This window comes from Clostridium tunisiense TJ (genome assembly GCF_000300195.1).
In the GTDB taxonomy this organism is placed as follows: domain Bacteria; phylum Bacillota; class Clostridia; order Clostridiales; family Clostridiaceae; genus Clostridium_J; species Clostridium_J tunisiense.
The window spans coordinates 346,030-403,700 of record NZ_AMQH01000002.1; the positions used below are offsets into that span (position 1 = coordinate 346,030).

General features: G+C 32.6%; 50 protein-coding genes and 2 pseudogenes (2 of these 52 only partly in view). 17 read left to right on the plus strand and 35 right to left on the minus strand.

Annotation, left to right across the window (positions count from 1 at the left end):
• Nucleotides 1–1,078 carry the end of a bifunctional acetaldehyde-CoA/alcohol dehydrogenase gene (gene adhE / locus C661_RS0101670; RefSeq protein WP_017413554.1) on the plus strand. Its footprint begins 1,592 nt before the window's first position, so the window shows 1,078 of its 2,670 coding nt (coding positions 1,593–2,670); its start codon lies beyond the left edge, outside the window; its stop codon occupies nucleotides 1,076–1,078.
• Nucleotides 1,079–1,282: 204 nt separating this feature from the next.
• Here the strand turns inward: adhE and C661_RS0101675 are convergent, their stop codons facing one another.
• Nucleotides 1,283–2,248, minus strand: coding sequence for a polysaccharide deacetylase family protein (locus C661_RS0101675; RefSeq protein ID WP_017413555.1), 966 nt, complete (start codon nucleotides 2,246–2,248; stop codon nucleotides 1,283–1,285).
• A 502-nt stretch (nucleotides 2,249–2,750) separates the two neighbouring features.
• Nucleotides 2,751–3,755 (minus strand): CotS family spore coat protein, encoded by a 1,005-nt coding sequence (locus C661_RS0101680; RefSeq protein WP_017413556.1) that lies wholly within the window; start codon nucleotides 3,753–3,755, stop codon nucleotides 2,751–2,753.
• Nucleotides 3,756–3,887: 132 nt separating this feature from the next.
• On the opposite strand from C661_RS0101680, the gene C661_RS0101685 reads away from it, so the two are divergent.
• Complete coding sequence (locus C661_RS0101685) at nucleotides 3,888–5,018, plus strand: glycosyltransferase family 4 protein (RefSeq protein WP_017413557.1); 1,131 nt, start codon at nucleotides 3,888–3,890, stop codon at nucleotides 5,016–5,018.
• Between the two features lie 152 nt (nucleotides 5,019–5,170).
• Here C661_RS0101685 and C661_RS0101690 read toward each other — a convergent pair whose 3' ends face one another.
• The 4 genes from C661_RS0101690 to C661_RS0101705 are packed head-to-tail and all read right to left on the minus strand — an operon-like array spanning nucleotide 5,171 to nucleotide 8,249.
• A complete protein-coding gene (locus C661_RS0101690; protein ID WP_017413558.1) occupies nucleotides 5,171–6,202 on the minus strand; it encodes a CotS family spore coat protein in 1,032 nt (343 codons plus the stop codon).
• Nucleotides 6,196–6,978, minus strand: a complete 783-nt coding sequence (locus C661_RS0101695) for a protein kinase family protein (protein WP_017413559.1) — start codon at nucleotides 6,976–6,978, stop codon at nucleotides 6,196–6,198. Before C661_RS0101695 ends, C661_RS0101690 begins: the two co-directional genes overlap by 7 nt.
• Before the next feature lie 10 nt (nucleotides 6,979–6,988).
• On the minus strand, nucleotides 6,989–7,219 hold the full coding sequence (locus C661_RS0101700; RefSeq protein ID WP_017413560.1) for a hypothetical protein: 231 nt from the start codon (nucleotides 7,217–7,219) through the stop codon (nucleotides 6,989–6,991).
• A gap of 25 nt (nucleotides 7,220–7,244) precedes the next feature.
• Nucleotides 7,245–8,249 carry a CotS family spore coat protein gene (locus tag C661_RS0101705; protein WP_017413561.1) on the minus strand — a complete coding sequence of 335 codons (1,005 nt, stop codon included), beginning with the start codon at nucleotides 8,247–8,249 and terminating at the stop codon, nucleotides 7,245–7,247.
• A gap of 135 nt (nucleotides 8,250–8,384) precedes the next feature.
• Between C661_RS0101705 and C661_RS0101710 the strand changes: the two genes are divergently transcribed.
• Nucleotides 8,385–9,518, plus strand: coding sequence for a glycosyltransferase family 4 protein (locus tag C661_RS0101710; protein WP_017413562.1), 1,134 nt, complete (start codon nucleotides 8,385–8,387; stop codon nucleotides 9,516–9,518).
• A 333-nt stretch (nucleotides 9,519–9,851) separates the two neighbouring features.
• Here C661_RS0101710 and C661_RS0101715 read toward each other — a convergent pair whose 3' ends face one another.
• The 6 genes and pseudogenes from C661_RS0101715 to C661_RS21050 form a co-directional block, all read right to left on the minus strand.
• On the minus strand, nucleotides 9,852–10,574 hold the full coding sequence (locus C661_RS0101715; RefSeq protein WP_017413563.1) for an amino acid ABC transporter ATP-binding protein: 723 nt from the start codon (nucleotides 10,572–10,574) through the stop codon (nucleotides 9,852–9,854).
• On the minus strand, nucleotides 10,561–11,217 hold the full coding sequence (locus tag C661_RS0101720) for an amino acid ABC transporter permease (RefSeq protein ID WP_017413564.1): 657 nt from the start codon (nucleotides 11,215–11,217) through the stop codon (nucleotides 10,561–10,563). The genes C661_RS0101715 and C661_RS0101720 overlap by 14 nt, the downstream gene beginning before the upstream one ends.
• Before the next feature lie 110 nt (nucleotides 11,218–11,327).
• Nucleotides 11,328–12,179 carry an ABC transporter substrate-binding protein gene (locus C661_RS0101725; RefSeq protein WP_017413565.1) on the minus strand — a complete coding sequence of 284 codons (852 nt, stop codon included), beginning with the start codon at nucleotides 12,177–12,179 and terminating at the stop codon, nucleotides 11,328–11,330.
• A gap of 491 nt (nucleotides 12,180–12,670) precedes the next feature.
• Complete coding sequence (larC, locus tag C661_RS0101730; protein ID WP_017413566.1) at nucleotides 12,671–14,188, minus strand: nickel pincer cofactor biosynthesis protein LarC; 1,518 nt, start codon at nucleotides 14,186–14,188, stop codon at nucleotides 12,671–12,673.
• A 20-nt stretch (nucleotides 14,189–14,208) separates the two neighbouring features.
• Nucleotides 14,209–14,910: a 2-C-methyl-D-erythritol 4-phosphate cytidylyltransferase gene (ispD, locus tag C661_RS0101735; RefSeq protein WP_017413567.1), complete on the minus strand. Its 702-nt coding sequence runs from the start codon at nucleotides 14,908–14,910 to the stop codon at nucleotides 14,209–14,211.
• A 151-nt stretch (nucleotides 14,911–15,061) separates the two neighbouring features.
• Nucleotides 15,062–15,541, minus strand: a pseudogene (locus C661_RS21050) (mannose-1-phosphate guanylyltransferase); the annotation flags it as partial.
• An 86-nt stretch (nucleotides 15,542–15,627) separates the two neighbouring features.
• Here C661_RS21050 and C661_RS21055 point away from each other — a divergent pair.
• Entirely contained in the window at nucleotides 15,628–15,807 is a 180-nt protein-coding gene (locus C661_RS21055) for a hypothetical protein (RefSeq protein ID WP_017413569.1), read from the plus strand.
• Between the two features lie 13 nt (nucleotides 15,808–15,820).
• Nucleotides 15,821–17,434 (plus strand): recombinase family protein, encoded by a 1,614-nt coding sequence (locus tag C661_RS0101745; RefSeq protein ID WP_017413570.1) that lies wholly within the window; start codon nucleotides 15,821–15,823, stop codon nucleotides 17,432–17,434.
• 36 nt (nucleotides 17,435–17,470) lie between these two features.
• Here the strand turns inward: C661_RS0101745 and C661_RS0101750 are convergent, their stop codons facing one another.
• Both C661_RS0101750 and C661_RS21060 read right to left on the minus strand, forming a co-directional pair.
• On the minus strand, nucleotides 17,471–18,775 hold the full coding sequence (locus tag C661_RS0101750) for an O-antigen ligase family protein (protein WP_017413571.1): 1,305 nt from the start codon (nucleotides 18,773–18,775) through the stop codon (nucleotides 17,471–17,473).
• A gap of 244 nt (nucleotides 18,776–19,019) precedes the next feature.
• Nucleotides 19,020–19,646, minus strand: a pseudogene (locus C661_RS21060) (mannose-1-phosphate guanylyltransferase); the annotation flags it as partial.
• Between the two features lie 316 nt (nucleotides 19,647–19,962).
• Here C661_RS21060 and C661_RS0101760 point away from each other — a divergent pair.
• Genes C661_RS0101760 through C661_RS0101770 form a run of 3 tightly spaced genes read left to right on the plus strand, consistent with a single transcriptional unit; the run spans nucleotide 19,963 to nucleotide 23,114 of the window.
• Entirely contained in the window at nucleotides 19,963–21,360 is a 1,398-nt protein-coding gene (locus C661_RS0101760; protein ID WP_017413573.1) for a tyrosine-protein kinase domain-containing protein, read from the plus strand.
• Nucleotides 21,361–21,392: 32 nt separating this feature from the next.
• Complete coding sequence (locus tag C661_RS0101765) at nucleotides 21,393–22,166, plus strand: tyrosine-protein phosphatase (RefSeq protein ID WP_017413574.1); 774 nt, start codon at nucleotides 21,393–21,395, stop codon at nucleotides 22,164–22,166.
• Between the two features lie 30 nt (nucleotides 22,167–22,196).
• Entirely contained in the window at nucleotides 22,197–23,114 is a 918-nt protein-coding gene (locus C661_RS0101770; RefSeq protein WP_017413575.1) for an LCP family protein, read from the plus strand.
• A 92-nt stretch (nucleotides 23,115–23,206) separates the two neighbouring features.
• Here C661_RS0101770 and C661_RS0101775 read toward each other — a convergent pair whose 3' ends face one another.
• The 6 genes from C661_RS0101775 to C661_RS21070 all read right to left on the minus strand — a co-directional run bounded on the left by C661_RS0101775 (nucleotide 23,207) and on the right by C661_RS21070 (nucleotide 33,314).
• Nucleotides 23,207–23,473 (minus strand): hypothetical protein, encoded by a 267-nt coding sequence (locus C661_RS0101775; RefSeq protein ID WP_017413576.1) that lies wholly within the window; start codon nucleotides 23,471–23,473, stop codon nucleotides 23,207–23,209.
• 496 nt (nucleotides 23,474–23,969) lie between these two features.
• Nucleotides 23,970–25,697, minus strand: coding sequence for a phospho-sugar mutase (locus C661_RS0101780; protein ID WP_017413577.1), 1,728 nt, complete (start codon nucleotides 25,695–25,697; stop codon nucleotides 23,970–23,972).
• Nucleotides 25,698–25,808: 111 nt separating this feature from the next.
• Nucleotides 25,809–26,270, minus strand: a complete 462-nt coding sequence (locus C661_RS21065; RefSeq protein WP_083861601.1) for a VanZ family protein — start codon at nucleotides 26,268–26,270, stop codon at nucleotides 25,809–25,811.
• 8 nt (nucleotides 26,271–26,278) lie between these two features.
• A complete protein-coding gene (locus tag C661_RS0101790) occupies nucleotides 26,279–27,241 on the minus strand; it encodes an LCP family protein (protein WP_017413579.1) in 963 nt (320 codons plus the stop codon).
• A 146-nt stretch (nucleotides 27,242–27,387) separates the two neighbouring features.
• Nucleotides 27,388–28,521, minus strand: a complete 1,134-nt coding sequence (locus C661_RS0101795; RefSeq protein ID WP_017413580.1) for a YibE/F family protein — start codon at nucleotides 28,519–28,521, stop codon at nucleotides 27,388–27,390.
• Between the two features lie 257 nt (nucleotides 28,522–28,778).
• Entirely contained in the window at nucleotides 28,779–33,314 is a 4,536-nt protein-coding gene (locus C661_RS21070) for a CehA/McbA family metallohydrolase (RefSeq protein ID WP_017413581.1), read from the minus strand.
• A 322-nt stretch (nucleotides 33,315–33,636) separates the two neighbouring features.
• Here C661_RS21070 and C661_RS21075 point away from each other — a divergent pair, with 322 nt between their 5' ends.
• Nucleotides 33,637–34,566, plus strand: a complete 930-nt coding sequence (locus C661_RS21075; RefSeq protein ID WP_017413582.1) for a LicD family protein — start codon at nucleotides 33,637–33,639, stop codon at nucleotides 34,564–34,566.
• A 33-nt stretch (nucleotides 34,567–34,599) separates the two neighbouring features.
• Here the strand turns inward: C661_RS21075 and wecB (C661_RS0101810) are convergent, their stop codons facing one another.
• From wecB (C661_RS0101810) to C661_RS21080, 10 genes are all read right to left on the minus strand, one after another.
• Nucleotides 34,600–35,703, minus strand: a complete 1,104-nt coding sequence (gene wecB, locus C661_RS0101810; RefSeq protein ID WP_017413583.1) for a non-hydrolyzing UDP-N-acetylglucosamine 2-epimerase — start codon at nucleotides 35,701–35,703, stop codon at nucleotides 34,600–34,602.
• A gap of 96 nt (nucleotides 35,704–35,799) precedes the next feature.
• On the minus strand, nucleotides 35,800–36,795 hold the full coding sequence (galE, locus tag C661_RS0101815; protein ID WP_017413584.1) for a UDP-glucose 4-epimerase GalE: 996 nt from the start codon (nucleotides 36,793–36,795) through the stop codon (nucleotides 35,800–35,802).
• A 348-nt stretch (nucleotides 36,796–37,143) separates the two neighbouring features.
• Complete coding sequence (locus C661_RS23525; protein ID WP_017413585.1) at nucleotides 37,144–37,302, minus strand: hypothetical protein; 159 nt, start codon at nucleotides 37,300–37,302, stop codon at nucleotides 37,144–37,146.
• The gene (locus C661_RS0101825) at nucleotides 37,302–38,396 is read right to left on the minus strand and encodes a saccharopine dehydrogenase NADP-binding domain-containing protein (protein ID WP_017413586.1); all 1,095 of its coding nucleotides are present in this window, start codon (nucleotides 38,394–38,396) and stop codon (nucleotides 37,302–37,304) included. Before C661_RS0101825 ends, C661_RS23525 begins: the two co-directional genes overlap by 1 nt.
• The gene (locus tag C661_RS0101830; protein WP_017413587.1) at nucleotides 38,381–39,151 is read right to left on the minus strand and encodes a phosphocholine cytidylyltransferase family protein; all 771 of its coding nucleotides are present in this window, start codon (nucleotides 39,149–39,151) and stop codon (nucleotides 38,381–38,383) included. The genes C661_RS0101825 and C661_RS0101830 overlap by 16 nt, the downstream gene beginning before the upstream one ends.
• 19 nt (nucleotides 39,152–39,170) lie before the next feature.
• Complete coding sequence (locus C661_RS0101835; protein ID WP_017413588.1) at nucleotides 39,171–40,115, minus strand: NAD-dependent epimerase/dehydratase family protein; 945 nt, start codon at nucleotides 40,113–40,115, stop codon at nucleotides 39,171–39,173.
• 26 nt (nucleotides 40,116–40,141) lie between these two features.
• Complete coding sequence (locus C661_RS0101840; protein ID WP_041876865.1) at nucleotides 40,142–40,831, minus strand: metallophosphoesterase family protein; 690 nt, start codon at nucleotides 40,829–40,831, stop codon at nucleotides 40,142–40,144.
• Between the two features lie 36 nt (nucleotides 40,832–40,867).
• Complete coding sequence (aepY, locus tag C661_RS0101845) at nucleotides 40,868–42,004, minus strand: phosphonopyruvate decarboxylase (protein WP_017413590.1); 1,137 nt, start codon at nucleotides 42,002–42,004, stop codon at nucleotides 40,868–40,870.
• 1 nt (nucleotide 42,005) lies between these two features.
• Nucleotides 42,006–43,304 carry a phosphoenolpyruvate mutase gene (gene aepX, locus C661_RS0101850; RefSeq protein WP_017413591.1) on the minus strand — a complete coding sequence of 433 codons (1,299 nt, stop codon included), beginning with the start codon at nucleotides 43,302–43,304 and terminating at the stop codon, nucleotides 42,006–42,008.
• Nucleotides 43,305–43,448: 144 nt separating this feature from the next.
• Nucleotides 43,449–44,396, minus strand: a complete 948-nt coding sequence (locus C661_RS21080) for a winged helix-turn-helix transcriptional regulator (protein ID WP_017413592.1) — start codon at nucleotides 44,394–44,396, stop codon at nucleotides 43,449–43,451.
• Nucleotides 44,397–44,587: 191 nt separating this feature from the next.
• Here C661_RS21080 and C661_RS0101860 point away from each other — a divergent pair, with 191 nt between their 5' ends.
• From C661_RS0101860 to C661_RS0101895, 8 genes are read left to right on the plus strand one after another with little or no spacing between them, the layout of a single operon-like run.
• Nucleotides 44,588–45,511: a Rossmann-fold NAD(P)-binding domain-containing protein gene (locus tag C661_RS0101860; protein WP_017413593.1), complete on the plus strand. Its 924-nt coding sequence runs from the start codon at nucleotides 44,588–44,590 to the stop codon at nucleotides 45,509–45,511.
• On the plus strand, nucleotides 45,512–46,288 hold the full coding sequence (locus C661_RS0101865) for a sugar phosphate isomerase/epimerase family protein (RefSeq protein ID WP_017413594.1): 777 nt from the start codon (nucleotides 45,512–45,514) through the stop codon (nucleotides 46,286–46,288).
• The gene (locus C661_RS0101870; RefSeq protein WP_017413595.1) at nucleotides 46,285–47,079 is read left to right on the plus strand and encodes a glycosyltransferase family 2 protein; all 795 of its coding nucleotides are present in this window, start codon (nucleotides 46,285–46,287) and stop codon (nucleotides 47,077–47,079) included. The genes C661_RS0101865 and C661_RS0101870 overlap by 4 nt, the downstream gene beginning before the upstream one ends.
• Nucleotides 47,076–48,533 carry a hypothetical protein gene (locus C661_RS0101875; RefSeq protein WP_017413596.1) on the plus strand — a complete coding sequence of 486 codons (1,458 nt, stop codon included), beginning with the start codon at nucleotides 47,076–47,078 and terminating at the stop codon, nucleotides 48,531–48,533. Before C661_RS0101870 ends, C661_RS0101875 begins: the two co-directional genes overlap by 4 nt.
• Nucleotides 48,533–49,660, plus strand: coding sequence for an FAD-dependent oxidoreductase (locus C661_RS0101880; RefSeq protein ID WP_017413597.1), 1,128 nt, complete (start codon nucleotides 48,533–48,535; stop codon nucleotides 49,658–49,660). The genes C661_RS0101875 and C661_RS0101880 overlap by 1 nt, the downstream gene beginning before the upstream one ends.
• Nucleotides 49,650–50,591 carry a glycosyltransferase gene (locus C661_RS0101885; RefSeq protein WP_017413598.1) on the plus strand — a complete coding sequence of 314 codons (942 nt, stop codon included), beginning with the start codon at nucleotides 49,650–49,652 and terminating at the stop codon, nucleotides 50,589–50,591. Before C661_RS0101880 ends, C661_RS0101885 begins: the two co-directional genes overlap by 11 nt.
• A gap of 1 nt (nucleotide 50,592) precedes the next feature.
• The gene (locus C661_RS0101890; protein ID WP_242825960.1) at nucleotides 50,593–50,937 is read left to right on the plus strand and encodes an EamA family transporter; all 345 of its coding nucleotides are present in this window, start codon (nucleotides 50,593–50,595) and stop codon (nucleotides 50,935–50,937) included.
• Nucleotides 50,930–51,265 carry an EamA family transporter gene (locus C661_RS0101895; RefSeq protein WP_017413600.1) on the plus strand — a complete coding sequence of 112 codons (336 nt, stop codon included), beginning with the start codon at nucleotides 50,930–50,932 and terminating at the stop codon, nucleotides 51,263–51,265. Before C661_RS0101890 ends, C661_RS0101895 begins: the two co-directional genes overlap by 8 nt.
• A gap of 137 nt (nucleotides 51,266–51,402) precedes the next feature.
• Here C661_RS0101895 and C661_RS0101900 read toward each other — a convergent pair whose 3' ends face one another.
• The 5 genes from C661_RS0101900 to C661_RS0101920 form a co-directional block, all read right to left on the minus strand.
• Nucleotides 51,403–51,891 carry an NUDIX hydrolase gene (locus tag C661_RS0101900; RefSeq protein WP_017413601.1) on the minus strand — a complete coding sequence of 163 codons (489 nt, stop codon included), beginning with the start codon at nucleotides 51,889–51,891 and terminating at the stop codon, nucleotides 51,403–51,405.
• 11 nt (nucleotides 51,892–51,902) lie between these two features.
• Complete coding sequence (locus C661_RS0101905; RefSeq protein WP_017413602.1) at nucleotides 51,903–53,147, minus strand: hypothetical protein; 1,245 nt, start codon at nucleotides 53,145–53,147, stop codon at nucleotides 51,903–51,905.
• 110 nt (nucleotides 53,148–53,257) lie between these two features.
• Nucleotides 53,258–55,597, minus strand: a complete 2,340-nt coding sequence (locus C661_RS0101910; RefSeq protein ID WP_017413603.1) for a GLUG motif-containing protein — start codon at nucleotides 55,595–55,597, stop codon at nucleotides 53,258–53,260.
• 318 nt (nucleotides 55,598–55,915) lie between these two features.
• A complete protein-coding gene (gene wecB, locus C661_RS0101915; protein WP_017413604.1) occupies nucleotides 55,916–57,040 on the minus strand; it encodes a non-hydrolyzing UDP-N-acetylglucosamine 2-epimerase in 1,125 nt (374 codons plus the stop codon).
• A gap of 176 nt (nucleotides 57,041–57,216) precedes the next feature.
• Nucleotides 57,217–57,671, minus strand: partial view of a nucleoside-diphosphate sugar epimerase/dehydratase gene (locus C661_RS0101920; RefSeq protein WP_017413605.1) — the end only. Its footprint extends 601 nt past the window's final position; only the last 455 of its 1,056 coding nucleotides appear in the window; the start codon falls outside the window, past its right edge — the gene reads right to left on this strand; its stop codon occupies nucleotides 57,217–57,219.

Here is a 57,671-nt window from a genome sequence, read left to right on the forward strand (position 1 = left end):
GAACCACTTAAAGAAAGCTAATTTTGATGTAAATATATTTTTAGATGTGGAGCCAGATCCATCTACAGAAACTGTAATGAGAGGAACTGCTCAAATGAGAAGCTTTGAGCCAGATGTAATCATTGCCCTTGGTGGTGGTTCAGCTATGGATGCTGCTAAAGGAATGTGGCTTTTCTATGAAAATCCTGAAGTTGAATTTGATGGCTTAAAATTAAGGTTTATGGATATACGAAAAAGAGCTTTTAAGTTCCCAAAACTAGGTAAAAAAGCTAAAATGGTAGCAATTCCAACTACTTCTGGAACAGGTTCTGAGGTTACTGCTTTTGCAGTTATCACAGATAAAGCTAATAGTATAAAATATCCTTTAGCTGATTATGAGCTAACTCCTGATATTGCAATTATAGACCCAGAATTAGTTATGACAGTACCACCTTCTGTTACTGCAGATACTGGAATGGATGTATTAACTCATGCTATAGAAGCTTATGTTTCAGTAATGGCTTCTGACTATACTGATGCCCTTGCATTAAAAGCTATTGAGTTAGTATTTAAATATTTGCCAACAGCTTATAGAGAGGGGAATAACGCCCTTGCAAGAGAAAAAATGCACAATGCTTCTTGTATAGCTGGTATGGCTTTCACTAATGCCTTCCTTGGAGTTAACCACAGCATAGCTCATAAGCTAGGTTCTGAGTTCCATATTCCTCACGGAAGAGCAAATGCTATAATGCTACCTCACGTAATAAGATATAACGGAAGCAATCCAAGTAAATTGGTATCCTTCCCTAAATATGAGTACTATAAAGCACCTGAAAAGTTCCAAGAAATTGCTAAACACTTAGACTTAGGCCATAGCACTCCTGAAGAGGCTATTGATAACTTAGTGGAAGCTATTAAAGCTTTAATGAAGGAACTTAATGTACCAACTTCACTGAGCCAATGTGGAGTTTCTAAGGCTCATCTAGACTCTGTACTAATGGAACTAGCTGATGAAGCTTTTGAAGATCAGTGTACTACTGCAAACCCAAGGCTTCCACTAGTAAGTGAAATTGCAGAATTAATAACTAATGCTTACTAATATTCATTAAGTCATGCTAACCGCCGCTGATATAATTAGCGGTGGTTAATATAAACAACTCTAGTTAGTAGCAATAATTCCTACTAACAATTAGCACTAGCTCTTATTAATATCACTATTGCATTACTATAATTACCCCTTATAGTAATTACTAGGTAAAACTAAAATCCCAGGCTATGAACAGCACACTCATAGCCTGGGATTTTACTTACAATCACTTAAAATATGTTCAAGTTGTTCTACTGTAGTAGAAGCATTAATTCTAACTCTTTTTAGCTTATAGATCCCTTGAGAAATATTACTGTACCCTGGTTTTGTTGTAAACCCAACCTTATATCCTAAAGTTTCTGCAGCCTTCATTGTATCTTCATTAAACTTCCCTACTGGATAGCATATTGCTATAGTATCTTTATTTAAAAGCTTGTCTATTTTTAATTTAGACTCTTTTAATTCCTCTACCTGCTTCTCATAACTTAATCCATTTAACTCTAAGTGGCTCACTGTATGACTTTCTATATCTATATCGTTTCCAGCAAGCTCTTTAATTTCCTGAGAGTTTATATAGGAATTAGAGGTATCGATAGTGCCTGTAATAACAAAAATAGTTCCCTTAACTTTATACTTTTTCATCACTGGAAACCCATTAGTATAATTATCCTTATACCCATCATCAAAGGTCAATAAAATAGACTTTTCAGGCACAGCTTCTCCCCTAGTTATAGCATTATAAAACTCTTCCATGGATAGAGTGTAAAATCCATTATCATGAAGCCATTTAATATGTTCCTCAAACCTTTCCTTTGGTACCCTTAGTTCATTTCCTGCCTCATAGTTTATAGAGTGATACATTAGCACAGGAATAAAATTTTCTTCTTTGTTATTGAAATTTTTCACCTTTACATTATGGTTTTTTTCCCTAAACTTTCTACCTTTCTTCTTTGCTACAATCTCCATAGTATGTAAATCGTCTAACTCTGCACCATAATCCCTACGTTCTTTTATTTGTTCTGCTTCCTTAAGACTGCTGAGCAAAATCCTTTTGTTAGTTTCTTTAGTAACCACAGGAATTTCTCTAACCCTTTCATTATTACTAGTAAGAAAAAAAGTCCACCAGATACCCATAGTTGCAATAATCAGGCTGACTATCACTGGTAAAATTACCTTTTTCATTTTCCCCCTCCATACTTTCTTAAGCTTTTCCATGGTAAACATGATTCTCATGTCCCTAGGAGAGTTTCGCTTAAGTCATCCCCCAATTTTATCTATATTATAACAAAATATACCATAACTTTCATCATATATTGTATTTTTACAGGTAAAAACTTCTTAACAAACCTTATTAAATAATGACCAAATTTATTTTGTTTAACAACCTTGTAAGCAGATTTTGACTAAAAAAAAGCTATTTTGTTACACCAAAGCAATTTCCTTAGTCCCAGCACCTGCAAGGTTGATTTACAGCCCCTTATAGAAGATAGCAGACTTGAAGCTTCCAAAATGTTGTTAAAGTAAGTTTTATTATAATAAAGCTACGCAAAAAATTTTCGCGTAGCTTTATTATCCTAACCACCTCGTGGAAGGATAAGTCTTCAATAAGATTTTAATTATATAGAAGTTTTCCTTCCAAAGTAGTGGAAGAAAATCAACTTGCTTATTATAAAAAACAAAAAAATTATTCCACCTTATATGTGTTCTTGAAATCCTCAATAAACTTTTCAAATTTATCTTTTTCAGAAATTAACTCCTCCATCTTCTTGTTGAAGGTACCTTGTACCCAGTTAACCTCATTATAATAGTATCTATTGCAAAGTCTCCAATAACGTTGAGGAAAAACTAAAAATCCATAAATAACCTTATATTCATCTTCCCTTAAAGAGGAAACACTATTATAGCCATCAAGAATAATTTCAGCGAACTTAATATCCCAATTTTGACGCTTTAATACCTTAATCATAAAATTGGCTATGTCGTAGGCTCTCACTTCTCTTTTACAATAATCAAAATCTATTACATTTACATTATTTTCATTATCTATGATTATGTTATGGTAAGTAAAATCATGATGGCAAAAACTCTTCTCCTCTTCAGTAATTCTGCATATTTCAAAGTAATTTGAACTATTAAGGATTTGTAGTGCTCTTTTGCTTTGTTCTTTGTAATAATCTACTGATTTTAAATAGCTAATATCAAAATCTGCTTTATGATTTTTCTTCTTTCTTACCATTTCTTTCATCTTATCAAAGGATTTGATTCTCTTTTCCATAAGATGTGGCCATCTTCCTAAGTCAGATTTTAACTTACTATTCTCTGGAGGCTCATACCCCTTTGAAGCAATGTGAAGCTTTGCAAGACATTGTGCTGCGATTTTCAAATCTTCTTCATTATAAAAATCACATTCTCTTCCCTCAATCCATTGAGATAAGGTGTAAATATCCTCATTGACCACTGCATATGGATTTCCTTCTGTATTCAAATAATATCTATCTATATTTGGAAACCCATTTTTATAAAGATGCTCTTTTGCACCATAGACAAATAATAACTTTTGAGTTCCATAGCTTATTTTCTTTAAGCACTTAACGCCATCGTTTGTCTTTAAATGATATACGCCTTTATTAGGCTTGATGCTCTCAATTTTTATATCGAACTGGCGTTCAATCTCAAATTCTCTCATCATAGTAACACCCCCTCTATAATTTATATGTGTATTTAACTTTTTTTAGAATAAGAGTTAACATATTTTAATGTGTTGTAATAATATACATTAATATAATGGTTATTTTATTTATTAAGTTTAAGGAGTAGTGATATGAAAATTGGTATAGATTCACGAGCTGCTAAATGGTATAGAGGCACAGGTATAGGAACATATACTTATCAGCTTATTAGTTCACTAAATAAAATAGATAAGCAAAATGATTATTTACTTTTCACCCCTGAAGGCTATAGCAGTGATATTAAATTTAATAGAAACTTCAATATTAAGTCCATTGCAGATACCATGGCCTCAAATTTTTGGGATGATGTAAATATCCCTAATGAACTATATGATAAAAATATAAATTTATACCATGTACCTCAAAATGGTGTTGGTCTTCCAATAGAAAAAAATCACCCCTTTGTTATTACTCTCCATGATACAATTCCTATTCACATGCCTGAAACAGTGGGAGACAGGTACTTAAACATCTTCCAAAAGAATATGGCAGGTATAGTTAGTCGTTGTGATGGAATCATTACAGTATCAGAGTTTTCCAAGGAGGATATCTCACGGGATTTTAATTATCCAAAGGAAAAAATTTTCGTAACTCACCTAGCCAGTGAAGATATCTACAGACCCATAGATAGAGCTCTTTGCAAAGAAGTGCTGAAAAAACATTATGGGCTAGACTCCAACTACATACTATATGTGGGAGGTTTTAGTCCTCGAAAAAACATTGTAGGGCTTATTGAGGCTTTTAGCAGAATTATAAATGTAATTCCAAAAGATACAAACTTAGTTATTGCAGGAAATAAGGGCAAATCCTATTCCATATATAAAGCTTGTGCTGAAAGATTAAAAATAGAAGATAGAGTTATTTTCCCAGGTTTTATCTCCATGGAACATATGCCACACTTGTATAATAACGCTTCCCTATTTGTGTATCCTTCCTTCTATGAAGGCTTTGGACTTCCCCCTATAGAAGCTATGGCTTGCGGTATTCCTGTAATCACCTCTAATGTAACTTCTATACCTGAAATAGTTGGTGATGCTGCTTTGCTATTTAACCCAAAGGAGACAGAAGTTCTTAGCGAAAAAATTTGTGAAGCCCTAATGAATGAACACCTAAGAATTAGTTTAATTGTAAAGGGTTTTGAAAAAGCAAGAGCCTTAAGTTGGGACAAAACTGCTATTGAAACTCTTAAAGCCTATGAAGCTATAATTAAAGCAACTTCTTAAAATTTATAGGACGAAACAAACCCTTAGTAATTTTAAAATTACTAAGGGTTTTCCTTTTATTATAAATGATTTTACATCTTATTATTTTCTATTCTCATGTGAATTAGCTTTTATGAATATTTGGGAAATATACTGTTCCCCTTCTCTTTAGGTTATAAGTTGTAATGATCTTTAAAACTCTCTAACATATCCTCTTTTTCCTTGAGATTCTCAACCTTATTTCTTAGTTTATAGCTAAAGCTGTCTTCACCCCAAAGTTTTCTCTTTAAATAGTAATCTTTTATTAAATTACAAAAGCCCTCTGGAATCCATAGCATTCCATATAAAACCTTAAGTTCTCTAGAGTCAATAGGAGAAGTCCCCTTATAATTCTCTATAATTTCTATTACTTTCTCTAAATCATAGGCAAACCCCTTAGTTACCTTATTGATAATATTACAAAGATCATTAACTCTTAAATCAATCACTGCATAATCAAAGTCTATAAAATATGCCTCTTCATTATCGATTAATATATTATGATAAGCTAAATCTTGGTGACAAATAGCAATGTTATCCTCTTCCCTGCAAAGACTATCATATTCTGATTTTTTAAGAATACTTACCCCTCTTGCCATGTGGCTTATGAATTTATCTAAACTATTTAAAAAAAGCTCATCAAACTCACTTTTATTTTCATAGGAGGAAACTAGCTTTTTAAAATAATTAAGTTCTCCTAAATTCTTTTCATATTCTTCTATAGCTTTTTCAAGATTAGAGTACTTACTCCAATTGTCTCCTTTAAACCCTTTAGAGCTTAAATGCATTTTAGCCAAAGTCTTTACAGCTATAGCCACCTCTAAGGGATTATTGTATTCGCATTCTCTTCCATTAATTAAATCCATAACCACATAGGTACTATCTCTCCATTGAGTATATATGTCACCATTTTTATTCTTTTCAAAGTTAATGCCTTGGTTAAAGCCATTATCCTTCATATATTTCATTGCAGTGTTTATAAATTCTAGTCTTTCTATGGCATAATCTAATTTCTTTAATATTTTATTACCCTTATTGGTTACTAGAATATATATCTTTCTAACAGGAATTACATCATTAACAGTAAAATTATAATTATTTAGTAGCTTCACGTCTAAATGATATCTACTTAGAAATTCTCTATCCTTGAATTTTGATTCTAACATTTCTTCACCTCATTTATGAAAGAAATACCATCTTCCCTTATAGCCTCAATAAATCTTTTCACATATTCCCCTTCTGTCCAGGATTTTTTATTTCTTCTATACTTTTCATAAATTTTCATAAACTCATGGGGATAAGATAAAAGGGATAAAATAAAATTCTTGCTATCTTCACCTAAGCCTTGCAGACTGCAAAATTTCTCTACACACCTACTGTAATCTATAACAAAGCCCCTTTTCTTTAATTTATAAAGCAAATAATAGGCATCCATTTCAACTAAGTTGTAAGCTACATCTTCAAAGTTTACAATTTCTAAGGTTTGATTTTTAACTAAGTTATCAAAATCTACATCCGTAAGGCAAACTTCAATGTTTTTCATACTTCTTGAAATTAAGTCCATATAATTATTTTCCCCTATTGAGTCAAGACACTGGACTGCTCTATTTAGCTGAACTTTACCTTCTTCTTGTAGAAACTTTTCCACCTCTCCCTTAGCCCCCTGCTCCTTAATTTTATCTAAGTGTTTCCTCAATCTTTTAACTTGAACCTTATACTCCTCCACTAATTTACAGGTATCATTATTAATTCTTCTTTTTAAATATCCATTAAATCCACAAGACATATTATGAAACTCAGTAATAAGTTGTAACTGTGAAAGTACTCTCTCTTCTAACAATCTTCTACTTAGGGCCTCATTATTTTTCAGTATAAAATCAACTTTCTTTACCCCTTGCTCCTTAGCATAGTCTTGAAAGCTGTCATAAAAAAATCTTCTCATACCACCACCTCTACTTATGTTTACTTTTTTCTCTTTTTTTCATTTTCTTTAAAATTAAAGATTGCTCTTCTTCCAATTCCTTAAGTTTTTTTTGTCTTCTTTTAATCTTTTTAAGAAGTTTAATTTGCTCCTTCATCCCTTCTAACTTATTGTCATAGTCTTCTACAGATAAAGAACCCTCCTCATGGCTTCTTTCTACTTTTTCTTCATAAAATTCATTTTCTCTTTCTCTTTTTGACATAATACACACCCCTCCTTAACCTATTTTATAATTTGATTTCTCTAAAACTTTCTATAAACTCCTGTCTTTCTTCTCTATCCTCATTATAAAATCTAAGCTTTTTCATGAAAAAGTCTTCTCCCCAAGGTTTTTCCTCCCAGTAATACTGAATTCCCCTTTGCCAGTAATCCTGTGGAAACTCCATAAAGGCTGCCATAATGGGAATATCCTCATTACTGATGCTATAAATACTTCCATAAGCTTCAAGAATTTCTCTTGCACTGTGAATACTCCATTTATTATATTTCATTCTCCTAATGAGAAGGCTGCTCAAATCGTGAAGATGAGAGTCTAATATACAATAATCAAAATCAATTATGTTTACCTTTCCATCTCCACCTATCATTACGTTATGATGAGCATAGTCATGGTGGCAAAACCCATTCCTCACCATTTCTTTTTTCATCTTCTCAACATAATTACTTTGGGACAAATGAAGTATGCTTCTATCACATCTTTTAAGTTCCTCTTCCATAAGACCTAGATAAAACAAATCAAATTGAGACTTAACATCCTTTTTATCTATTCTATTTTTAAAATCTAAAATTTCATCCTTACGGGTTTTATAAGTTTCTATCCATTTAAGCCATCCCACCCTAGGCTTCATATTAGATTGAACCCTAAATCCTTCACTCTTATTGTGTAGGTCTGCAAGCTTCTTAGCAGCAACAATTACATCAAGGGGATTATCATAATTGCTCTCCCTAGCATTTACCCAAGGAGTTAGATAAGCAAAATTCTCCTCTACCTCTATATAATCCAAACCCTGAGCTGTTTTAATAATTTCTGGAATATACTCAAAACCATTATTTTGAAGATGCTTAATTGCACCAACTATAAATAAAAAATGCTGAAATTCATATTTAATGATTTTTAAGCAGTAGATATTATCTTCTGTCTCAATCCTATAAACATTTTTTATTTTCTCTGCACGGCTAGGAGTAAACCCATATTGTTTCTCTATAAGGTCTTTAATTTTTTCTACCTCCAAGTAAAGCCCTCCAAATAGTGTTCTATATGTAATATATGAAACCTTAATATAATGTGTGTTTAAATTTGAACTATTTGTAACACATATTTCCCCTTTGACTAATATATAATATATACTTTTTTAAGGAGTGATTTCATGAGAATTGCAATTGATGCTAGAGGTATCAATTGGTATAGCGGTACTGGTATAGGCACCTATACTGAGAATGTTCTTAAGAATTTACTTAACATAGATAAAGAAAACTTTTATCAACTATATTGGTCTGGAGAAAAATATGAAGAGTTTGAAAAACCCAATTCCAATATAGTAATGTGCTCTAAAAAGCACCAAAGATTCTTTCAAGAACATTTCTTCCCAATAAATTTGCAAGGTGAAAACATAGACTTGTACCACATACCTCAAAACGGAATTGGATTAACCCCAGACATAAACTGTAAAAAATTGTGTACCATTCATGATTTAATTCCCTATATAATGCCCGAAACAGTTGGCCGTGGTTATCTTTTAAAGTTTTTAAAGGAAATGCCTATAGTAATTAATGAATCCACTGGCATACTTACGGTTTCTGAATACTCAAAAAAAGATATTCTAAAATTCTTTCCTATAGATGAGAGTAAAATTTATGTAACCCCTCTAGCTGCAGATAGTAAATACACTCCTCTTGATAAGGAAAAATGCAAAAGTATAATCAAGGAAAAGTATGGCATAGACAAACCTTTCTTACTCTATCTGGGAGGCTTTAGTGAAAGAAAAAATGTACGTTCTTTAATAACTTCTTTTGCTAAAGTAATGAAACATTCAAATAAGGAATATAATTTAGTAATCGTAGGTTCTTATAGAGATTCCTCTCAAGAATTAGTGAAGTTAAAAGACTCTCTAAACATGGGTGACTATATAAAATTCACAGGCTTTGCTCCTGATGAAGACCTGCCAATTTACTATAATGCTTGTGAAGCCTTTGTTTATCCATCTTTCTACGAAGGGTTTGGGCTTCCCCCATTAGAAGCAATGAATTGCGGCACTCCTGTAATAACCACCAATGTAACCTCCATCCCAGAAGTGGTAGGAGATGGCGGAATACTAATTAACCCTTATAGTGATAAGGATCTTCAAAGTGCCATGGAATTAATTTTAAGCAGCGAAACTTTAAGGAAAGAATATAGCAGATTGGGACTTCAAAGGGCTAAGTTATTTTCTTGGGAGATAACTGCTAAAAATACCCTTGAAGCTTATAAAGATGTGTATAATAAGGTGCTAGAAAATACTTAAACTTATGAGCAGCTATATCCTGTGTTGTTTTAGCGGAATTGGCTTTCTTATGGAACTTAAGAGATTCTTCATAGTAGAATAAGGGTGTTGGCAATGTTTCTATGTTCATAAGTCCCTTAGCACTTACTTTTGCTTTATGAAAAATTATTTGTTATATGATAAAAAAACTTAGGTTCTCACCTAAGTTTTTTTATTCTTTTATTTATAAAATTAATCTCTATCTCCAAGGTTAATTACTATATTTATCAGTTTCCTTCATAGCTTTCATAGGTAATTACTTAGCCTCATAAATATCTTACACCCAAAGTGATTTTATAACATTTAAGGTGATATTTATAACACCTTAGATAAAAAGTCCACTGTACGAGGATGTTTAGGACTTGTAAATATGTGTTCAGGAGTTCCCTGTTCTACTATATTTCCACCGTCCATAAATAAAATTCTATCTCCCACTTCTCTCGCAAAACCCATTTCGTGAGTTACAACTACCATGGTCATACCTTCTTTTGCAAGATCCTTCATTACAGTTAAAACCTCACCTACCATCTCTGGGTCTAAAGCTGAAGTTGGTTCATCAAAGAGCATTACATCAGGCTCCATAGCTAAAGCTCTAGCAATAGCTATTCTTTGCTTTTGCCCCCCTGATAAGGAACCTGGATAGGCATTAGCTTTTTCCTTAAGTCCAACCTTTTCTAAAAGTTTAAAGGCTTTTTCCTTTGCTTCCTCTTCCTTAACTCCCTTTACCTTAATTGGCGCTAGGGTAATGTTCTCTAGCACTGTCTTATGAGGGAATAAGTTAAACTGTTGGAATACCATACCCATTTTTTCTCTAATGTTATTAATGTCTGTTTTCTTGTCTGTAGTTTCCTTGCCTTCAAAAACTATAGTTCCAGAGGAAGGCTCTTCAAGAAGATTTAAACATCTTAAAAAAGTACTCTTTCCAGAACCACTAGGTCCTATAACTACAACAACTTCACCTTTTGAAATATGCTCATTAACTCCCTTAAGTACATGATTCTGTCCAAAGATTTTATTTAAGTCCTTAATGTGTATCATTAGCCTTCAATCTCCTTTCTAAGCTTCCTAATATTTTTGATAAAGTAAAGGTCAATAGGAAATAGATCACGGCTGCCACAATAAGTGGTTCAAATGGAAGTGCTGTATTTCCTCTTACAGTATCAGCTTTATACATAAGCTCCCCAATTCCAATTACAGAAACAATAGAAGATTCCTTTATTATAGTAATAAATTCATTACCTAAAGCCGGTAAAATGTTCTTAAAGGCCTGGGGAATAATAATTAATCTCATGGTCATGGCCGAAGTCATACCTAAGCTTCTCCCTGCTTCCATTTGTCCCTTATCTACAGCATTAATACCAGCTCTAATTATTTCCGCTACATAAGCACCACTATTAATAGATAAAGTAACAATCCCTGCCAGCATATCTGGAAGATCAATTCCTAAGGCAGGCATTCCATAATAAACAATATATAATTGCACCAGTATAGGTGTACCTCTTACAAATTCTATATAGGTACTAGCTATAAGCTTTAATATTTTATTTTTACTAAGCTTCATAAGACTTAGAAATAATCCTAAAATTGTTCCTAAAATAACTGTAAAAAATGCTATAAGTACTGTATATTGAGTTCCTTCAAGAAAGAACTTATAATATTTTCCTAAAAAACTAAAATCCAAGACCTCATCTCCCTTACTAAACTCTACCCACTGGAAGGTATCCAGTGGGTAGAGTATTTTGTTTAACTCACATTGCCTTTGTTGGAATTTTTACAATATTCTATTATTGACTATTCTACTTGCTCATTAGCATTAACAACGAACTCTTCAATTTTTCCTTCTTTAATTAGTCTATCTAAAGTTTTATTAATTGCTTCAATAAAGGCCTCATCACCTTTTTTAACAGCCACTGAAGAGCCTTGCTCTCCTTCTTCAACTTTAAAAGTAGCTTCAGTTATAGCTAAGTCCTTATTCTTCTCTACATAAAACTTTGCAACTGGTACTTCAACTACTATAGCATCTACTTTTTTGTTTTTAAGCTCTAAAACTAAATCTGTAACCTTTCCAAGACCTTTTACATTTGCAGCCTCAATTTGAGTTTTGGCAAGTTCCTCTTGGATTGCTCCCTTTTGTGCCCCAATTTCTTTTCCTTTTAAATCAGCTAAAGTTTTATACTTATCCTTATCTTCTGCTCTTACAATAACTGCATGCTGAGCTGTATAATAAATTTTTGAAAAATCCACACTTTGCTTTCTTTCTTCTGTAGGATTCATTCCTGCTAGGACCATATCAACCTTTCCAGTTTTAAGAGCTGCTATAAGTCCATCAAATTTCATATCATTTATTTCTAACTCCACACCTAAATCTTTGGCTATTTCCTGAGCAATATTTACATCAAAACCTATGATTGTATCTTTTCCGTCTATTTCTTTGTGAAACTCATAGGGTGGATAATCTGCACTTGTTCCAATAACTAATTTCTTAGCTTCCTTCACTTTATCTAAGGTTGTTGCTATAACTTGTTTATTTGAAGCTTCTTTACTAGCATCTTCTCCTCTACTATTACCACAACCTACAAAGGATAAACCTATAACTCCTGCTAAAACACCAACTGCTAATTTTTTTAATAAATTTTTTTTCATTTTCCTGACCTCCTGTAAGTTTTTGTTTTCCATGTGTATAATTATACATCTATTACTCATAATTATGCAAGTATTTTTTATAAAATTTATTTTGTTATTTTTAGGAACACTTTAAAACTTAGTAGGACAGCCATTTTAATCACTTTGAAAACGTTTGTATATTTCTTTAACCTTTATAACTATGCATAATATACAGAATTTGTGCATAAATCTGAATATTGAAACTCAATTATAAGGATAAAATTTCACCTATTACAGAAAATCCACTCCAATATCTAATTGTTTAATACAGCATGTTGTTTATCTAAAAGCTATAAACATCCTCAGTAGCAAAATACCCAGGATAAATAAAATAAAAACTAGCCTTGTTCCTGGACCTTCTTCATAAAAGTCACTGGAATAGACTAGTTTTAAAATGGGTTATTTAATATACTTTCACTACTTCTATTTACTATATATTTTTATTTACTCCAATTTGCTGTTAAAATCATCTACATATTCTTCCTTATCTCATTATAAACTTCTTCAAGGGTTACTTTATTCTTCCTAGCAAGCTCCTTACAGCAATCATACTCACCCTTAAATTTTATAACCTGACCATTAAGGATTCCTCTTTTCACCGTAGCTTCACCATACTTGGTACTAACTTTTATAAAATCTCTCTTTAGCATCACCTTTTGCACTTCATATTTTCTTATTCCAAAGGTGGTGGTTTCACGAAGTAAAATTTCTTCTACTTCTCCTTGAAGCTTATGAGGTGCAAGTACCGTAAGCTTTTGAGCTGGTCTTCCCTTTTTCATGATTATTGGAGTTAGGTAAACATCCTTAGCGCCTATTTTAAATAGTTTTTCAAAGATGTAATCATAAAATTCACTATTCATATCATCAATATTACACTCAGTTATGATTTCTCTTTCCTCTTCAAAATCTGAAGAGCTTGAAGTTTCTTCATAATGTCCAAGATAAACTCTAAGCACATTAGGAATTTCTGTATCACGATTTCCAACCCCGTAGGCTACTTTATCTATGATAAAATCTATATCCTTAGTAAACTTATCTACAACTACCTTTAAAATTGCCGCTCCTGTAGGAGTAGTGGTTTCAAAAGGTACAGCTCCCTTTGTCACTGGCACTCCCTTTAAAATTTCTGAAGTTGCTGGGGCCGGCACTGGCATAAGTCCGTGGGCACACTTAACAAAGCCTCCACCTACTTCAATAGGAGATCCTAAAATTCTATCAACCTTTAGATAGTCAAGGCAAATAGCCCCTCCAACAATATCAACTATTGAATCAGTAGCTCCTACCTCATGGAAATGCACTTCATAAATTGGTTTTCCATGAACCTTAGCTTCGGCTTCTGCCACCTGTTTAAAAATATCTATACTTAGCTTTTTTACATTTTCCTTTAACTCACTTTTATTAATAAGTTCTTCAATGACATATAGGTTCCTGTGTTCATGATGGTGAGAATGGCCTCCTTCATGACTATGGCTGTGATCATGTGTATGTGCTTCACCTTCATGGATATGTTCATTGTGAGGACTACCCTCGCTATTTTCATTGCAGTAATGGTGACTATGATTATGTCCATGACTATGCTGATGAGTATGTTCATGGTCATGGTTATTCAGGTGGTGATTATGTTCTCCATGACAGTGTTTGTTCTCATCCTTGTGACTATGCTTATTCTCTTCATGAATATGCTCATTGCTATGATGCTGATGTAAATGCGCAACTTCCTTATGATTATGGTCCTCATGAGATGCATCTTGATTTTCATGATTATGATGTTCATAGTCTTGTGATTGATTAAGGAGAATAACATCAACCTTAGTTCCTGTTATCCCTTTTCTTGCATCCTTTTTAATTTTTATTTCATATTCATGATTTAGACCAAGTTTCTTAAGTTCTTCAATTAAATAATTGCTATCCACCCCTAGATCAATCATGGCCCCTAGATGCATATCTCCACTAATCCCCGAAAAAGTATCGTAATATAAAACCTTCATTGTACTTCCTACCTTTCCCCTTATGAGCTTCTCATTTTTATTAATGCTTCTAATATTGCTAAATCCTCTTTAGTAGTTATCTTTAAATTTAGTTTATCTCCTTGTACTAAATATACCTGCCCACTTAAACGAAATACTAACTGACAATCATCAGTAGCATCCTCCACACTATTCTTCACTGCAAAGTCATGAGCCTGTGAAATAACCTGAAACTTAAAACTTTGAGGTGTTTGTGCCATAAAAAGTTCTTTTCTTACTGGAACTTCTGTAATTACATTTCCATCCTTACTTTGTACAATAGTATCCGTAGCAGCAATCACTGTGTTTACTGCACCAAACTCCTTTGCCTTAGCTATGTTATCTGTAATAATTTTATGAGATACTAAAGGTCTAGCCCCATCATGTATTAGTACAATATCTTCACCCTGCACCTCACTACTTATTGCCTTTAACCCATTACGAACGGATTCCTGCCTTGTAGTGCCTCCTTCAGCTATCCACATAACTTTTTTCAGCTCATACTTTTCTATTAATTCCTTAATATTATCCTTCCATTCCTTTAAGCAAACAACTGCTATAGCCTGGATATCCTCATGGGTTTCAAAGCTTTCTAAAGTATGTATAATTATAGGTTTATCATTAACTTCTGTAAATTGCTTAGGCTCACTTGTAGCCCCCATTCTTGTTCCTTTTCCACCTGCTAAAACAATAGCTATATTCATGTTAGTCCTCCAATTATTGTTTGTTTTAATACTATTTCTGCAACTTTAGTTATAATTCCTTCTATTTTAATATAGTCTTTCTAATATTTACTTTTTTTTATTCATATGGAAAAGAGCCATACACACCGTATGGCTCTAAAAACTATAAATTTTACAAAAACTCCTCTAACCCCTTCTGATCCTTCAATCCATTAAGAAGGTGTTTAATTTCTTGGTCTTTTGACTTATCCATCACAAGAATAACATCCCCAGCGTCAACAACAACCAAATCTTTTACTCCAAATCCAATAATAAGCTTTTTATCACCAAATACAGAACAATTTTCACTTCCTTCTAGATACACATTACCGGAAATGTCATTTCCTCTGTAATTTGATAAAAATCTTGAAAGTGCAGCAAAAGTTCCTATATCATCCCATGTAAATTCACACTTTATCACATAGGCTTTTCTGGTTTTCTGCATAATACCGAAATCAACAGATATGCCATCGATTATTTCATACTGTTCCTTTATAACTTCATTTTCACACTCTTCACCAATGTGCATATAAATCTCACTAATAGATTTATGCATCTTTGGTAAATATCTTTGCATTTCTCTTAAGAACACATCTGCTCTCCAAACCAAAATACTATCCACCTTCATAATATAAAATCTACTACTTATTACTTACAAAGTTGAATATATATAAATAAACCAATTATTCTGGAGGATTTATGCCTAATCAATACACTAAAGTCCAACTCCAGTTAGAAATTGAGAAACCAAAGGATATAGAACCCTTACAAAAGGAATTTACTAAGGCATACTTTTCACTGATTAAGAATTGTCTACCTAAAAACAAGGCCATTATTGATGAACTAATAAATAAAATCCATAAAGAGTTTAGGGATTAGAAAGAGGGATTTTATGAAGGCTGCTATTTATGCAAGAAAATCTAAACTCACTGAAAAAGGAGATTCCATTGAAAATCAAATAAAACTTTGCAAAGATTATCTTTCCCATATGTCTATAGAAGAAATTTTTATTTATAAAGATGAAGGTTTTTCTGGTAAAAATACAGATAGACCTGGATTCACCCAAATGATAGAAGATGCAAAAAAGCAAAAATTTAATATACTTGTATGCTATAAGCTAGATAGAATTAGCAGAAATGTGGCCGACTTTTCTGCCCTAACTAAAGATCTTGAAACCCTTAGCATATCATTTATTTCAGTTAATGAACAATTCGACACCTCTTCTGCCATGGGTCGGGCCATGATGTATATAGCTAGTGTGTTTTCTCAATTAGAAAGAGAAACCATTTCATCCAGGGTAAGAGATAATATGTATGCTTTAGCTGAAGCAGGTAAATGGCTTGGGGGCACTCCCCCCACTGGCTACAACACTGAAAGACTAAAATTAAAAGATGCCACCGGCAAGGATAGATCCTTCTGTATTTTAGTCCCAATACCAGTGGAATTGGAGTTAGTAAAACTTATATATGATAAATATTTAGAAGTTAAGAGTATGAGTAAGGTGGAAAAGTACCTGATATGCAACGATATTAAAACAAAAAATAACAAAAATTGGTCACTGGCCTCCATAAACTCAGTTCTTACAGCTCCTGTTTATGTAAAAGCTGATAACAAGGTTACACAATACCTAAAATCTATAGGAATAAAGGTCAACGGTAAGCCTGATGGTATTCATGGTATATTAACCTATAAAAAACGGAAAGGAAAAAGTGGATCCAATAGAGTGAAAGATACCTGCCAATGGATAGCCTCTGTATCCTTCCATGAAGGTATAATATCAGCTGATAAGTGGATAAAGGTTCAAGAAATTATAACTTTAAATAAAGATAAAGCTCCAGCATTGGGTTCAAGTGGGGAAGCTCTTCTCAGCGGGATTATTAAATGTAGCAATTGCGATAGCCCAATGAGAGTAGCCTATGGTAAGCAATATGCTACTAGTGGAAGAAAAAAATACTATTACATGTGTACTTTAAAATGTAAATCAAGGAAAACCAAATGTGCAAACAGTAATATTAACGGTGCAGATTTAGATGCATTAATCCTTGAAGAATTAAAAAAATTAACTTTGGATAAAAGTACTCTAATAGAGGAATTAAAAAAGTATAAACACGAACTAGAAGCTGCTACAGAAAATCTAGTGATAAAAAAGCTTAACATTTCAATTGATAAAAATGAAGAAATGGTAGATAACTTATTGAATAACTTAAGCTTAACCAAGGATATAGAAACAGCAACCATACTTTTAAATAAAATTAGCCACTTAAAAACCGAAAATAAGGCTCTAAGAAATAAAATTAATAAGCTTGAATTTCAAAGCACTCCTGAAGAAAATGCCCTAAATAATTTAGAGGAAATACAAAATACTTTTATGGATTTATCTACGTTCTCCTCTTTTGCCTCTGTTTCCGAAAAAAGAAAACTACTATCATCTATAATCCATAAGGTCTATGCAAATGGGGACACAGGAAAAGTCCTAATAAAATTTAAAGGAGTAGAACCGCAATAAGGCTCTACTCCCTTTATAAACATTCTTATTTATCAGTTACCCTTTAATAGCAAATTCTTTAGACTCTGGTAACGTAAGCATTACCCAGAAAAGGAAGGATAAAATTTGAACTTCAAATATGTTATAAAACATACCTAAAAATCCTAAGATTAAACATGATAATACTTTTAATTTGTTTTGTCTATGATTCATAATTATGGAGAGTAAAAATAATATATAAACTAAAGTTCCAACTATCCCCGTTTCAACTAGCACTTTTATATACTCATTATCTGCGTAAAAGCCCTCAGCAATCTCATATTTACCATACTGCTCAGGGGAAATAATTAAACTTGCTGCATCTCCATAAGTTCCGAACCCTGTACCTAGTATTGGATTTTCTTTAAATATTGCTATTCCCTTTGTCACTGAAAATATCCTACCATCAGTTTTACTCTTTGAGATTATTTCTGGATTTGATAATTCAGTAAATCTATCTACAGCAGAACTTTTCGGCTTAGTATTTATTTGCATATTAATCTTTTCATTTATATTGTCAGCAAACTTAGGATAGTACACACTAAGCGTATTTACTATAAACATAACAGCTGCAGCCATTATAATCGTTGCTGCAAAGGTTCTTACCATGAGCATTTTATCAACAATGAAAAAACATACTAAAATAAAAAAACCTAGGGCTATCATACTACTTCTAGATGCAGTTAGAGCAAGAGTAGCAAGAGTAAATACGTAGAAAATTTTATTTACTTTTAATGATATCACCCTCTGCAAGTAAAAAATTATTATAATTGAAAATAACAAATATGCTCCAAAGGTGTTTGGATTATTGAACATTCCATAAACTCTAAGGTAATTGTCTGCATAGACAATTGATTTAGTCCAAGCTGATGGAAATAAAAGAGTCTTACTTGTAATCTTTTCTATAAAAGATAGAAAAGAAAGTATAATAGCATTATAAATAATCCCTTTTGAAAAAATCCTATAGAACCTATTATCTAAATTAGTATGCCTAAGCATGAAGTAAACTATATAATAAATAAATATACTTCTTGTCTCTATTAGATAAGATTTTATTCCTACATTATTTATAAATATTGTACTTATAAATGCTAATATTAAAAATCCTGCATAGAAAATATCAGTTAAGTTCAACTTTATTCTAAATCTACTTTTTATCATGTATAAAGCAAAAGTAATCAAAATCATAATATCTGGTATTAATTTTACCTTTGGGCTTGTAAAAGTAGAAATTACTTCTCTGTAAGGAATAAATATCACCAAAAAAATTAATAAAAAGCTAAGTAATTTTTCATATATTAAAGATATATTCTTAAGACTCACAAAAACAACTCCTTATCTCTAACTAATTTATGACTTTTCCAAATTGTTGTAAGTTACGTATATTTTATACTATAACTAATCCTAATTCTATACCCATTATTTAAGTATACCTCTAAACCATTTACTTATCCAGCAAAGTTTGAAGAAAAAAAACAAGAACATTTAATTATATGCATATATTTAATCAGTTAATAACTACGATTTTGGCAATAATTATCCAAAAATATAAATTCTTTTTGGATAGTATTTTTATAAGGAGACCATCTGCTCTCCATATGAACATACCAGAATTCCAAAGGTAGGTACCCTTTAAAAGAAAATCCTTAGCTACTTCCACATTAGGTTTCTCAGTAAACCTAGCTACCTTAAAAGTAGAAATAGGACCACCTATAGGATCCCCCATCTCAATATATCCATAACCTGTTTCAGGTCTATTTGGGGCAATTCCTATAGTCACCAGTCCTCTTCTCTTCTCTGCTAGTTCTATAGCATGGTGCAGCGTATCTAAGAATTGTTTTTCACCCTCAATATAGTGATCTGAAGGTAGCACTACCATCACCGCATCCTTGTCCTTCTTTAAAAGCTTCACTGCTGAAAGCCCTATACAAGTTGCAGTTTCCTTATTGCTTGGTTCAACAAAGACGTTATCTTTGTTTATCTCCGGAAGCTCTTCATGTATCTTATCTACATACTCTTGATTGGTCACAACAAAGATATTCTCTTTACTAATTATCGGTTTTATGCGATCAACTGTGTTTCTTAAGAAGCTTTTGCTATTATATGCCTTTAAAAATTGCTTGGGATTATTAGCTCTTGATAAGGGATATAGCCTTGTTCCTTTACCTCCAGCCAGTATTACTGCATACAACAAAACTATCACCTTTAATCATTGCTTAATCCTATATTATGATAATTACGTAAATATGGTGAAGAGAATTTAATATTTTTCTTTCGATAATTAATATTAATATCTATTTTGCCTAAATCATTAAGTAGGTGCTAAACTTAGAAATTCTTGTAACTTTGTGAGGGAATAATAAACGCAAAGCCTTTACTTTCCAAGGTTGGCATAAAGTAAATGTTGATATTTAACGAAGTATTTGTTTTTTTTTATATTAATCTGTTGTATAATTGATGTTGTATTTATAATTTGACATACCTACTATTAAAACTTAGGAGGATAAATAATGGAATTAAAAGAGTATTTTGATATACTGATAAAAAGATTAAAATTAATTATTATAATTACCTTATGTTCAACCATAGTAAGTAGCTTAGTAAGTGTATTTTTAATAAAACCAACTTACAAAGCTGATATATCTGTAATAATTAATCAATCTAAATCAGAAAGTTCACCTAGTTCCCAAACTTATAATGACATAATGATGTATCAAAAAATGGTTAAAACTTATGCGGAATTTGCAAAATCAAGAGTAGTTGCTGAGCACGTTATTAAAAGCTTAAACCTTGATTTAAAAGTTGGTCAATTGCAAGGAATGCTTACAGTAACTCCTAAAGGTGATACTGAATTCTTAAACTTGTCAATTACAGCTCTTGAACCAAAGCTAGCCCAGGATATAACTAATCAATATGCCAAATCCTTAAAAGCAGTAAGTAATGATGTGAAAAAAGTGGACAACGTTCAACTTCTTGATGAAGCATTACTTCCTCAAGGAAAGGCTAGCCCACGAATATCACTTAATATAGCTATAGCTTTCTTTTTAGGTCTTATGGCTTCAGTGGGACTTTCATTTTTATTAGAGTACTTAGATAATACAGTTAAGTCTAAAGAGGACATAGAGAGGCTATCTGAGATTCCTGTAATTGGATTACTGCCTTTTGATGATATCCTTGCATCAGGAAAAGGTCAACAACTAGTAACTTATACTAATCCAAAATCTAGTACTGCAGAGGCTTATAGAACTTTGAGAACCAATATTCAATTTTCTTCCCTTGATACAGAACTTACCAGCTTAGTATTTACTTCTACTAAACCTGGTGAAGGAAAGTCAACTATTATTTCAAACATGGCAATTACAATGGCTCAAAGCGGAAAGAAAGTTTTGCTATTAGACTGTGATCTTAGAAAACCAACTATACACAAAAAATTTGGTGCCTCTAACTCTAAGGGATTAACTAATATATTATTAAAAGATAAGAAATATGAAGAATGTGTTATTGTAACTAAGCAAGAAAACTTACATGTGGTACCTAGTGGACCTATTCCTCCAAACCCTTCAGAGCTACTTGGTAGTAATAAGTTCAAGATATTATTAAGACATCTATCTTCTATATATGATGTAATATTAATAGATGCACCACCTATTTTAATTGTAACAGATGCGCAAGTTCTTTCATCTGCATGTGATGGAACAGTAATATTAACTTCTTATGGAGAAACTGAAAAAGAAGCCTTAATGGAAGGAAAATCCCTTCTTACAAAGGTTAATTCAAACATTTTAGGTGTTGTACTTAATAAAATACCTGAAGGCGGTAAGGGTAGTTACTACAATCAATACTATTCCCATGGATATGGAAATCAATATGGTGACGATGATGAAGCCACAGATAATGAGGCAATTTAGAAATGAAGTAATATAAATAGGAGAGTGATACTATGATAGACTTTCATAGTCATATTCTTCCTGGTATAGATGACGGTTCAAAGCATATTGATATGTCAATGGATATGTTGAAATTATCTATTAGTGAGGGAGTTGAGCACATATGCGCAACTCCCCATTTTATACCTGAAGAACATGAAATCAACAAAGAAACTTACTTTGAAAAGTTAACCGAACTAAAAAACAGCAAGGTTGGGGAACAAATCAGTATAGTTAGCGGACTTGAGGTGTACATTAACCCTACAGTTCCTGAATTGTACGAGTCCGGCAACATATGGTGTTTAAATAATAAAAAATATATGTTACTTGAATTACCTATGAATCAGTTTCCTATATATACTGAAGATGTATTTTATGAATTAAGATTACAAGGAGTAACCCCAATTCTTGCCCATCCTGAGCGAAATCTTGAAATTATGAAGGATGAAGCTTTACTGGAAAACTTAATAAACCAAGGGGCACTAGCCCAGTTAAATAGTGGTAGCTTAAGAGGCAGGTACGGGGATAAGGTACAGGCTTTTGCAAAAAACCTTGTTAACAAGAACTTAATTCATGTTCTTGGCAGTGATGGACATAACCTCTCTGTAAGAAAGCCTAAAATAAAGGAAAGCTTTGAAATTGTAGAAAAACTTAATGCAGCCCTTTATAATAGTATTATTACTAATGAGAAGAAAATACTCCAAGGGGAAGATATAGAAGTACTTCCTATTAAGGATTACAAAGAAAAGAAATCCTTTAGCTTTTTTAATATATTTAAGAAAAAATAATCTAAAATTTTATGAAAGAAGATGATTTGTATGAAAAAAAGAACTAAAATCATTCTTGGCATTGTAGCTTTTCTTTTAGTTGCAATCTTATCCTTTGCAATTTACACAGTATCCACCTTAAATAAAATAACTAAAGTAGATCTTCCAAAGGAAGATTTAGGTATAGATAAAGAGGTTCAAGCTAAGATTGAAGATAAAAAAATTACTAACATAGTCCTATTTGGAATAGACCAAGTTGGCGACAATCCTGGAAGATCTGATTCCATCATTATTGCTACCTTCGATGAAACTCATAACAAGTTAAAATTAACTTCTATTATGAGAGATTCTTATGTTAATATTCCTGATCGCGGTTACGATAAGATAAATCACGCTTATGCTTTTGGCCGTGCCCCATTAGCTATAAAAACAATAAACCAAAACTTTGGGCTAAACATTGATAACTATGCTAAAATCAACTTTGACAATATGGAACATCTTATAGATGCCATTGGCGGAGTAAAAATGGAAATAAAGGACTTTGAAATCCCTGGCGTATCCTCTGTAGGAATAACTAAAGCTGGAGTCTATAACTTAAATGGTAAGCAAGCCTTAGCTTATTCCCGTATCAGAAAAGTTGATGGTGATTCAGAAAGAACCGAAAGACAAAGGAACGTGCTTACAGCAATGTTTAATAAACTTTCTTCAGTAGGCCCTACAGAACTTCCTTCTGTAATGAATAAACTTCTGCCTTATGTTGAGACCAGTTTAGGTAATGGTGATATCATAAACCTAGGGCTAAAAGTTTTAAAATCTGGAATTAAAAATATAGAGCAAGAGAGATTCCCCTTAGAGAACCTTAGTAAGGGAGAAAAAATAAACGGAATATATTATTTAACCTTTGATGAAAAGTCTACTAAAGACCAAATTTACAAATACATTTTTGAAGATATAAAACCTGTTCAATAATTAAGTTGCAAGAGTAATCTTTCTTTTACTACTGAAAACTCTATAAAAGCATAAAAAAAAGAAGCTCAAGTTTAAAAAGTTGAGCTTCTTTTTTATATTTTACTATGTTTAGCAAGAATCATTTCATACTCTTTAGTAGTAAGAGGTTCTAAAATTGTTTTTTTGAAAATCAATCCCTCTTCCCTTTTCGTAGCATAAAAGGTACTATCTGTTCCCACCTTATATTTTTTTGTAGCCTCATTCTTAGAGATTATGTACTTTTTTCCATTATAATCTTTTCCCTCAAAGTAGCTATTATTATCTTTAATTATAACGCATCTTAAGAGATATAAATCATCTACTGTAATATCTAATTCCACCGTATTATTTGCCCCCTATAAATTTACAATTTTTAGTTTATAATTTTATATTTATTTATGTAACAAGCTTCTTATTATATCCTTTATACATCAATAAAATTAGCCCATGAATTATATTCACTTTTATTATCGGATACTAAACTTGTATTCTTTAATATTCTTTAATATTATTGCCCTCTTTATTGACGTCTAATCTTTAACCAGATTAAAACTCTCATTAAAAACACTGCTAAAATCATTCTCATTATATCATATAATTTCCCAATAGGCTATATTACTTTTTAATTTTTCTGATTTTCTTAATATTATAAAATACGGAGAAAATAAAAAAGATATTGGGGTATATTAATACACCAATATCTTTACATTTTATGGGGTGTTCTTTTTACAGAAATACATTCCATAAATTAATCTTAACTTTTAGACACATTGACTAAGGTGTCTCCAAAAGGCGTAGCCAAGTGCTTTTAAACATCTTTAAAGTTTATTTCTCATATTACTTTATGCAATTATCTATATAGCTTGACACAGACTTTTCAATAATTGAGAGATTATTTTCTACCTGCTCTAAAGTTTTCCCAACAGCAGCTACATAAATCTTCATTTTAGGTTCTGTTCCAGAAGGACGAATTACAAACCAAGAACCACCCTCTAATACAAACTTTAGTACATTAGATTTTGGAAGTTCAATTTCCTCTTCATCACCATTCGACAATTCTCTCGCTACACTTAATTTGTAGTCAAACTTTTTTACAACTTTATATTTATCTATATTAGTTATATCTGTATTTCTTAAATAATCGATAGCAGAAGCTATTTTTTCTTGCCCTTCTTTACCTTTTAGCTCAATAGAAATCAAACTTTCCTTAAAGTAACCAAACTCATTATATAAATCCATAAGAGCTTCGTAAAGTGTTTTCCCTTTAGATTTATAGTATAAAGTCATCTCACAAACAAGCATAGCTGCTATAACTGCGTCCTTATCCCTAACAAAATCTCCGCTTAAGTAACCATAACTCTCCTCAAAGCCAAATAAAAACTCATTAGCTTTTGTTTTCTCAAAGTTTCCAATTAACTCTCCGATATACTTAAACCCTGTTAAAACTTCCATAACTTCTATTCCGTACTTATCCGCAATAGGCTTAATCATATCTGTAGAAACTATGGTTTTAATTATAGCTCCATTGGCTGGAAGCTGTTGATTTTCTTTTAGGGCTGATAGGATGTAGTGTGAAAGCAGTGCTCCTACTTGATTGCCTGTTAAAACCTTATATTCTCCCTGTCCTTGTTGTACTACTGCACCAATTCTATCACAATCAGGATCTGTTCCAATAATTATATCTGGCTTAAACTCCTCAGCCATAGCTAGAGCCAATTTAAACACCTTAGGATCTTCAGGATTTGGATAAGGCGCAGTTGGGAAGTCCCCATCAGGTAATTCTTGTTCCTTAACCACCCTTAAATTTTCATAGCCAAGTTCCTTTAGCACTCTTCTTACAGGTATATTCCCACTACCATGAAGTGGAGTATAGATTATTTTTAAATCCTTTGCACTTTCCTTAACTAATTCTTTTCTAATAGTTAAATCCTTTGCCTTCTCTAGGTAAGTTGAATAGATTTCCTCACCAACATAGGTCAATAGATTTTTATTCTTACATTGTTCAAGGGAAATAGAAGTTACTTTTTCAAAGGAATCCACAGCATTTACACAGTCTAGCACTTCTCCAGCAGCCTTATCTGTAAGCTGACCCCCATCCTCTCCATAGACCTTGTATCCATTATATTGCTTTGGGTTATGAGATGCTGTAATAACTATTCCTGCCTTACATCCTAAAAACCTTACTGCATAGGATAAAATAGGTGTTGGTGTTAGGGTTTCAAATAAGTAAGTTTTTATGTTGTTTCCACATAAGGTTCTTGCTGCATATTCTGCAAATTCACTTGACATATGGCGAGAATCATAGGCAATTGCCACTGAGGGTCTTTGAAACTTGTCGTTTAAATAATTACTTAATCCTTGTGTTGCCTTACCAATAGTATAGATATTAAGTCTATTAGACCCTGCACCAATTACCCCTCTAAGTCCACCAGTACCAAACTCTAAATCTTTATAAAATCTATCCTCAATTTCCTTTTCATCCTCTAGATTTCCAAGTTCATTTTTAGTGTTTTCATCTATCACCGATGACTCTAACCACAACTTATACTTATCCTTATAATTCATAATATCCTCCTTAAACTAACTTAAGAAATTTAACCTCATTAGCTAATTTATAGTTAATTTACTATTCGCTTATAAATAATATTCTCTATTATTATACTACAACCTTATCTTCTACCCTATATATTTATTCCTCTTATGTTTTTTAGTGACATTAGCTCTTATAGTAATAAAGGCTATTAATTGAGTTAAACTTCCACTAAAATCTATAAGCACATCCTTAACTTGGGATCCTCGTCCTTCAATAAAGCTTTGAAGAAATTCATCACTAGTAGCTACCAAAAGACAAACTAGAAGCACTAAAGAAATATTTAATTTTTTATTGTAAAATTCACTATAAGTGCTGGCTACTAGAAAAGATAGAATAAAGTACTCTGTGAAATGAGCAGTTTTTCTAACAGCAAAATGAACCTTATCAATTTGGTTTTCAGTTAAGTTTAGCTTCTCAACAATAACATCAACTATCTTAAGACTTGTTCTTGCTGATTCATCTCCAGGTTTTGAGGACATATAAAATATCATAGAAATCCACATCACTGTAAGGATTAAAAATACATACTTTTTAATATGAATCACCTCTTTTTCTATGGCTCAAGCTTTCCATAAATAAATTCATGAAGTTTGTTCCTATTAGTTTCTAAATCTACAGTCATTACAAACATACCTTGTATTACTTCATCCTTATAAGCATCATTTACTGGAAGTCTAAACTCCTCTATGGAATTAGTATCAAGTCCCATTAAAGTAGTTCCAAGTCCTATGATATCTTTATTCGAAAGACTTGTTTCCACATAAGGCAGGATATCCGTCATAGCCCCTAAGGCTTTTATGGCTCCTTGACCCTTTAATTCCTTGAATACATAATTTAAAACTTCCCTTTGCCTTGCAGTTCTTCCAAAATCTCTTCCTACTTTCCTTATCCTTGTGTATGCCATAGCTTGCGGTCCATTTAATTTTTGCACCCCTGTTTTAGTTACATCCTTAAAGGCTTCATATTTTCTTTCCTTAGCCATTCCTTGAGCAGTGCTGTTAATGTAAGGTATCTCCTCAGCTTCCACATTTATCTCTACTCCACCCACTAAATCAACTAAGTGAATAAAACCATCCATGTTTACAGCCACATAGTCCTGAACATCAAGTCCAAAATTAGAATTAATAGTCTTAATTGCAAGTTCTGATCCACCCTTCATAAAGGCATGATTTAGTATCCCCATCCCCTGTCCAGGTAAATCTATGTACATATCTCTTAATAAAGATGTAAGTTTCACTTTTTTGTTTATCTTATCAATGGTTAAAACCATAATACTATCAGTTCTTTGGTCACTACCATCCCTTCCAAAAAGAGCAATGTTTATTACATCTTTATCCTTATACTTTTCCTTTTCAACTACCTTTTCTTTGGAAATCCCTAGTGAATCATTTCCTTTAGGCAGTTCTGTCTTTTTTATTTTTCCTAAAATACTATTTGTGTAAATTGTTCCCCCTGCAACTAATAATAAAATAATGGAAACAATTACTGCAATTGTTATCTTTACACCCTTCTTCACCTTATTCCCCCATTTCTCTTTAGCCTAGCTTAAGCAGCTAGTAAAATTACTCTATTTATATTATATACCACCTTTAATATTTAACAAGAAAAACTACTAATACCCTTGTTAAGGCTTAGTAGCTTCATTAATAACTTTTATTAAATTTATTTCCTTTTATATATTATTGACGCAACTAAGGCTGTAATAGGTACTGTAAGCACAATTCCTATACTCCCTGCTAAACCTTGTATCAATTCTGTTCCTAACACATCTAAATTCAACAGTTGCACTGATGGCATATTAGCTGACATAAGAAGCAATATTAATGTTAGGGATCCTCCTACAAATGCTAAGATCAAGGTATTACACATAGTTCCAATCATATCTTGTCCAATATTTATACCGCTTTTAAACAATTCTCTAGGAGTAAGCTTTTTATTTACACAGTGAACCTCAAAAATAGCAGATGCAATAGACATTCCCATGTCCATTACCGCCCCTAAAGAAGCAATTAGTATAGCAGCAAACATAAGCCCCTGCACTTTTAACCCGCTATTTTCAGCTATATATAATACACTTTCAGCATTTTCAAGAGTCAATCCGGAAAGATGAGCTAAGTTCCCAGCAACAAAAGAAACTACTCCTGCCACAAAAACTCCTGCAGTGGTACCTATCATAGCTACCAAAGTTTTTCTGCTGTATCCATTAATTAAGTATAAGGTTACAAAAACAACAATTACTGCTGTGGTTGTGGCTGCTATCACGGGGCTTACCCCTCTAAACATAATGGGAATCATAAGATATACTATTGTAATTAAAGTAAAAATTAAGGATACTATGGATTTTAATCCTTTCATCTTCCCTACTAGGAGAACTAATAAAAATAATAAAATAACTAGTCCATAAATCACAACATTTCTTTTGTAGGTGTAAATTGCTACTTCTTGTATGTTATCTCCATCCAGGAAAATCCCTGCAACCACCTTAGTGTTTTCCTTAACCTTAATGTTATACAATCTGCTAATAGAGTTTCTTACTTTAAAGTTTTGCCCCTTAAATTTTCCACTAGTAATTTCAAGGGTAACATCTTGATATCCTACCTGAATATCTTTTAGTTTTGCTTCTGGTTGGAGCTTATTCATATCCACACTCCTAACCACAGCTTCTTCATAGATTAGATTTCTTTGAGTATTGTTTATAATAAACTTACTTTTATGTATAAAAGGTGATATGAATACTATTAATATACTTAATAATATCACTACTATTATAGCTATATAGTCACTGTACTTTCTCATGGTTAAACACCCCATCTCTATATTTGCAAAGGTACTCGGAGAAATTCCCCAAGTACCTTATTAAACCAGTAAACTTCATCATCTAAACTTCTTTTAAAGAAATCCTAGGTTTTCTCTCTAAATGTTGGGACATTTATTTTTTAAAATTAGTTAGAAAATGACTTTATTTCTTTTGCCTATAGCCTTTGAAGAGAAGTTTGAGCTTTTCTCAAAACAAGAAGCTATTCCTCAGCAAAATATAGTTGAATATTAATGACTTATTTTTTTCTTAGAAGTAAAACTCCTAAAGCAGATATCGCTACACCAAATACAAGAAGATTTGATGCGCCAATAGGTGCCCCAGCTTGTGGAATACTTGAAACTGCTTGAGTTTGCTCTAAAGCAAAATAGTCACTACAATGATCTAAGGTTATTACAGCATAGCCCTCTGCATCTACCTTAACATCACTTTGAACCTTCTCATAAGTGCCCTTTCCTGGGAAATACCTAAAGAAAGTCACAGTTTTATTGGCCCACTCCTTGCCCATGAATACCTTAATATCAGCTTTTCCTGGAAGTTCGCCATCATATTTAAAGGATAACATAAACACAGGTGCATCCTTATCTAATATTTTCTCCACTAACTTATTAATATTTCCTTTTAAAGTATCATCTACAGTTTTTAGAGATAAATCAATATCCATTGCCTTATCAATATCCTTACCTTTAAAGGTCCAAGTTACATTTCCTACCTTAAAGGTAACAACCTTGTCTGTGCCTTTTAAAGCGTCAAATACAGCTTTCTCCACAACTTGGTTTTTAGAGGCATCAACAACAACTTCTTTAGTGTCGTTGTTTTTAATAGCATTAATAACTTCTTCACTAGTATTATTTATTGGATTTTCAACATTGCCCCCATTGTCGTTTCCACCGTTATTATTGCCATTTCCATTGTCACTTCCATTAGCAATTTTAACAATTTCATCTGTATTTCTAACTCTTAATCTATTTCCTTCTGGGTCCTGTGAGCCAAGACCTACTGCTGAAACAGTATCCCCAACCTTAATCGATGGATCCCACTTTCCTTTAGCACTTTCATCTTTTCCATTCCAAATATATCCCTCAACGTAAGCTCTAGCTTCTGCTCCAGAGTCATCAACAATATAAAGGTTTTGGCCTTCAATTCTACTAACCTTACCTTCTACCTTTATAAGTAAGCCCTCATTTTCATGAAGCATACTTTCCTTAGTTGAAAGTTTCTTTGGCTCTATTGGCTTTATGGTTTCATCCAAAACAACTAAATCCTTAGCCTCATCATTAATAGCTATTTCATAATCCCCTTGATAATCATCCACATAACCATTAATTCTTACCTTTTGGCCAACTTTTACTGCAGTTTGAGAAACCCCAAACACAGTGATTCCCCCAGTAGTATCTTGAACATAAATTACTTCAAAAAATGCATTCTTAGGCTGAACAGCCTCTGATTGTGCTGTTACAATACCTTCAATAGCAAATTTCTTTCCTTTTAAATCTGGAACATCACCAGTGCCTTTTCTAATTTCAGCAATGGTTTTAAGTTCAGCTTGTGGAGCTGGAGCCATCCACTTAATAATATTTTCAGTTAATGGTACATTAGTGTACATATCATCCCCAGTTACTTCAAAGTCAGAGAAGAAGGTTGTGCCAGCAACAATTATCTTTGCACCATTTGCTAACTGTTCTGCGCCAATTAATCCAACCTTTCCTTTTGCTACAGCAACATTATCCTTAGCGTTGTCAGCATCTGAACTTTCTGTAGTTTCATGACTTTGCACTAAGAAATCAACCTTAGAAGTATCAGCACCTTCTTTAAGTAATACGGAAGCCCCACTATAGAAACTATACTTACTTCCATCTGCAACGCCCTTAGTTAATCCAAATCTATCTTTATTATACTTGGTGAACATAAGTCTAAATGCTTGTCCTTCATTAGTTGTATTGTCTACAACCTGGTCATCATTTACCCTCATATTAGTTCCTATTGCTTCAAGAACTCTATTAGATTGTATTCCATTACTATATTCACCTGTACCATCTTTATAGTCTGCCTTTGTAGTTAAAATTATATTTCCACCCTTTTCAGTAAATCTTTTAATAGCAGCAATTTCTGAATCAGAGTAGGTAGCAACCTTTAATCCGTTGTCAGGGTCATTAGTACTTTGTGGATCTGTTAAAACTAATAGGGAGGTATCAGCAAGAACTTCATCTGTAATTTCTTTTTCATTAATTACAACTCTTGCACCATTTTTTATTAACATATCCTTAAAGCCATTAATTTTATTTGCATAGTTTCCAGTTACATATTGATTGTAATGTGCACCATCAATAACAACCTTAACTATCTCCTCTTTATTTAAAACCTTCAGCTTAACACTTGCTGTAGAAACCTTATCTGAGCCATTCACATTAACTGTTGCTCTAGCATAAATAGTGTATTCTCCAGCTCTGTTAAATTTATAGGATTGAACAGTATTAACTAATTCAGTTGGCTTTAAAGAAGCTGCCACTTGTTCTCCTATTTTATTTTTCTCAGTAGTATCATTTAAAAAATACTCAACTTTAACATTATTATAAGCTTTTGAATCATTATTAAATAAGGTTGCAGTAAAGTTTATCTCCTCATTAGGGAATGCAACTTCAGAAGAAGTCTGCACTGAGGAGATTCCTACTGCTACAGTATCTGCAGTCCAAACTGGAGCAGTTACAGCAATATCCTTATCCTTCTGATCTACTTTTACATAATAATAGGTATAAGCATTATCTAACTGAAAATCCCAGCTAACTTCGTTGTCAGTAAAAGTTTTAGAAGCAACTTCTGCTCCTCCATTGGCAATGATAGATATTTTTGAAATTATATCTTCATTATCTGGGTCTGTAATGTTAACTTTAAAATTAAGCTTGTCAGCTCCTATGATATTACTTCCCATTGGCATATCATTAACAGTATAGCTAACTCTTAAGTTACTATCTTCCGTTGCATAAACCTTCATTTCTCTCATAGATTGATATAGGGAATCCCTATCTAAAGCTGGTGCATCAATAACCGTTCTTGCTGTATTAGAGGTAATCCAATTACGCTTATGGTTATCTTGGTTGTTTGTAGGTGCTAAGTGCCAGCCTTTGTCTAAAGCTCTTGTATAATACTCATAACTTGGGAAATAACCTGAGCCTCTAACTGGACCTTCTCCATTACCAACCTCTATTAAAGAAACTAATTGATCTGTTGCCTTGCTATAGAAACCAAAATCACCAAAATCACCAAAGGTCTTACCTGGGTGGTTTAACTGGCTTATGCCTTCTGGTGCCTTTTGTAATTGACTGTAATAATTTTTAAGATTCATAGACTTATTGGTTCTAGTTTCAAAACCAGGTGTGTTGAAAGTATTAATATGACCCCATCCACCAGTAGAACCAGACCAAGTCATTTCATAGCCATACATAGCTGTGAATTCATTATCTTTATTATACTTATCAGCAGTTTCATGAGCGTTTGTCCATTTTGTACTTGCAGAACCATCTAAAATATTTGCCTTAACATCATTATCAAACCAGTTTGAGTGGTCTGTTATGGCAATATAGTCTGCATTTCCTTTATCTCTTGCCCACTGATAAGCTTCGTCTAAAGTACCCGTACCATCAGATATATCTGTATGAGCATGAAGCTGTCCAAAATAAAGATTACTACTTACTTCACCAACATTAAAGGACCATTGCTTACTAGCCTCATTGCCTAATGTATCCTTAAGTAAAACCTTTACATTGTGACTTCCTTCTGCTAAATCAGCTTCTGGCACATAAGAAACCTTACTCTCTGTAACTGTTGCTTTACTTGTTACATCCTTTTCATCAAGAATAAGTTTTACAGTAGCAACATCAACTGCAGTAGCATCTTGGAAAGCTGCTGAAATTTCTGGTTTTGTATTAGCTTGTGTTGATCCATTAGCTGGTTTTAAATCCCCAATTGCTGGTCCCTCAACATCAGCTTTTTCTTTAACTGTTACCTGACAAGTTGCTGTTACTTTAGGATTAGCCTTTGAAGCTACAGTAATTGTTGCAGTTCCAGCCTTAACAGCAGTAACTGTTCCATTAGCTACAGTAGCAACCTGCGGTGAATCACTTGTCCAGATAACCTCCTTTTCAGTGGTGTTTTCTGGTGTATAAGTAACCCCTAATAAAGACGTAGCACCAACTTCTAAGTCTAGCTTATCTTGTACCTTAAGTCCTGTAACTGGAACTTCCTGTGGTACTTGTCCACTAGTTGTAGTTATCTTAACATCATCAAAAGCAACATTGCTCTCATTCTTTGTATAAGTAAACCTAACCTTAGTAGTACCTGGAGCTAAAGGAAATCTTTTTATACCTGCCTCAGTTTGTGGTGTCACAGCCATTTCTTCAATTTTAGACCATGTTCCATTTATCAATGCCTCAATTAAAAAAGTCCCTTTAGCACTTTGACCCTTCATCCAAAAACTTAAGTTACCACCACCTGGCAAATTAAATTCAGGTGAGAGTAAGCTTGAACCAGTAGCTCCGAACTTTAATGAGTTAGGTCCACTTGGTCCCGAGCTTGTAGCCTTATCATAAATTCCAATTGCATTTAAGGTCCATCCCTTATATTCTTTTTCAGCTGCCTTGTAAGAATTGAAAGTTTCTGAAAGAACTTCAACCTCCCCTTCTGCATAAACTGGCAATATTGGTTGCAACACCATTGAAAATACCATTGCAAGCACAACAATCCAGCTTAATGCTTTTTTTTGTTTAACGATAGCCATTAAACTTTCCCCCTTCTTTTTATTTTTGTGTAGAGCCCCGCCGTAAAAGGCTCTACATTGCATAAGTTAAGTTATAGTATTTCATTTTAAACTTAATCCATGCAATATAAGTTTATCATAGAATTTATGGAATATTAATACTTTTTTGTATATTTTAAATGCTTTATAACAATATTTTACTTATACTTAAATTACCTTTAACAACAGGTAGTTTTTATTTACCATTTATTTATTTCTCTAAGAATCTTTCTACATAGAATATTATGTACTATAATATACTTATAGGTTAAGCCTATCTATTACAAATGTATGAGGTGAAAATATGACAGATTTTGAAACGCTGTTTCCTGATGAGAGGAATGCACATATAAATGAACCAATCTTAAGACAATCTCAATTAGTAATGCTTAGAATCCTAAAAATTGTAGATTATATTTGCAAGGAAAATAATATAGACTATTGGTTAGACTCAGGAACACTTTTAGGTGCAGTTAGACACGGGGGTTTCATTCCCTGGGATGATGATATAGATATTGCTATGCCAAGGGAGCATTATGATAAGTTTATTGAAATTATTTCAGACAAGCTTCCAGAGGATTTATACTTTAAATCCTATGATACTCCTGAAACTTCAAAGCATACTTGGGGAAATGTAATAGATAAAAAATCCCGTATAATCGAAAAGGGAGCTGAAGATCAACTTAGTGGTCTTTACATAGACATTTTCCCTCTTGATAGCTATAGTGATAATTTCTTTAAAAGAAACTTTTATGAGAAGTTGCATAAACACCTTTTCATAAAATCCTTCTTAGTCAACGCACCTTTGAAGAAACCCTTCTTTAAAGGTAGTAATCTTCCTAAAAATATAATTAGACTCCTTAGCAGAGCCACAATTATATTTTCCATACTGAATCACAAGAAAATATACAATCTAAGTTTAAAAACAAGAGAAAAAAGAATTGCTAATATGAAAAACAATGCTAAAACAAATTATGGCTACGGAACAGATATTTTGAATTGGGACAAGGTCCTTAAAGCTGAGGTTATTTATCCTTTAAAGAGGATGAGCTTTGAAGATGGAGAGTTTTTAGTGCCAAATGATTGCCATAGTTTTTTAACTACTCTATATGGTAGCAATTACATGACACCACCTCCTGAGTATAATAGATATGCTCATTGTGAAAATGTTAAGCCAATTGCTTCAAAGGAAGAAATTGATGAGTTAAATAAAGTATTAAAGGCACTACCTTAAAAAGTAGTGCCTTTCCTATATGTTATTTATCATCTAATGTAATAACTTATCCGCTAAAATATCAACAATTTGTTTGCAGGCAGTACCATCCCCATAAGGATTACTTGCTCTACTCATTTTTTCGTACTCTTCTTTATTATTTAATAGTTCCTTAAAAGTAGAGTATATGGTTTCTTCCTCTGTACCAACTAACTTTAAGGTACCAGCTGCAATTCCTTCTGGTCTCTCTGTAGTATCTCTCATAACTAGCACTGGTTTTCCTAAGGATGGAGCTTCTTCCTGAACTCCACCACTATCAGTTAATATCATATAAGAACGATTTAAAAAGTTATGAAAGTCAATAACTTCAAGAGGTTCAATAATATTAATCCTGTGTTGGTTTTCAAAAACCTCCGCTGCTGCTTCTCTAACTAGAGGATTCATATGAATTGGGTAAATAACTCTAATATCCTCATGCTCATCAACAATTCTTTTAATTGCTCTAAACATATTTCTTAAAGGCTCACCTAAGTTTTCCCTTCTGTGGGCTGTAAGCATAATTAATTTATCCTTTCCAAGCCAATCAAAGAGCTCATGATGATAATCTTTCCTTATAGTTGTTTTTAAAGCATCAATGGCTGTATTTCCTGTAACGTAAACACTTTCTGGTTTCTTACCTTCCTTCAACAAGTTCTCTTTAGATACTTCAGTTGGAGCAAAATTAAAAGTTGCTATAATCCCTGTAGCCTGTCTGTTAAACTCTTCTGGAAATGGAGAATATATATTGTAGGTTCTAAGCCCTGCCTCTACATGGCCAACTGGAATCTGCATATAAAAACATGCCAGTGAGGTAACAAAAGTTGTTGAAGTATCCCCATGAACTAAAACTACATCTGGTTTAACCTCTTCCAATATAACCCTCATTTTATCTAAAATATTCACCGTTACATCAAATAGCGTTTGTTTATCTTTCATAACAGAAAGGTCATAATCTGGTACTACTTCAAAGGCATTTAGAACCTGATCTAACATCTGTCTATGTTGTCCTGTTACACAAACCACAGTGTTAAATTCACTTCTCCTCTTTAGCTCTTTAACTAGCGGACACATCTTAATTGCTTCAGGTCTAGTTCCAAAAACCACCATTATCTTCTTCATGCTTATTCTCCTAACTAAATTGGATTTAAATTATATTTATAGGTGATAATTTATCTCACACTTACTTATAGGTTTGCAAATGTAATGACCTTGTTCCTATTCTTTATAATTCTTCTCAAATCTCCAAGAATCTCTGCACATTTCTAATAAACCTCTTTTTGCAATCCAGCCTAGCTCTCGTTTTGCTTTACTTACATCTGCATAACAAGAAGCTATATCTCCTGGTCTTCTATCTACTATTTCATAAGGCACTTTAATTCCATTTGCATCTTCAAAAGCCTTTGTTAACTGTAAAACTGAAGTACCTTGCCCAGTTCCTAAATTATATACATGAGCTCCTGTTGTTAGATTGTTTAGTGCTGCAACATGACCTTCAGCAAGATCCATTACATGAATATAATCTCTAACCCCTGTACCATCTACAGTAAGATAGTCATTTCCAAATACTCTTAGTTTACTTAGCTTTCCTTTTGCTACCTGTGTAACGTAGGGCATTAAGTTATTAGGAATACCATTAGGAGCTTCCCCAATTAATCCACTTTCATGTGCTCCTACTGGATTAAAGTATCTAAGTAGTGCTACTGAGAAATTTGGGTTAACTTTTGCTACATCCTTAATGATCCTCTCACTCATAGCTTTAGTTTCACCATATGGATTTGTAGTAGGTAAAAGTTCCATAGTTTCAACAAATGGTACTTGGTTATCTCCATAAACTGTTGCAGATGAAGAGAATACAAATTTGTTAACATTGTATTTTTTACACATTTTGCAAAGAACCATTGTGCTTACTAAGTTGTTGTAATAATAAGCTAGTGGCTTTTCTACGGATTCACCTACTGCCTTAAGACCCGCAAAATGAATTACTCCATCTATTTCATGATTTGAGAAGATAGTTTCTAGTGCTACTTCATCAGTTACATCTATCTTATAAAAAGTTACTTCTTTATTGGTTATTTTTTTTATTTTGTCTATAGTTTCAGCCTTACTGTTGCAAAGATTATCGGCAATAATCACTGTGTGATTATTTTTTAATAGTTCCACACAAGTATGTGAGCCTATATATCCGGCACCGCCGGTTACTAGTATGTTCATCGAAATTTGTCCCCTTCCATTTGCAGTTACTTTAATACAAAGCAATCTGAATTTATAATAGATTAATTACAGCTATTCTGGCTTATGCCTTTTTTACTTTTTACTTATTTTTCTTTAGTAAAAGCCTCAGCTTAACAAGCTATACATAGTTTTAAAGACCATTTTCAACACTTTTTCCTTACAACATCATAGTTTTTAAATATAAACATATAGTTTAATACTTTATATTATAGCATAAATTTTGATAAAATGTATAAAGTTAGTTATATTCAATGTGAAAGGGTTGTAGTTTTAAAAACTACAACCCCCTAAAATGTCAACCTATAAAATTAATTTATAAAGTGAAATTTATTTTTTCCCAATATAAATTCCCTCTATATTTTCTTCAGTAAAAATCTCATCCACTAGTTTTAAAATTTCTTCTTTAGTTTCAGCCTCAGACTTATCCTTGAAATATATAGTTGGTTCTATTTTATCTTTATATACTATTTTGCAATAATATTTCATTATTCATAGTTCTCCAGTGTTTTTTTGATTTCATTAGCAAAAGCTTCGCAATCTTCAACCTTAATGGACTTAGGATAATTAAGTGCAAATACCTTCTTCATCTTTTCTATAACATCATCAGTAAAGTAAATTTTGCCATCCTTAATATCTTCTACTCCATCAAATCTTAAGTTTCCAGCATTTATTTCAATAGCCTTCTCTAAAGAAATTCCCTCAGGTAGAATCATATCTATTCTATCTTCAAAGATCTTAGCTGGGTATCCACCTACTAATCCATTAGGACCAGGTAAGTGCATTAAAAAGCCTTCATTAAACATAATGCTTTGAGTTATCTTTGCCACATCTGAAGATATCATAAGATTTCTTGTTGGGCCTGATACAGTACTCATTTTTGCAAGGTTGAATATTTCCTCATCACTGATTCCTTGAACCTTTTCTCCATTAACCTTACATTCCATATAATATGGAGAACCTTTTGCTGAGGCTTCCTTTGAAACATAAGTATTAAGGAAGTGGCTTCCAAGCATTAACACATCAACCTGTTGAGGTGATACATTAAGCTTTTTACCTAAGCCCATTTGTATTCTAGGAATTAAATGGTTTAGATTTCCTGCACCAGTAAAAGGTGCTAATCCAACACTTTCTAAAGCAGGGCAAACTCCATCTGGGAAACTTGTATTAATTACCTTGGCATCAATTTTTGATAGTTTTACTGCCTGCATTACTTTATAAATTAAAGGAATTGCTAGTGGTAACCATACACCATATCCAATTTCATTTGGATATGAGAATTCTCCATATTTAAAGCCTTTCATAAATCTACCTGTATAGGCAATTATATCTGGCTTAATTTTAGTTAATAATTCTGCAGTAGCTTCCACATTGTTAAAATCTGTTGATATTACACTAATATTAGGATAGTATCCCATAAGGCCAGCTGATATTAGTGTCATATTAACTCTTTTTTGAGCTTCTTCAATAGATCTTGTTGCTACTACTATCTCGAAGTTTTCAATGCCTTTTGTTCTTGCAAGAAAATCTAGTACGTAAGCTCCTGTGCTTCCGTAACCAGCTATCATTATCTTTTTAGCCATTTTTCATTTCTCCCTTTTTCAACATCTTCAGCAGTATTTAAGTTTATCCAGTTATCCCCATCAATTATAACTGGTTCCATTGGATAATCCTTAATTGCTAAATTAATAGAAATCAACCCATTTCTTAAATCAGGTTCCTCTGAAATATTGCTACTAAATTGATCTAGTAACTCAACGAACTTTTTAGCTCCCTTACCACCAAACTTCCAAAGTTGCATACTTTCCCCAATCACTAAATTCTTGTCTTTGATAAATCTAAACACATCAATATGCTCTCTATCATAAACAAACTCTTCAACCTTATTATTTCTGCCTACTGCAACCACACTTCTTTGAGGGTTTATCTCAACAGCTCTTACAGCTACAGCATTTTCTGCTGGATTGCTTGTAATAGCCTTATAGTACTCAAGAGGCATAAGTAAATCTCCTTCAGTTACTACAATGCTATCCGCATCATCAAGTTCCTGACCAGATAAAGCTAAAGAATATTCACAACCATGGTAACTATAATGCTTGTTATAAACATAAGTTAGTTTCATGCCAAACATACTATTTCCCATAGCTTCTTGTATTTGTTCAGCCTTATAGCCTACAACAATTACCGTTTCTTCTATATCACATTCACTAAGACAATACAAAATGTGCTTTAAAGCATTAGTTCCATGAAGATCAATTAAACACTTTGGAGTATTCTTAGAATAAGGTTCTAATCTGCTACCCACTCCTGCTGCAAGAATAACTGCTTTCTTTTTCATTGCTTTAACCTCACATCTTCTATAAATTATAGTATTTTTTCATCCACTCAACAGTTTCTCTAATTCCCTCTTCAAGAGAAACTTTTATTTCAACACCTAACATTTTTTTAGCTTTGCTGATGTCTAGTAATCTTCTTTGTGGGTCCCCAACTCTAGATAAGCTATATTCAACTTCAGTAGTCTTTCCTGTGATCTTAAAGATCATATCTAGAAGTTCTTGAAGAGTAACCTCTTGATCACTTCCAATGTTATAGCTTTCTCCTGAAGGAGAGTTTTGCATTGCTAAATAAGTAGCCTCAGCGCAATCACTCATGTATAAGAAAGTTCTTTTTATCTTATCTGCATCTTTGTTAATTATAAGTTTCTCTCCACGTAAAACTCTATTAATTAAATAAGGAATAACATGGTTATCATCTATATCTCTAGGTCCATAAACATTCGCATATCTTAAATGACAAATATCCATTTTATCTTTATAGAAGTTACCAACGTGCTCTGTTAATATTTTTCCTTGTGCATAAGACCATCTTGTTGTAGTCTCAACAGCATCATATAAAGTTGGAGTTAACTCATCTGTAGGTATTCTTTGTGGATGACCATAAATTTCTGAACTTGAAGCATTAACAAACTTCTTAACTCCATTTTTTAATGCCCAGTCTATCATAACTTTTGTACCATGACAGTTAACCATATATGTATCTACAGGAGCCTCATAAAAATACTTTGTTGGTACAATAGCTGCAAGGTGATATATTTTATCAACATCTTTTATATCCATAGAGTCAATGTCTAAAATATCTCCCTCTATAAATTGAAAGTTCTCATTGTTTATAATTCCATCTAGATTCTCCATAGTTCCTCTAAAGAAATTATCTATTCCTATTACCTGTTCTCCTTCAGCAATACACTTTTCTGCTAAGTAAGAGCCAGTTAATCCGGCAACACCAGTAATTAATGTTTTCATTGTAAATCACTCTCCTTAATAGTTAATTATATACCTAAAAATAATCTTTTCGCTAAAAATTTATCTAATCCTGCTTTTTCAATTTTCTCAGCAGTATTTTTTATATCATAAGGAACTTGGCAAAATTCTATGGATTTTTTTTCTGTATCATAAATAGCATATTGAGCATCATTTAATCCATTTCGTGGTTGACCCACACTTCCTGGGTTTACAACTTGTAACTCTCCAAAATTAAAGCTAAAACGGAGATGAGAATGTCCCACAAAGACTAAATCATATTTACGTCTACTAAATATTCTTTCTAAATCCTCCTTTGACGTTGAAGGAAATATATATTGCCAATAGGGATCTTCTAAGCCACCATGATATACTTCAATTCCAAACTCATCATATAAATGTTTTTGTTTAAGATTTCTTAAAAAGCTTAAAGACTCCTGATTTAGTTGATCTCTAGTCCAATTTATTGCATATCTTCCATGTTCAGTTCTGAACCTAGTAAGGTCATTGTTCAAGATAGCATTATCATGGTTTCCTAAAACACAACCTAATAGGTCTAACTGAGATAAGAGCTTTATTGTTTCATTTGGCTCAGGACCATATCCTAGAATATCACCTAAACAAATATACTTATCTACCTTATTAATACCATCCTGAACTACAGCTTTTAAGGCTTCATAGTTTGAATGTATATCTGATATTATTCCTATCTTCAACATCTTCCCCCCTTCACCAATTATCTTATTGAATTTAACCTACTTATCCTTAAGGAAATTCATTAATCCAGTTTTATTTTCTACTGGAGTTGTAGTTGGTCTTCCTAAATCTTTTCTTGCTCCACCATTAACTTTAACTTCTAATAAAGCTGGACCCTCTGAAACATTTAGCTGAGTTATAGCCTGTTTAAGTTCCTCACTAGTAGTTGCTACAAACACATTTTTATAGCCACAGCTCTTAGCTATTCCTTGAAGATCAATGTTGAAAGCTATAGTTGGTTGACCACCAACAGAATCATGAGCTCCGTTATTAATGATTATATGTTTAAAGTTATTAACCTTTTGATTTCCAATTATAGCAAGGCCACCCATGTGCATTAAAGTAGCGCCATCACCATCTAAGCAGTAAACCTTTCTTTCAGGTTTTGCTAAAGCTATTCCTAAAGCAATTTGAGAAGAATGCCCCATGGAACCCACTGTTAAAAAGTCTCTTTCATGACCTTCGCCTCTAGCTTCTCTAAGTTCAAATAACTCACGAGATGCCATACCAGTAGTAGAAACAATAACTTCATCATTGCCCATAGCAGAAAGAATAACCTCAATAGCCTTCTCTCTATTCATTTCAAAAGAAGTTTGTATCTTCTTTTGTAGCTTATATGCCTCAAAAGTACCCTTTCTAACAACTAGTGCAAAAGGCTCATTAGTGGTTTTCATATGATTTATAGCTTTTTCCAGCTTTTCCTTTGCACTATCAGCAGTATCTTCCTCTGATAGAACTTCATACTTAACACCCATAGTATCTAAAAGTTCCACAGTAACAAGTCCCTGCTTCTTGTGCTGAGGCTCATCCTTTTTACCTGGTTCCCCTCTCCAACCAATTAAAAGAAGAGAAGGTATATTGTAAACTAATGGATCATTTAAAGATAAAAGAGGATTTACAATATTGCCTATACCAGAGTTTTGCATATAAGTTAAAGCAAACTTTCCAGTAGCTAAGTGGTAACCTGATGCCATAGCTAAAGCATTACCTTCATTAGCAGCAATTATATTGTTGCTTTCTTCAGTATTATCCATTACATAAGCACAAAAGTCCTTTAAAAGAGAATCAGGAACTCCTGTAAAGAAGTCCACCTGATTTTCCTTTAACAAATTATAAAACAACTCAGTATTTATCACTTTATTTTCCTCCTGGAATTAAAGTTAAAATTTCTTTTATTGGCATGCAATACTCTTTAGCTTCTAGAGCTCTATCATTCTCTAAAATAGATTTTGCAGTGTTAACCATTGCTGGATAAGCACTTCTAATTAAGTGATTAGCATAAATTACTATGCTAGCTCCTGCCTCATATAATTCTTTGTCAGTCATATGAGAGTAAGAAGTTGGCACAACTACTACTGGAACTTTTTTCTCAAACTGATTGTAGATTGAAAGGAATTCAACGATTTCTTTTCCATCTTTTTGCTGGCTGTGAATCATAATTCCATCAGCTCCAGCTTCTATATAAGCCTTAGCTCTAGCTATAGCATCTTCCATACCAGCTTTTAAAATTAAACTTTCAATTCTTGCAATGATCATAAAATCATTAGTAACTCTAGCTGCTCTTCCTGCTCTAATTTTATCGCAGAAATTTTCTATAGTATCTTGTGTTTGTTGAACTTCTGTTCCAAATAAAGAATTCTTCTTAAGTCCTACTTTATCCTCTATGATTATAGCTGAAACTCCTAATCTTTCTAGAGTTTTAACAGAATACACAAAGTGCTCAATCTTTCCGCCTGTGTCTCCATCTAAAATAATAGGTTTTGTAGTAACTTCTAATATATCATTAATAGTATTAAGTCTTGAAGTTAAGTCAACTAATTCGATATCTGGTTTTCCCTTTGCTGTAGAATCGCATAGAGAACTTACCCACATTCCATCGAACTCTTTAATTTTTCCATCTTTTTCAATCTTAGTTTTCTCAGCAATTAATCCTGTTAAGCCGTTATGTGCTTCCATAATTCTTACTACAGGTTTAGTAGCTAATAACTTTTTAAGTTTTTTCATTCTTGTAGCTGGAGTAGTTCCAATTAAATTTATAGTCTCATCTAGTTTAGAAATAGAAACACCTTCAGTGTATTTTGTTTCAACTAGTTCTCCATTCCACTCTTTAAGAGCTTCAATAACTCTTTCTCTTATATTCTTTTGGATTCCTTCTTTCCAGTCATCTCCATGAACTACATAATCAGGCTTTATCTTTAATAGATTTGGAACCTGATCAAGTTCTTCTTGAGGTACAACCTCTGAAACCCCTTTTATGTTTTCAACAATTTTTTTTCTTTCCTCATAAGTCAATAAAGGTGTTCTCCAATATTCAGATATTACATCATCTGTATGTAGACCTATTATTACTTCTCCAAGCTTTCTTCCCTCTTCAATAACATTTAAGTGCCCATGGTGTATTAGATCAGCACTCATAGCTATATATACTTTTTTCATAGTTATTCCTCCATTTATAATAATATTTTGTGTGTTTATGTGAATAAAATCTACTATTGTAGATTTTTAATAAGAACAATACATAAATAATAGTTACTCATAATTAGTTTGTATTTTCTTGCATAGCATTGTAAAACTTAACCTCTAAATCAATAAAGGTTCAATGTTATTTTTTACATAGTAATATTGTTTTAAATTATCGATTTCTGCAAAGATAATATCTGGTATATACTCATAGTGAACCTTGAAGGTTTCCGCCACATCTAGCAGCATATATTCATAATTAACATAAGGATTTGTACCACTGCCAAACCTAGCTAGCATTTTTTCAAACACAACCTTTGAAATTTTAGTTATACCGATAATTTCTCCATGAATTTTATTTAATTGATGAATATCCTTGGATATTTTATAAATGTAATCATCTTTAACTTCTACGTAAACTTCATCATCCCTGCTACTTAAGTTTGTGATTGTTACAGAGTTATTGTAATTATTGCTATATAACACATCTAACAGTCTTTCTTCAAAGACTATATCTCCTTCAAGCAAAATAAAATCTTTATCAATATAATCCTTTGCCAAGGAAAGTGAGTACATGGTTCCTGTCTTTTCATAACTGTCATTTTCAATAATAATAGTATCTTCTTCTTGAAGTAAAAAATTATACTTTTCTTTGTTATAACCACAAATTAAAATAAATTTTTTGATTCCTTTGTTTTTAAGAAGCCTAATAGTTCTTTTTACCAAGGGCTCATTATTTATATTAATAAGTCCAACGGATTCTCCAAGCTCTTGTTTTCTACCAGCTAATAGAATTACAGCCAATTCAATTTTTGAATGACTTTTTCCAAGATCAATTTTCCTATTCTGATTGCTATTTAGATGTTTCTCTAAATATTTCATACCTACATCACTCAAGTTGTAATTATGCTTATTACCGTTCTTTACTATGGTTATAAGCCCTTGTTTCGCCAGATCTTTAATAAGATAATTAACCTTTCCCACAGAAATGCCTAGGCTTTGGGCTATAGACTTTTGACTTATGTAATTGTTATTACTAATTAACTGCAATATCATACTCTCCATCATAACCTATACCACCTAATTCGTTCAAAATTTGAATCATATAGTAATTATATCCCAACAATTAAAGAAAATCAACATTGTATTACTTCAACACGTTAACCTCTATAAGCTTCCTTCAAATAGTTTAGTTTAAAGCTGAAATTCCTTGAGAATAATGATATAATAAAGTGCAAATATTATGGACGAGGTGAGCTATGGAAATTTTAGTCGGATATACAGGTTTTGTCGGTTCAAATTTAAATTTGCAACGAAAATTCGATAAGACTTTTAATTCCAAAAATATTGAGAACGCTTTTGGTACTAATCCTGATTTATGCGTTTATGCAGGTGTTAGGGCGGAAAAATTTTTAGCCAACAAAGATCCTGAAAAAGATTTAGAAACAATTAAAAATACAATTGAAAACATAAAAAAAATTAATCCTAAGAAGTTGGTGTTAATTTCTACAATCGATGTATATAAAAATCCAGTAAAGGTTAATGAGAACTCAGTTATTGATACAGAAAACTTACATGCTTATGGATTAAATCGTTATTATTTAGAAAATTGGGTAGCTGAAAATATAGAAGATTATCACATTATAAGACTTCCTGGTTTATTTGGTAAAAACCTTAAAAAGAATTTTATTTATGATTTAATAAACCTTATACCTTCTATGCTAAATGAGGCAAAGTATAAGGAATTAGCTGAGAAGAGTGAATTAATTTCAAAGCACTATATAAGTCAAGAAAATGGATTCTATAAGTGTGCCTATAAAACTGAGGAAGAGAGACAGTTATTAAAAGAAGCTTTTGATAACATTGGATTTTCTGCCTTAAACTTTACGGATAGCAGAGGGGTTTTCCAATTCTATAATTTAGCTTATTTATGGAGCCACATAGAAATTGCAATAAAAAATAATATAAGGCTGTTAAATTTAGCAGTTGAACCGGTTTCAGTATCTGAAATTTATAAAAAAGTTAGGGGTACTGACTTCATCAATGAGGTGTCCTCCGTTATTCCTAAGTATGATTTCAACACAATTTACGCTAATAACTTTGGTGGAAAAAATGGGTATATATTTGACAAACAACAATCCATAAATGATATATATAACTTTGTTAAGGATGGTATGAATTAAATGAACTTATCAATTTCAAATATAGCATGGTCTGGTGAGTACGACACTGAAATGTATGAGTTTTTAAAGGAACAAGGCTTTACAGGACTTGAAATTGCTCCTACAAGACTTTTTCCTGAGACTCCATATAATAATTTACTCCAAGCAGAAAGCTTTGCGGCGATGCTGAAAAATAGGTATGGTCTTAGGGTTTCATCGCTACAATCAATATGGTTTGGTAAAAATGAATCTATTTTTGGCACCAACGAGGATAGAGAAACATTAATTGATTATACAAAAAAAGCCATTGAATTTGCAGAGGTAATGGATTGCAAAAATCTGGTTTTTGGCTGTCCTAAAAATAGAAATCTTCCAAACCCTGAAAGTTTGCCCATTGCAATAGGTTTTTTTAGAGAAATAGGTAACTATGCAAAGGATCATAATACAACAATTGCAATTGAGCCAAACCCTACAATTTACAACACAAACTTTATTAATACAACCCAAGAGGCCTTTGAAATTTGCAAACAGATAAATTGTGATAGCATAAAGGTAAACATTGATATGGGTACTATTATACAAAATGGTGAAGACCTTGAAGTAGTTAGGGAAAATCTAGCTTTAGTAAATCATATACACGTATCAGAGCCATATCTTGAAGTTATTAAGCAAAGAGAGTTACATAAAGAATTAAAAACCCTAGATTTTCATAAGTTCATTTCAATAGAAATGAAGAATTTAAACAATATAGAGTTAGTTAAAGAAACAGTTAAGTATATTAAGGGGGTGATTTCTTGATATTTGAGAATGTACAGGGAGTTCCAAAATTTCAGTGCCAGGAGTATTCACCAAAACATACAAAATATTGTATTCTTATTCCAATCATAAATGAGGGTGAGCGTATAAAGAAAGAACTTTTAACTGCTAAATATCATGGAATACATAAACTTTGTGATATTATCCTCTGTGATGGGGGTTCCTCCGATGGCTGCACCGAACCAGAATTGCTGAAAACCCTTGGTGTAAATACCTTACTAACAAAAAAAGATACAGGCAAGCAAGGCGCTCAGCTTAGAATGGGGTTTTGGTGGGCCTTACAACGTGGCTATGAAGGCTTTATAACCATTGATGGAAACAACAAGGATAGTATAGAGGATATTCCTAATTTCGTGGAAAAGCTAGATAAAGGCTACGACTTTGTACAAGGCTCTCGTTTTATTGCTGGTGGAGAAGCTATCAATACACCACTTTCAAGGTACGTTGCAGTTAGACTCATACATGCACCAATTATTTCACTCACTGCAAAGCAATGGTTCACAGATACTACTAATGCCTATAGGGCTTACTCTAAAAAATATATAACACATCCAGAGGTTAAACCTTTTAGAGATATTTTTATGACCTATGAGCTTCTTGCATATTTTTCAGTGAGAGCAAACCAGTTAGGGCTTAAAACTTGTGAAGTACCAGTAAAAAGACAATATCCAAGAAAAGGAAAGACTCCTACAAAGATAAGTCCAGTTAAAGGTAATTATGAGTTAATTAAGATTTTATTTAAGACTTGGAAAGGTGACTATAAACCATTATGAAGATAGAAAGTAGTAAAATAACTAAAAACAATAATAAAATTAATTTTCTTCTCATAACTATCTTAACAGTTTTTCTTTTTATATCCTTTTACAAAGGTGTTTATACAAATGCCCTAGCAAATTCCTTTGATAATAACTTTACTAATAGTTTTGAGTCCTTTCAAAAGGATTCAGATAGTATAGTAATTTCCTCTCTCATTTATAACAAGCAATTTAGAAATAATAATGGAGTTATGACCGTCTTACAAGATGAAGGGATATCTACTAGCAGTATTTTTGAAGGTTATAGAAATGATGTGAAGTTTTCTGAAAACAATTTCAAAGAATATACCTCTCAGACTGGGTTGCACACCATGGTCTATACCTTCTTTGATAATGTGCTTCCATTCTCTAATTCCTTAAAATTAGACTTCTATTATGGTATAAATGCCCTTTTATCATCAATTATATTAGCTATATTTGTTGCATGGATCTCAAAAAAGACAAGTTGGCTTGTTGGTTTTGGCTTAATACTTTATATTTCAGTTTACGACGTTTGGATTATTCAATTTGCTAAGAGTATTTATTGGGTGATGTGGACATGGTTTCTGCCCATGATAATTTCAATTTTTCTCCTGGAGAGATACTCAAAGACCAAGGTATATTCCTACACTACTTCCTTTGTTCTAATTTGTGTAGCTATAATTTTAAAGTGTCTTTGCGGCTTTGAATATATAACAACTATAATGATTTCCTTAACAGTACCATACTTTTTTTATTGGGTAACAATGAAATGGAAGTTAATAGACGCTATAAAGAAGTTGCTTGTTGTTTCCTTTGGGGCTTTAAGTGGCTTTATAATATCCTTAGGAATTTATATTATCCAGTATTCTGTACATTATAATTCAATTTCAAAAGCTATTAAGCAATTATCTATAACTGCTTTTAAGAGAATACCAGGGAATACTGATGTTTTAAACGATATCCTAGCTTCTGGCGTCAGTGCAGATACAATAGATATTTACAAAAAAAGCCTAGAGGTTTCTCCAATGAGTGTTGTTTGGACCTATATGACTAAAACCTTTGAACCTATATTTGGACCAATACTTGGTCCTGTACCTTACGGACATTTTATTTGGTTTATTTTAATAGTTTCAGTGCTTAGCATAGGTCTTCTATGTAGCCGAATTTTATCAAAAAAAGTTAAGCTCAATATTATAGGGTTGGTTATTGCTACCTTTGTAGCATTTATTGCGCCAATTTCCTGGTATGCCTTAGCAAAAGGGCATTCCTATATTCATACCCATATAAATTTTATTCTATGGGACTTACCATTTTTACTTTTTGGAATATCAATGTCCATCTATGTTCTTAGTATTTTTCTAGTATATATAACAAGGTGGGATAAATTATCCACTATACTATTTAAATATAACATAACTAATGATAGTAAAAGGAAAGGTGGTTCTTTATAATGGCCTACGACAAAATAATAATAGGTGCTGGCTTGTACGGCTTATATTCTGCACTCTTTTGTGGAAAGCAAGGGGATGAGGTTCTTGTACTTGAATGTGAAGATGCCCCCTTTAAGCGAGCTACCTACATAAATCAAGCAAGGGTTCATATGGGATACCATTACCCAAGATCAATTTCTACTGCAATAAAATCAAGAGGTTATTTTCACCGATTTAATAAGGATTATGGCTTTTGCGTCCATAGCAAATTTGATAAAGTCTATGCAACCAGCAAAAATTTTAGTTGGACAAATGCTGAGCAGTTTAGAAAGTTTTGTAAGGATTCAAATATCCATTGTGATGATATTGCACCCTCAAAATATTTTAAAGATGGCATGTGTGATGGTGCCTTCTTAACTACAGAATACACTTATGATGCAGAAATCTTGAAAGAATGGCTACTTAAAGAGCTAGAGAATTATCCTAATATAAAAGTTAGATATTCATCTAATATAGAATCTATAGTAAAAAAGGATAATCTATTTGAAATAATGCTAAAAACAGGTGAGAAACTAGAGAGCGGCTTTGTTTTAAACTCAACCTATGCAAGCGTGAATCAAATTCATCAATTATTAGGATATGAACCCTTCAAGATCAAATATGAGATTTGTGAGATAATACTATGTAAAGTTAATGAGGAGTTAAAGAATACTGGTATAACGGTTATGGATGGTCCATTTTTTTCCATTATGCCCTTTGGTAAAACTGGTTATCACTCTTTAACCTCCGTTACCTTTACACCTCATATTACCAGTTATGATAGCGTTCCAACTTTTGATTGCCAAAAAAGAAGTGGTGGCTTTTGCTCACCAGAAAATCTTGGCAACTGTAATGATTGTCCTGCAAAGCCTGAAAGTGCTTGGCCCTACATGTCTAACATTACAAAAAAATATATGAAGGATAAATTTGAATTTGAATATGTTGGCTCCTTATTTTCTATGAAGCCCATTTTAAAAGCTTCAGAAATCGATGACTCAAGACCAACAGTAATAAAACAGTATAGTAGTAATCCAACCTTTATAAGTGTGTTATCAGGAAAGATTAATACAGTATACGATTTGGACGAGGTGTTAAGGAATGGTAAGTAATAAAGAGAAAAATTTTATTTCAGCGGTTATTTATGTTAATAATAATGAAGACCATATTGGATATTTTCTTGAAAATTTAAACTCTGTTTTAGAAGAAAACTTTGAAAAATATGAAATTATCTGTGTGAATGATAGCTCCACAGACAAAAGCATAGAAAAAATAAGAGAATTTGGAGATAAAGTTAAAGGCCCTGTTTTAAGTGTTATAAACATGAGCTTCTATCAAGGAATGGAACTTTCCATGAATGCAGGGGTGGATCTTGCTATTGGAGACTTTGTCTATGAATTTGATTCATTATTCATTGATTATGACCTAAATACAATAATAGATTTATATAGAGTTTCCTTAAAGGGTTTCGATATTGTAAGTGCCACCTCAAGCAAGGCTAAGGGAACCTTTTCAGAGCTATTCTATAAAGTATTTAACTCAACCTCAAATAGTACCTACAACATACAAACTGAAAGTTTTAGGATATTATCAAGACGGGCAATAAATAGAGTACACTCTATGAGCAAAACTATACCTTATAGAAAAGTTATGTATGCGAACTGTGGCCTAAAGTTTGAAAGACTCGTATACTCACAGATAAGACAAAATAAACCTAAGCATACAAAAGAAATAAGGGATAAAAGAAAAGAACTAGCTACCGATAGCTTAATCCTGTTCACAGATATTGCATACAAATTCTCAATAACTATGACCCTTGTGATGATGTTTATTGCAATATTAGTTGGTTTTTATACTGTCTTCATCTTCCTCAAAGGAGATCCTGTAGCCGGTTGGACAACTACCATGCTATTCCTGGATTTTGGCTTCATTGGAATATTTGCTGTTTTAGCAATAATAATAAAGTACCTATCTATTCTGATAAACCTGACCTTTAAAATGCAAAAATATACTATTGAATCTATAGAAAAAATAACAAAATAGCATGAAGATGGTAGAATCCTTTAAAAAGAATAGAACAGGAATATTGTTAATGCTTATCTCCTCCCTCTGCGTATGCTTTGGGCAGTTACTTTGGAAACTATCTTCCTCTGGAGGCATGGTAGAATTACTATTGGGTTTTGCTCTTTATGCACTTGGAGCCTTAATAATGATTTTTGCATATAGGTTTGGTAGCTTATCGGTGTTACAACCAATGCTGAGTTTGAATTATGTATTCAGTATAATTCTTGCAAATGCTGTTTTAAAAGAACAAATTACACCTTTAAAGGCAATAGGGGTAATTATTATTATACTAGGAGTCATATTGATTGGTGGTGGTGATGATTAATACTTTGAATCTTATGCTGCTTCTAACAATGACTATTCTAGGTGCCTTTGCTGGACTGTTTCTTAAGAAGGCCTCTAGTAGCCCTTTTAAAAGCCTAATTTTAAATATAAACTTATATTTAGGTGGAGGATTATATTTTCTTTCAGCACTTATTAATATATATATCTTAAAATATCTTGATTATAGTGTTGTTTTACCACTAACTTCAATGACTTATATTTGGACTATGCTTATATCCTTCTTTATTCTTCATGAGAAGATAAGTGTAAAGAAAATTATAGGCATAGCACTAATCCTAGTAGGTGCCCTCTGTGTTGCAATAGGATAACTTGAATAAATAAAAAACTGTGATAAGTTTCTATAATTTTAAAAACTTTACTGATAAAGAAAATCCAGTAGTAAGTAGCCGGAACTGCTCTTCTACTGGATTTTCTTCTCGCCAAGGAAGGACTGAGCCCTTCCAGCTTACATAAACCTCTTACTTCTTAATATGGCTGCAAGAGTGAAGGAATCATTAATTTGCCCTTCTAAAGCCATTTTATATACTATGTCAAAGTCATATAAAACTATATTCTTAATACCCTCTTCCTCCTGAACCATACTATTTTCAATGATAGTATCTAATCCTAGAAATAAGTTTACCTTGCTGTTCATTAAGCCAGAGTCCACATGCATATATCCCAAGGGAATTATATTTTCACTTACACAGGAAATCTCCTCCTGCATTTCACGCTTAGCATTGTTAATTGGCTCTTCTCCATCCTCTGAAAAGCCTCTTGGTATTTCTAAGGAGTACTGATTAATGGCTCTTCTATAAATATTTAAAAGGATTACCTTCTTATCCTTAGTCACAGGTAATATGGCTGCTCCACCTTTTAAATTTTCAATAGAAACTATATTATTGTACAAAAATATCTTAAAATAGTTATTTTCAAATATTATCTTCTTTTCCATTGCGCCACCTCCTATTGTTCAATAGAGTTAAGTGAAAACTGCTTTATTGCATCATAAATATTATCTCGTGTTTCTATTTCCTTAATCTTACCTTTTCCCTCTAATTCCAACATTTTAATAGTTCTTTCAGTGGAACTTAAGATTGGCTTTGCTAGTATTTTGAATGTTTTCCCAAGAAGTTTTGCCCCAATAAACGAGGCAATACCATCCAAAGCTAAATCAATAGCAAACCCCGCTCCATCTCCTGCCATACTATCCTGTCCCAAGGACATAATGGATAGCTTTTTCTTAGTTTTTTCAATTAACTTCTTATTCTCTAAGCTAATAATTTTTGGAAGTTCTGCATCAAAGGTAAAGAGATAATCAACAAAGCCTTCCTGCAGCTTACACATATTGTTCTCATCTGATGGTTTTTCCAAGCCTTTCACAAACTTCTTATATTCATTTAGTCCCCTTATATGCACTATTTGCTCAAGATTCAGGTTTGCTAGCACACCAGTATTAAAAAACCAGGTGTTTAAGTATTCCTTTTTACATATCTTTGTTAAATCTCCTCTTGATACATTACTATTAAAATATACCTTCTCCGGTGTTACTCCATTTTTAACAAGGTTTTCTGGATAAGCGGCAGAAGTTCCTAAAAAACTTGGTAGGTTAAAGTTATATATAACATCAACATAACTATTTATAGTTTCAAAAGATGTGGTTTCTTTGAAGTCTGTTATTTTAGTAGTATCTCTTATTATTTGCCTTGTTAAAGCTCCTTCTTTATTAACATTGAAAAGCTTGTCTGCCCAACGTTTTTTATCTTCTTCAAGAATATTTAAACCTTCTAAATTGCAAAGGACTTGATTTTCAAAATACTCTCCAACATCCGTTAAGTTCCAAGTTATGGCACTGTCCAAATTAAGAGCTTCCAGATAACCTAACAATTCCTTACTCCTAGCTTTATCTATGCTTAGAGTACCATTTGCCTCAAATCTTTTATATATATCACCTAAACTTGATATTCCACTTCTAACAGAAGGTACTATTATACCCTTCTCCACATATTCTAGGCCCCGATCTTCTTTCATAAACTTTACCAAAAACTCATTATTGATAAAAAAGGTATCGGGAATTATTACATTATCATAAAGAAGGCTATAAAAATTAATTAAGGCCTTGAAGTTATAATAATCCATGTTCTTTACCAATATATTGTCGGCATATATAAAATAAACATCTGCTAAATTTATTTTCTTTTTTAGTTTCACAAAAGCTCCTCCAATTAAATCAATGAATTCTAGTCTTGCTTTCTTTCATAATGACTTTAAAAATAATATTCTTCCAAGATGTTGAATTTCCTTTATTTTTTTCTCTGATACTATTTTACAATAATTTTCTTTGAGCAATATACTAAATCAAACAAATCAATTATGTTATCCTTATTAAAGTCAAAATTTGAGTTCCAATTAGCTTCTACACTCTTTGTATTATAACCCTTAGCTATGGTAGCCAAATCTAAAATAGTTACTTCTCCGTCCTTATCAATATCACACTGGCTCGTGAAATTTGCTTTCAGCTGAATATCATCAGTAACTTTAAATTTATATGTGTGATCATTACACAATACTTTTCCAAGGTTGTCACTCCAGTTTAGAAAAACAAACCCCTCATTAGGTACTGCTGTTAATTCTACACTATCTTCATAGTTGTAATCTTCTAATAATCCAAGAACTATTCCATTAATTGATGAAACATTTACTTTTAATCCTGTTTCCTTTGTCCACTTTGCATACAGCTTTACATCTGAAGTAACCTTATCTACTTCAAATCTCCACTTATTTATACACTCTGCTTCCTTATACCAACCTCCAAAGATATAATTTGGTCGTACTGGTTTTGTTGGTTCAATAATTATACTATTTGGTGCTACATTAACTGAATTGATGGTTGAGCCTCCTTGACTGTCGTACTCCACAATATAGGCAGCTATTGGCACTGAACGAAGGCATGGGTATTTATATGAACCTTTAGAAGGTATTTCCCAAATATCTACAAAGTTAAAGCTTCTATAAGAACTCTCCAATTTCATTTCATCAGCAGATAATTTAGTAGCTTCAATTACTGTGCCATTATCTACTCCTTGTTCATTGGTATTTAAATAGTAAGCACTTGTAATAGTTCCACCTTCCACATATCCTGCCACTCCCCCATTATAGGAATTATCTAAAGCTGTAGAGGATATATCTCCTACATTGTATACATTAGCCACCGCTCCACTACTATTTACACCAACTAATCCACCCGTGAAGGCAGATTTAGCACTTGAATATACATTTGCAGCATTAAAGCTATTTTCTATAGTTCCATAGTTATTCCCAGCAAATCCCCCAGTATACGCGTTATTATCAGAGCTTGAAGCTACTCTTCCTATATTGTAACACTCAATAAATATTCCTCCATTGATCTGCCCTGCTACTCCTCCTGCATATGCGTTAGAGGTAGCTGCTGCAAATATGTTCCCTGTATTATAAGCCCCAGTTACAGGTTCGTTGTTGTTAATTTGTCCTACTATTCCTCCAACATATGCTTTCCAGGCATCCAAAACTGATATATCTCCTGAGTTATAGGAACCGCTTATGGTTCCATTTGAACCAATATATCCAGCGATTCCCCCTGCATATTTAGCATCACCACTCTCGCTTAATTCTATGGCTCCTGAATTGTTACAATTTATAATATCAACTTCACCGCTTGATCCTGTTATTCCACCTGCATAAATTGAATGACCATAATCTCTTGAGCTTACTTTGCCTTCATTATAACAATTTGTAATTGTTCCACGATAATTATCTCCTGTTATTCCACCTGAATATTTATTTGAAAGTGTTCCATCAGCCGACACAACCCCCTTGTTATAGGAGTCTAAAATTGTTCCAAGGAAACTAGATCCAGCTATTCCTCCTGAGTAACTATAATGTTCAGAAGATGTAGTAATGCTTCCTTCATTATGGCAATTTTTGATTATTCCGTTATAAATATTTCCTGCTATTCCCCCAGCGTAAGCCAAGCCAGAATAGTTGCCAGTTCGTGCAGAAATACTTCCAGTATTATAAGAATCTGTAACTATTCCATTATTGCAACCTACAATCCCCCCTGCAATTGTTTTTGAAGATTTTGACGATGCCCAAGCTGAAGAGATTTTCATATCCCCAGTAAAATAGCAGTTTATAATACTTCCATTGTTTTCACCTGCTATTCCTCCTGCATAAATATTTAAGTAGTTAGATACTTCTATATTAGAATTTATTACACCTAAATTCTTCACTGTACCTTTATTGGATTCAAATAATCCAATATATTTTGTGGTCTCCCCTGTTACCCCTACTGAATTAATGGTTAACCCTGTAATTCGATTTCCATTTCCATCAAATATCCCGCTAAAGTTTGAAATAGGTGTCCAATTTGCTATACCTGATAGATCAATGTCATTTTTGATTTTGTAGTATTTCGTATTATAATTCACATCTCCAGCATTCATTAATGACGAAAACTGAAGAAGTTCCTCTACAGTACTGATTTCATATGGACTTGTTTCACTACCTTCTCCTGCAAAGTAGGAGCTCGTTGCATAAACCATTTCTGCATTACTAGTTAAAATATTAAACATTAAAATAAAACATGTGATGTAACTTGCTATTGACTTAATCCTTTTCCCCATACTAATCCTCCCAAAAATTAAATAAATTACTGATTTTAGCAAATATACAATTTCCTTAAAATCATACCCAAAGCAATATTCTTCGAATAGGTGGAATATCCTTTATTTTTGTTGATTTACACTTAAAACTGAGCCACTTTTCATTTATATGTCGTTTATCTACATTCCATTAGGTGCCTATGAGAAACAAAGAGCTTAGTTTTCTTTTAAAATATAAGATAAAAAAATAGCCCTGAATAGGACTACTTTTTCGTCTAAGTTTAATTAATTTAGGATCGAAATCTATAACATAAACCAGTATATAGATACTATTATCTTCTATTTACCCCAAACAACTCTGTTTACATAATCTGTGTAAGATAATATTATTCTAAGCACCTTTTCTGATACATTAGGCATGCTATAATCAGCCACATGTCTTAGTGTATTTTTTTGTTGTGTCTCAAGTATCTCTAACCCTTGTAATATTCTCTCTTTTTTAAGCCCTACCATCATAACAGAAGCTTCTTCCATTGCCTCTGGCCTTTCATGAGCCTGCCTTATGTTAAGTGCTCTAAAACCAAGAATGGATGACTCTTCACTTATGGTTCCACTATCACTTAGTACAGCTTTTGCCTTAATCTGTAGTTTTACATAATCATTAAACCCTAATGGCTTCATTACTTTTACCAGTGGATTAAACTCAATGCCTTTAGTTTCAATCATTTTTCTAGTTCTAGGGTGTGTGCTTACTATGACAGGCATATTATATTTTTCTGCTACAGCATTTAAACTTTCCACTAAATCTAAAAAATTTATTTCTGAATTTATATTTTCTTCTCTATGCGCTGATACAACAAAGTATTTTCCTTCTTTAAGTTCTAATCGCTCGATAACCTCTGACTTCTCAATATCTTCTTTTCTTGAGTTAATTACTTCAAACATTGGGCTTCCTGTTTTTATAATTCTATCAGCAGGTAGTCCTTCTCTTAGTAAGTATTCCCTTGCAATATCACTATAGGTTAAGTTGATATCTGACGTATGATCAACTATCTTTCTATTTGTCTCTTCTGGCACTCTTTGGTCAAAGCACCTATTACCTGCTTCCATATGGAAAATTGGAATGTGTCTTCTTTTAGCTGCTATAGCGCTTAAGCAACTATTGGTATCCCCTAGAACGAGAACAGCATCTGGCTTTACCTCTTCCATTATAGGATCAATTTTAATAAGAATATTTCCTACAGTTTCTACTGCCGTTCCTGTAGCTGCATCAAGAAAATAATCTGGTTTTTTAAGATTAAAGTCATTGAAAAACACTTCATTTAATTCATAATCATAATTTTGTCCTGTATGAACTAAAATGTGTTCTATTGCCTCTGACTCTTCTAATTTGTTTATAACAGCAGACAGTCTTATTATTTCTGGTCTTGTGCCAACAACCGTCATGACCTTTAACTTCTTCATAAATTCTACCTCCAAGTAAAAAGTATCTAGTTTCTCGGGATTAAACCTTTTAATAGCTCACATTATAATAACCATATCTTTATGTCCTAGATTTCAATTATGTGAATATTCCAGTTCATATAGCTACCGATTTAAGCTTAGCTTCACCTAAGTCACCACTTATATTTGCATTCCCCTTATTCAGCTTTATTATTAGTAATTGCAGCCTCTTCCTCAACTGCCGTATATCCTAATTCTTTTCTTACATACTCAAGAGACAATAGCTTTTCTTTGATTTGTTCTATAGTTAATAAGCTCGTATTATTAGAGTTATAATCCTCTACAACTGAAAGTTCTTGATCCCCATCTACAAAATATTTATCATAATTAAGCTCTCTTTTATCAGCAGGAACTCTGAAAAATTCTCCCATATCTTCAGCTACAACATACTCTTCTCTAGTAAGAAGTGTTTCATATAGCTTTTCACCGTGACGAGTTCCCATAATTTTTATTTCATTATCAGCATTAAATAACTCCTTAACCGCCTGCGCTAAATCACCAATAGTAGATGCAGGTGCCTTTTGCACCATGATGTCCCCTGCTTCAGCATTTTGGAATGCAAAAACCACAAGTTCAACAGCTTCTTCAAGAC

Bases quoted from the DNA above. Each gene is read 5' to 3' on its own strand.
- C661_RS0101675 (WP_017413555.1), bottom strand. From the start codon at position 2,248: ATGAAAAAGGTAATTTTACCAGTGATAGTCAGCCTGATTATTGCAACT.
- C661_RS0101680 (WP_017413556.1), bottom strand. From the start codon at position 3,755: ATGATGAGAGAATTTGAGATTGAACGCCAGTTCGATATAAAAATTGAG.
- C661_RS0101685 (WP_017413557.1), top strand. From the start codon at position 3,888: ATGAAAATTGGTATAGATTCACGAGCTGCTAAATGGTATAGAGGCACA.
- C661_RS0101690 (WP_017413558.1), bottom strand. From the start codon at position 6,202: ATGTTAGAATCAAAATTCAAGGATAGAGAATTTCTAAGTAGATATCAT.
- C661_RS0101695 (WP_017413559.1), bottom strand. From the start codon at position 6,978: ATGAGAAGATTTTTTTATGACAGCTTTCAAGACTATGCTAAGGAGCAA.
- C661_RS0101700 (WP_017413560.1), bottom strand. From the start codon at position 7,219: ATGTCAAAAAGAGAAAGAGAAAATGAATTTTATGAAGAAAAAGTAGAA.
- C661_RS0101710 (WP_017413562.1), top strand. From the start codon at position 8,385: ATGAGAATTGCAATTGATGCTAGAGGTATCAATTGGTATAGCGGTACT.
- C661_RS0101715 (WP_017413563.1), bottom strand. From the start codon at position 10,574: ATGATACACATTAAGGACTTAAATAAAATCTTTGGACAGAATCATGTA.
- C661_RS0101725 (WP_017413565.1), bottom strand. From the start codon at position 12,179: ATGAAAAAAAATTTATTAAAAAAATTAGCAGTTGGTGTTTTAGCAGGA.
- larC (WP_017413566.1), bottom strand. From the start codon at position 14,188: ATGAAGGTTTTATATTACGATACTTTTTCGGGGATTAGTGGAGATATG.
- ispD (WP_017413567.1), bottom strand. From the start codon at position 14,910: ATGAATATAGCTATTGTTTTAGCAGGTGGAAAAGGAACAAGAATGGGG.
- C661_RS21055 (WP_017413569.1), top strand. From the start codon at position 15,628: ATGCCTAATCAATACACTAAAGTCCAACTCCAGTTAGAAATTGAGAAA.
- C661_RS0101745 (WP_017413570.1), top strand. From the start codon at position 15,821: ATGAAGGCTGCTATTTATGCAAGAAAATCTAAACTCACTGAAAAAGGA.
- C661_RS0101760 (WP_017413573.1), top strand. From the start codon at position 19,963: ATGGAATTAAAAGAGTATTTTGATATACTGATAAAAAGATTAAAATTA.
- C661_RS0101765 (WP_017413574.1), top strand. From the start codon at position 21,393: ATGATAGACTTTCATAGTCATATTCTTCCTGGTATAGATGACGGTTCA.
- C661_RS0101770 (WP_017413575.1), top strand. From the start codon at position 22,197: ATGAAAAAAAGAACTAAAATCATTCTTGGCATTGTAGCTTTTCTTTTA.
- C661_RS0101780 (WP_017413577.1), bottom strand. From the start codon at position 25,697: ATGAATTATAAGGATAAGTATAAGTTGTGGTTAGAGTCATCGGTGATA.
- C661_RS0101795 (WP_017413580.1), bottom strand. From the start codon at position 28,521: ATGAGAAAGTACAGTGACTATATAGCTATAATAGTAGTGATATTATTA.
- C661_RS21070 (WP_017413581.1), bottom strand. From the start codon at position 33,314: ATGGCTATCGTTAAACAAAAAAAAGCATTAAGCTGGATTGTTGTGCTT.
- C661_RS21075 (WP_017413582.1), top strand. From the start codon at position 33,637: ATGACAGATTTTGAAACGCTGTTTCCTGATGAGAGGAATGCACATATA.
- wecB (WP_017413583.1), bottom strand. From the start codon at position 35,703: ATGAAGAAGATAATGGTGGTTTTTGGAACTAGACCTGAAGCAATTAAG.
- galE (WP_017413584.1), bottom strand. From the start codon at position 36,795: ATGAACATACTAGTAACCGGCGGTGCCGGATATATAGGCTCACATACT.
- C661_RS23525 (WP_017413585.1), bottom strand. From the start codon at position 37,302: ATGAAATATTATTGCAAAATAGTATATAAAGATAAAATAGAACCAACT.
- C661_RS0101825 (WP_017413586.1), bottom strand. From the start codon at position 38,396: ATGGCTAAAAAGATAATGATAGCTGGTTACGGAAGCACAGGAGCTTAC.
- C661_RS0101830 (WP_017413587.1), bottom strand. From the start codon at position 39,151: ATGAAAAAGAAAGCAGTTATTCTTGCAGCAGGAGTGGGTAGCAGATTA.
- C661_RS0101835 (WP_017413588.1), bottom strand. From the start codon at position 40,115: ATGAAAACATTAATTACTGGTGTTGCCGGATTAACTGGCTCTTACTTA.
- C661_RS0101840 (WP_041876865.1), bottom strand. From the start codon at position 40,831: ATGTTGAAGATAGGAATAATATCAGATATACATTCAAACTATGAAGCC.
- aepX (WP_017413591.1), bottom strand. From the start codon at position 43,304: ATGAAAAAAGTATATATAGCTATGAGTGCTGATCTAATACACCATGGG.
- C661_RS21080 (WP_017413592.1), bottom strand. From the start codon at position 44,396: ATGATGGAGAGTATGATATTGCAGTTAATTAGTAATAACAATTACATA.
- C661_RS0101860 (WP_017413593.1), top strand. From the start codon at position 44,588: ATGGAAATTTTAGTCGGATATACAGGTTTTGTCGGTTCAAATTTAAAT.
- C661_RS0101865 (WP_017413594.1), top strand. From the start codon at position 45,512: ATGAACTTATCAATTTCAAATATAGCATGGTCTGGTGAGTACGACACT.
- C661_RS0101875 (WP_017413596.1), top strand. From the start codon at position 47,076: ATGAAGATAGAAAGTAGTAAAATAACTAAAAACAATAATAAAATTAAT.
- C661_RS0101880 (WP_017413597.1), top strand. From the start codon at position 48,533: ATGGCCTACGACAAAATAATAATAGGTGCTGGCTTGTACGGCTTATAT.
- C661_RS0101885 (WP_017413598.1), top strand. From the start codon at position 49,650: ATGGTAAGTAATAAAGAGAAAAATTTTATTTCAGCGGTTATTTATGTT.
- C661_RS0101890 (WP_242825960.1), top strand. From the start codon at position 50,593: ATGAAGATGGTAGAATCCTTTAAAAAGAATAGAACAGGAATATTGTTA.
- C661_RS0101895 (WP_017413600.1), top strand. From the start codon at position 50,930: ATGATTAATACTTTGAATCTTATGCTGCTTCTAACAATGACTATTCTA.
- C661_RS0101900 (WP_017413601.1), bottom strand. From the start codon at position 51,891: ATGGAAAAGAAGATAATATTTGAAAATAACTATTTTAAGATATTTTTG.
- C661_RS0101910 (WP_017413603.1), bottom strand. From the start codon at position 55,597: ATGGGGAAAAGGATTAAGTCAATAGCAAGTTACATCACATGTTTTATT.
- wecB (WP_017413604.1), bottom strand. From the start codon at position 57,040: ATGAAGAAGTTAAAGGTCATGACGGTTGTTGGCACAAGACCAGAAATA.